This is a genomic window from Rhizobacter sp. Root1238, from assembly GCF_001425825.1.
In the GTDB taxonomy this organism is placed as follows: Bacteria; Pseudomonadota; Gammaproteobacteria; order Burkholderiales; family Burkholderiaceae_C; genus Rhizobacter.
Map to the genome: position 1 here is coordinate 109,404 of NZ_LMDM01000049.1, position 55,247 is coordinate 164,650.

The 55,247-nt window shown below is 70.1% G+C and carries 51 protein-coding genes (2 of these 51 cut by a window edge); 24 read left to right on the top strand and 27 right to left on the bottom strand.

Annotated features, from left to right (window positions below; translation table 11 throughout):
* On the top strand, positions 1–300 hold the 3' portion of the coding sequence (locus tag ASC98_RS27625) for a LysR family transcriptional regulator (RefSeq protein WP_056813429.1). The gene continues 606 nt to the left of window position 1, outside the view; only the last 300 of its 906 coding nucleotides appear in the window; its start codon lies off the left edge, out of view; its stop codon occupies positions 298–300.
* On the opposite strand, the gene ASC98_RS27630 is transcribed toward ASC98_RS27625, so the two are convergent.
* Positions 297–701 (bottom strand): hypothetical protein, encoded by a 405-nt coding sequence (locus ASC98_RS27630; protein WP_056813432.1) that lies wholly within the window; start codon positions 699–701, stop codon positions 297–299. The genes ASC98_RS27625 and ASC98_RS27630 overlap by 4 nt on opposite strands.
* Before the next feature lie 172 nt (positions 702–873).
* Here ASC98_RS27630 and leuS point away from each other — a divergent pair, with 172 nt between their 5' ends.
* From leuS to holA, 3 genes are read left to right on the top strand one after another with little or no spacing between them, the layout of a single operon-like run.
* Entirely contained in the window at positions 874–3,492 is a 2,619-nt protein-coding gene (gene leuS / locus ASC98_RS27635; protein WP_056813435.1) for a leucine--tRNA ligase, read from the top strand.
* 7 nt (positions 3,493–3,499) lie between these two features.
* The gene (lptE, locus tag ASC98_RS27640) at positions 3,500–3,988 is read left to right on the top strand and encodes an LPS assembly lipoprotein LptE (protein WP_056813438.1); all 489 of its coding nucleotides are present in this window, start codon (positions 3,500–3,502) and stop codon (positions 3,986–3,988) included.
* A gap of 25 nt (positions 3,989–4,013) precedes the next feature.
* Positions 4,014–5,126 (top strand): DNA polymerase III subunit delta, encoded by a 1,113-nt coding sequence (gene holA, locus ASC98_RS27645; RefSeq protein WP_056813445.1) that lies wholly within the window; start codon positions 4,014–4,016, stop codon positions 5,124–5,126.
* A 5-nt stretch (positions 5,127–5,131) separates the two neighbouring features.
* Here holA and ASC98_RS27650 read toward each other — a convergent pair whose 3' ends face one another.
* From ASC98_RS27650 to ASC98_RS27670, 5 genes are read right to left on the bottom strand one after another with little or no spacing between them, the layout of a single operon-like run.
* Positions 5,132–6,022 carry a glyoxylate/hydroxypyruvate reductase A gene (locus ASC98_RS27650; protein WP_056813448.1) on the bottom strand — a complete coding sequence of 297 codons (891 nt, stop codon included), beginning with the start codon at positions 6,020–6,022 and terminating at the stop codon, positions 5,132–5,134.
* Positions 6,019–6,501, bottom strand: a complete 483-nt coding sequence (locus ASC98_RS27655) for a CinA family protein (RefSeq protein ID WP_056813449.1) — start codon at positions 6,499–6,501, stop codon at positions 6,019–6,021. Before ASC98_RS27655 ends, ASC98_RS27650 begins: the two co-directional genes overlap by 4 nt.
* The gene (locus ASC98_RS27660) at positions 6,498–7,073 is read right to left on the bottom strand and encodes a phosphatidylglycerophosphatase A (protein ID WP_056813452.1); all 576 of its coding nucleotides are present in this window, start codon (positions 7,071–7,073) and stop codon (positions 6,498–6,500) included. Before ASC98_RS27660 ends, ASC98_RS27655 begins: the two co-directional genes overlap by 4 nt.
* On the bottom strand, positions 7,070–8,026 hold the full coding sequence (gene thiL, locus ASC98_RS27665; RefSeq protein WP_056813799.1) for a thiamine-phosphate kinase: 957 nt from the start codon (positions 8,024–8,026) through the stop codon (positions 7,070–7,072). The genes ASC98_RS27660 and thiL overlap by 4 nt, the downstream gene beginning before the upstream one ends.
* Positions 8,027–8,043: 17 nt before the next feature.
* Positions 8,044–8,883 carry an SPFH domain-containing protein gene (locus ASC98_RS27670; RefSeq protein ID WP_056813455.1) on the bottom strand — a complete coding sequence of 280 codons (840 nt, stop codon included), beginning with the start codon at positions 8,881–8,883 and terminating at the stop codon, positions 8,044–8,046.
* 135 nt (positions 8,884–9,018) lie between these two features.
* On the opposite strand from ASC98_RS27670, the gene ASC98_RS27675 reads away from it, so the two are divergent.
* Positions 9,019–9,588 carry a hypothetical protein gene (locus ASC98_RS27675; RefSeq protein ID WP_056813457.1) on the top strand — a complete coding sequence of 190 codons (570 nt, stop codon included), beginning with the start codon at positions 9,019–9,021 and terminating at the stop codon, positions 9,586–9,588.
* 14 nt (positions 9,589–9,602) lie between these two features.
* A complete protein-coding gene (locus ASC98_RS27680; RefSeq protein WP_056813460.1) occupies positions 9,603–10,196 on the top strand; it encodes a hypothetical protein in 594 nt (197 codons plus the stop codon).
* Between the two features lie 38 nt (positions 10,197–10,234).
* Here ASC98_RS27680 and ASC98_RS27685 read toward each other — a convergent pair whose 3' ends face one another.
* Positions 10,235–10,858 (bottom strand): response regulator transcription factor, encoded by a 624-nt coding sequence (locus ASC98_RS27685; protein WP_056813801.1) that lies wholly within the window; start codon positions 10,856–10,858, stop codon positions 10,235–10,237.
* Between the two features lie 56 nt (positions 10,859–10,914).
* Positions 10,915–12,957 carry a PAS domain S-box protein gene (locus ASC98_RS27690; RefSeq protein WP_157597923.1) on the bottom strand — a complete coding sequence of 681 codons (2,043 nt, stop codon included), beginning with the start codon at positions 12,955–12,957 and terminating at the stop codon, positions 10,915–10,917.
* Between the two features lie 156 nt (positions 12,958–13,113).
* Between ASC98_RS27690 and ASC98_RS27695 the strand changes: the two genes are divergently transcribed.
* The 4 genes from ASC98_RS27695 (at position 13,114) to ASC98_RS27710 (ending at position 17,462) form a co-directional block, all read left to right on the top strand.
* Positions 13,114–15,408, top strand: coding sequence for an NADP-dependent malic enzyme (locus ASC98_RS27695; RefSeq protein ID WP_056813462.1), 2,295 nt, complete (start codon positions 13,114–13,116; stop codon positions 15,406–15,408).
* A 371-nt stretch (positions 15,409–15,779) separates the two neighbouring features.
* A complete protein-coding gene (locus ASC98_RS27700; protein WP_157597931.1) occupies positions 15,780–16,127 on the top strand; it encodes a ribonuclease domain-containing protein in 348 nt (115 codons plus the stop codon).
* A 43-nt stretch (positions 16,128–16,170) separates the two neighbouring features.
* Positions 16,171–16,566, top strand: coding sequence for a barstar family protein (locus ASC98_RS27705; protein WP_056813467.1), 396 nt, complete (start codon positions 16,171–16,173; stop codon positions 16,564–16,566).
* A gap of 302 nt (positions 16,567–16,868) precedes the next feature.
* Complete coding sequence (locus tag ASC98_RS27710) at positions 16,869–17,462, top strand: outer membrane beta-barrel protein (RefSeq protein ID WP_082541896.1); 594 nt, start codon at positions 16,869–16,871, stop codon at positions 17,460–17,462.
* Between the two features lies 1 nt (position 17,463).
* On the opposite strand, the gene rsmA is transcribed toward ASC98_RS27710, so the two are convergent.
* The 3 genes from rsmA to ASC98_RS27725 all read right to left on the bottom strand — a co-directional run bounded on the left by rsmA (position 17,464) and on the right by ASC98_RS27725 (position 22,118).
* Entirely contained in the window at positions 17,464–18,228 is a 765-nt protein-coding gene (gene rsmA / locus ASC98_RS27715) for a 16S rRNA (adenine(1518)-N(6)/adenine(1519)-N(6))-dimethyltransferase RsmA (protein ID WP_056813474.1), read from the bottom strand.
* Between the two features lie 93 nt (positions 18,229–18,321).
* On the bottom strand, positions 18,322–19,716 hold the full coding sequence (locus ASC98_RS27720; RefSeq protein ID WP_235581416.1) for a peptidylprolyl isomerase: 1,395 nt from the start codon (positions 19,714–19,716) through the stop codon (positions 18,322–18,324).
* Positions 19,713–22,118, bottom strand: coding sequence for an LPS-assembly protein LptD (locus ASC98_RS27725; RefSeq protein ID WP_235581417.1), 2,406 nt, complete (start codon positions 22,116–22,118; stop codon positions 19,713–19,715). Before ASC98_RS27725 ends, ASC98_RS27720 begins: the two co-directional genes overlap by 4 nt.
* Before the next feature lie 115 nt (positions 22,119–22,233).
* Here ASC98_RS27725 and ASC98_RS27730 point away from each other — a divergent pair, with 115 nt between their 5' ends.
* Positions 22,234–23,301, top strand: coding sequence for an aminoglycoside phosphotransferase family protein (locus ASC98_RS27730; protein ID WP_082541898.1), 1,068 nt, complete (start codon positions 22,234–22,236; stop codon positions 23,299–23,301).
* 6 nt (positions 23,302–23,307) lie between these two features.
* On the opposite strand, the gene ASC98_RS27735 is transcribed toward ASC98_RS27730, so the two are convergent.
* Positions 23,308–24,258, bottom strand: coding sequence for a LysR family transcriptional regulator (locus tag ASC98_RS27735; protein WP_056813480.1), 951 nt, complete (start codon positions 24,256–24,258; stop codon positions 23,308–23,310).
* Positions 24,259–24,455: 197 nt separating this feature from the next.
* Here ASC98_RS27735 and ASC98_RS27740 point away from each other — a divergent pair, with 197 nt between their 5' ends.
* The 3 genes from ASC98_RS27740 (at position 24,456) to ASC98_RS27750 (ending at position 28,642) form a co-directional block, all read left to right on the top strand.
* Positions 24,456–24,890, top strand: a complete 435-nt coding sequence (locus tag ASC98_RS27740; RefSeq protein ID WP_082541899.1) for a DUF4148 domain-containing protein — start codon at positions 24,456–24,458, stop codon at positions 24,888–24,890.
* A 168-nt stretch (positions 24,891–25,058) separates the two neighbouring features.
* Positions 25,059–26,993 carry an ABC transporter ATP-binding protein gene (locus ASC98_RS27745; protein WP_082541900.1) on the top strand — a complete coding sequence of 645 codons (1,935 nt, stop codon included), beginning with the start codon at positions 25,059–25,061 and terminating at the stop codon, positions 26,991–26,993.
* Between the two features lie 5 nt (positions 26,994–26,998).
* The gene (locus ASC98_RS27750; protein ID WP_056820595.1) at positions 26,999–28,642 is read left to right on the top strand and encodes an NAD(P)/FAD-dependent oxidoreductase; all 1,644 of its coding nucleotides are present in this window, start codon (positions 26,999–27,001) and stop codon (positions 28,640–28,642) included.
* Between the two features lie 18 nt (positions 28,643–28,660).
* On the opposite strand, the gene ASC98_RS27755 is transcribed toward ASC98_RS27750, so the two are convergent.
* Together ASC98_RS27755 and ASC98_RS27760 are read right to left on the bottom strand one after the other, a co-directional pair.
* A complete protein-coding gene (locus ASC98_RS27755; protein WP_082541901.1) occupies positions 28,661–29,998 on the bottom strand; it encodes an amidohydrolase in 1,338 nt (445 codons plus the stop codon).
* 4 nt (positions 29,999–30,002) lie between these two features.
* Complete coding sequence (locus tag ASC98_RS27760) at positions 30,003–31,478, bottom strand: M20 family metallopeptidase (protein WP_056813486.1); 1,476 nt, start codon at positions 31,476–31,478, stop codon at positions 30,003–30,005.
* Between the two features lie 105 nt (positions 31,479–31,583).
* Between ASC98_RS27760 and ASC98_RS27765 the strand changes: the two genes are divergently transcribed.
* A complete protein-coding gene (locus ASC98_RS27765; protein WP_056813489.1) occupies positions 31,584–32,378 on the top strand; it encodes a DUF4399 domain-containing protein in 795 nt (264 codons plus the stop codon).
* Positions 32,379–32,406: 28 nt separating this feature from the next.
* Here ASC98_RS27765 and ASC98_RS27770 read toward each other — a convergent pair whose 3' ends face one another.
* The 5 genes from ASC98_RS27770 to ASC98_RS29910 all read right to left on the bottom strand — a co-directional run bounded on the left by ASC98_RS27770 (position 32,407) and on the right by ASC98_RS29910 (position 37,816).
* A complete protein-coding gene (locus tag ASC98_RS27770) occupies positions 32,407–33,240 on the bottom strand; it encodes an alpha/beta hydrolase (RefSeq protein ID WP_056813490.1) in 834 nt (277 codons plus the stop codon).
* A gap of 57 nt (positions 33,241–33,297) precedes the next feature.
* Positions 33,298–34,158: an alpha/beta fold hydrolase gene (locus tag ASC98_RS27775; protein ID WP_056813492.1), complete on the bottom strand. Its 861-nt coding sequence runs from the start codon at positions 34,156–34,158 to the stop codon at positions 33,298–33,300.
* 85 nt (positions 34,159–34,243) lie between these two features.
* Positions 34,244–34,774 carry an SRPBCC family protein gene (locus tag ASC98_RS27780; protein ID WP_056813494.1) on the bottom strand — a complete coding sequence of 177 codons (531 nt, stop codon included), beginning with the start codon at positions 34,772–34,774 and terminating at the stop codon, positions 34,244–34,246.
* Between the two features lie 19 nt (positions 34,775–34,793).
* Positions 34,794–35,813: an MBL fold metallo-hydrolase gene (locus tag ASC98_RS27785; protein WP_056813497.1), complete on the bottom strand. Its 1,020-nt coding sequence runs from the start codon at positions 35,811–35,813 to the stop codon at positions 34,794–34,796.
* Complete coding sequence (locus ASC98_RS29910) at positions 35,813–37,816, bottom strand: ferritin-like domain-containing protein (RefSeq protein ID WP_082541902.1); 2,004 nt, start codon at positions 37,814–37,816, stop codon at positions 35,813–35,815. The genes ASC98_RS27785 and ASC98_RS29910 overlap by 1 nt, the downstream gene beginning before the upstream one ends.
* 72 nt (positions 37,817–37,888) lie before the next feature.
* Here ASC98_RS29910 and ASC98_RS29915 point away from each other — a divergent pair, with 72 nt between their 5' ends.
* Entirely contained in the window at positions 37,889–38,794 is a 906-nt protein-coding gene (locus ASC98_RS29915) for a DUF1993 family protein (protein WP_162249268.1), read from the top strand.
* On the opposite strand, the gene ASC98_RS27800 is transcribed toward ASC98_RS29915, so the two are convergent.
* From ASC98_RS27800 to ASC98_RS27810, 3 genes are read right to left on the bottom strand one after another with little or no spacing between them, the layout of a single operon-like run.
* The gene (locus ASC98_RS27800) at positions 38,795–40,210 is read right to left on the bottom strand and encodes an efflux transporter outer membrane subunit (RefSeq protein ID WP_056813500.1); all 1,416 of its coding nucleotides are present in this window, start codon (positions 40,208–40,210) and stop codon (positions 38,795–38,797) included. It abuts the gene before it with no gap.
* On the bottom strand, positions 40,203–43,391 hold the full coding sequence (locus ASC98_RS27805; protein WP_056813503.1) for an efflux RND transporter permease subunit: 3,189 nt from the start codon (positions 43,389–43,391) through the stop codon (positions 40,203–40,205). Before ASC98_RS27805 ends, ASC98_RS27800 begins: the two co-directional genes overlap by 8 nt.
* Positions 43,392–43,431: 40 nt before the next feature.
* Positions 43,432–44,703 (bottom strand): efflux RND transporter periplasmic adaptor subunit, encoded by a 1,272-nt coding sequence (locus ASC98_RS27810; protein ID WP_369820448.1) that lies wholly within the window; start codon positions 44,701–44,703, stop codon positions 43,432–43,434.
* A gap of 227 nt (positions 44,704–44,930) precedes the next feature.
* Between ASC98_RS27810 and ASC98_RS27815 the strand changes: the two genes are divergently transcribed.
* The gene (locus tag ASC98_RS27815; RefSeq protein ID WP_056813510.1) at positions 44,931–45,632 is read left to right on the top strand and encodes a TetR family transcriptional regulator; all 702 of its coding nucleotides are present in this window, start codon (positions 44,931–44,933) and stop codon (positions 45,630–45,632) included.
* Here the strand turns inward: ASC98_RS27815 and ASC98_RS27820 are convergent.
* Positions 45,562–46,740 carry an MFS transporter gene (locus tag ASC98_RS27820; protein WP_082541905.1) on the bottom strand — a complete coding sequence of 393 codons (1,179 nt, stop codon included), beginning with the start codon at positions 46,738–46,740 and terminating at the stop codon, positions 45,562–45,564. The two genes, ASC98_RS27815 and ASC98_RS27820, sit on opposite strands and share 71 nt — an antisense overlap.
* 98 nt (positions 46,741–46,838) lie before the next feature.
* Here ASC98_RS27820 and ASC98_RS27825 point away from each other — a divergent pair, with 98 nt between their 5' ends.
* Together ASC98_RS27825 and ASC98_RS27830 are read left to right on the top strand one after the other, a co-directional pair.
* Positions 46,839–47,609 (top strand): DeoR/GlpR family DNA-binding transcription regulator, encoded by a 771-nt coding sequence (locus ASC98_RS27825; protein WP_082541906.1) that lies wholly within the window; start codon positions 46,839–46,841, stop codon positions 47,607–47,609.
* Positions 47,610–47,687: 78 nt separating this feature from the next.
* Positions 47,688–48,662 (top strand): alpha/beta fold hydrolase, encoded by a 975-nt coding sequence (locus ASC98_RS27830; protein ID WP_056813519.1) that lies wholly within the window; start codon positions 47,688–47,690, stop codon positions 48,660–48,662.
* Between the two features lie 25 nt (positions 48,663–48,687).
* Here ASC98_RS27830 and ASC98_RS27835 read toward each other — a convergent pair whose 3' ends face one another.
* Entirely contained in the window at positions 48,688–49,650 is a 963-nt protein-coding gene (locus tag ASC98_RS27835) for an MBL fold metallo-hydrolase (protein ID WP_056813524.1), read from the bottom strand.
* 82 nt (positions 49,651–49,732) lie between these two features.
* Entirely contained in the window at positions 49,733–50,338 is a 606-nt protein-coding gene (locus ASC98_RS27840; protein WP_056813527.1) for a cupin domain-containing protein, read from the bottom strand.
* 130 nt (positions 50,339–50,468) lie between these two features.
* Here ASC98_RS27840 and ASC98_RS27845 point away from each other — a divergent pair, with 130 nt between their 5' ends.
* The 5 genes from ASC98_RS27845 to ASC98_RS27865 all read left to right on the top strand — a co-directional run bounded on the left by ASC98_RS27845 (position 50,469) and on the right by ASC98_RS27865 (position 53,543).
* Positions 50,469–51,182 carry an SDR family oxidoreductase gene (locus tag ASC98_RS27845; protein ID WP_056813529.1) on the top strand — a complete coding sequence of 238 codons (714 nt, stop codon included), beginning with the start codon at positions 50,469–50,471 and terminating at the stop codon, positions 51,180–51,182.
* On the top strand, positions 51,179–52,300 hold the full coding sequence (locus ASC98_RS27850) for an S-adenosylmethionine:tRNA ribosyltransferase-isomerase (RefSeq protein ID WP_056813532.1): 1,122 nt from the start codon (positions 51,179–51,181) through the stop codon (positions 52,298–52,300). Before ASC98_RS27845 ends, ASC98_RS27850 begins: the two co-directional genes overlap by 4 nt.
* 49 nt (positions 52,301–52,349) lie before the next feature.
* Positions 52,350–52,952, top strand: coding sequence for a chalcone isomerase family protein (locus ASC98_RS27855; protein WP_056813535.1), 603 nt, complete (start codon positions 52,350–52,352; stop codon positions 52,950–52,952).
* 97 nt (positions 52,953–53,049) lie between these two features.
* On the top strand, positions 53,050–53,349 hold the full coding sequence (locus ASC98_RS27860; protein ID WP_056813538.1) for a hypothetical protein: 300 nt from the start codon (positions 53,050–53,052) through the stop codon (positions 53,347–53,349).
* The gene (locus tag ASC98_RS27865) at positions 53,349–53,543 is read left to right on the top strand and encodes a hypothetical protein (protein WP_056813541.1); all 195 of its coding nucleotides are present in this window, start codon (positions 53,349–53,351) and stop codon (positions 53,541–53,543) included. The genes ASC98_RS27860 and ASC98_RS27865 overlap by 1 nt, the downstream gene beginning before the upstream one ends.
* Before the next feature lie 3 nt (positions 53,544–53,546).
* On the opposite strand, the gene metW is transcribed toward ASC98_RS27865, so the two are convergent.
* Positions 53,547–54,131, bottom strand: a complete 585-nt coding sequence (gene metW, locus ASC98_RS27870) for a methionine biosynthesis protein MetW (protein WP_056813544.1) — start codon at positions 54,129–54,131, stop codon at positions 53,547–53,549.
* Positions 54,128–55,247, bottom strand: partial view of a homoserine O-acetyltransferase gene (locus ASC98_RS27875; RefSeq protein WP_056813547.1) — the 3' portion only. It continues 23 nt past the right edge of the window; the window shows 1,120 of its 1,143 coding nt (coding positions 24–1,143); the start codon falls outside the window, past its right edge; it ends in the stop codon at positions 54,128–54,130. The genes metW and ASC98_RS27875 overlap by 4 nt, the downstream gene beginning before the upstream one ends.

The window sequence follows — 55,247 nt, forward strand, 5'->3', positions numbered from 1 at the left end:
CGCTCGCGCATGACGGACGGGCGCGACTACGGTGTCGTGTCGCCGATCACCTGGCGGTTGGCCGACCTGGGCACCAAGCATGCGTTCCTGCGTGCCGGCTTCGGCTGGGGCCACATGCCGCGTCCGCAGGTGGAGGCCGATCTGGCCCAGCGCAGCCTGGTGACGCTGGAGGTGGAAGGCCTGCCGTTCAACCCGCCGTCGTTCTCGATGCGCTCGGTGCACCGCAAGGATGCGCCGCCGGGGCCGGCCGCGCGTTGGTTCCTCGACTGGCTGAAGCAGGCCGAGGCGGACCGGGCTTAGCCCTGGAGGTACAGGATGCTCAGCATCATGGTCAATGTCCTGAGCTGCTTCAACGCATTGATGTAGGCCGGGCTGCCGGGAAGCCTGGTGGTGGCGCCAGCCTTCGCAACCGCATCCCTGAAGGAAAGCTGGAGCGACGGAGGCACCTGCGACAGGTGCGCGGACATGTCCCGTTGCAGATCCGGCCATGTCGCGCCTCCTCCTGCGATCGCCGACGACAGCGCCAGCATGAACGGGGTCAGTGGGCCGTAGTCGACAAGGCTGACCTCCAGGTCTTTCGCAGCTTTGCGGGACTCCTTCAACTTGGCGGACGACGCCGGCTTGCGCGCCCCATCTTCGGTCCGAGTGTCTGCACCAGGCGTGCGATGAGTTCCGATGCTGGGCGCGGCTCTGGTGGTCATGGGGTACGACTCTCTGTGACGACGAAGGTTGCTGGTGATGGCTGAGTGGGCAGCGAAGCCGGATTGATTCCAAGACGGACGTACCGCCTGCGTCGGCGGCCAGCCGGCGGAAAGACGGGGCCGGTTCCTATAATCGCCCCTCGCCCCCCGAGCCACCCACGGCGCCGTAACGATGACTCCCGACTTCAAGCCCACCGAGATCGAACGCGCCGCCCAGGCCGCGTGGACCGCTGCCGACGCCTACCGCGTGACGGAAGACGCCAGCAAGCCCAAGTTCTACGCCTGCTCGATGCTGCCGTACCCGAGCGGCAAGCTGCACATGGGCCATGTGCGCAACTACACGATCAACGACATGTTGACGCGCCAGCTGCGCATGAAGGGAATGAACGTCCTGATGCCGATGGGCTGGGATGCCTTCGGGCTGCCGGCCGAGAACGCGGCGATCAAGAACAAGGTGCCGCCGGCGAAGTGGACCTACGACAACATCGCCTACATGAAGCGGCAGATGCAGGCGATGGGCCTGGCCATCGACTGGAGCCGCGAGATCGCGACCTGCTCGCCGGCCTACTACCGCTGGAACCAGTGGCTGTTCCTGAAGATGCTGAAGGCCGGCATCGCCGAACGCCGCACCCAGGTCGTCAACTGGGACCCGGTCGACCAGACCGTGCTCGCCAACGAGCAGGTGATCGACGGCAAGGGCTGGCGCTCCGGCGCGCCGGTCGAGAAGCGCGAGATCCCCGGCTACTACCTGAACATCACGAAGTACGCCGGCGAGCTGCTCGACTACGTGCAGGAGCAGCTGCCCGGCTGGCCCGAGCGCGTGAAGCTGATGCAGGAGAACTGGATCGGCCGCAGCGAAGGCGTGCGCTTCGCGTTCCCGCACCGCATCGCCGGTACCGACGGCCAGCCGGTCGGCGGCGGCCGGCTGTACGTCTTCACGACGCGCGCCGACACCATCATGGGCGTGACCTTCTGCGCGGTCGCGCCTGAGCACCCGCTGGCCGTGCACGCGGCGGCCACCAACCCGGCGGTCGCAGCCTTCATCGAGGAAACCAAGGCGGGCGGCACCACCGAGGCCGAGCTCGCGACGCAGGAGAAGAAGGGCGTGCCGACCGGCCTGGTCGTGCAGCACCCGATCACCGGCGAAGACGTGCCGGTGTGGGTCGGCAACTACGTGCTGATGAGCTACGGCGACGGCGCGGTGATGGGCGTGCCGGCGCACGACGAGCGCGATTTCGCGTTCGCGAAGAAGTACGGGCTGAACATCCTGCAGGTCGTCACGATCGACGGCGAACACTTCAGCTACGACCACTGGCAGGAGTGGTACGGCGACAAGCAGCGCGGCATCACGATCAACTCCGACAACTTCAGCGGGCTCGACCACGCGAAGGCGGTCGACGCGGTGGCCGCGGCGCTGGCGCACAAGGGCCTCGGCGAGAAGAAGACCACCTGGCGCCTGCGCGACTGGGGCGTCAGCCGCCAGCGCTACTGGGGCACGCCGATCCCGATCATCCATTGCGACGAGCACGGCGCGGTGCCGGTGCCCGAGAAGGACCTGCCGGTCGTGCTGCCGGAAGACGTCGTGCCCGACGGCAGCGGCAACCCGCTGAACAAGCGTGCCGACTTCCTGAACGTCGCGTGCCCGACCTGCGGCAAGCCGGCGCGCCGCGAGACCGACACGATGGACACCTTCGTCGACAGCTCGTGGTACTTCATGCGCTACTGCGACGCGTCGAACGACAAGGCGATGGTCGGCGCCGGCACGCAGTACTGGATGCCGATGGATCAGTACATCGGCGGCATCGAGCACGCGATCCTGCACCTGCTGTATGCGCGCTTCTGGACCAAGGTGATGCGCGACCTGCACCTGGTCAAGGTCGACGAGCCGTTCACGAAGCTGCTGACGCAGGGCATGGTGCTGAACGAGGCCTTCTCGCTGACGCACGAAGGCGCCGGCAAGGACTACTTCTGGGCGCATGACCTCGAGATCGAGCGCGACGACCATGCGCACGTGCTGTCGGCGGTGCACAAGGAGAGCGGCAAGCCGGTCGTGTACGAGGGCTGGACGACGATGTCCAAGTCCAAGAACAACGGCGTCGATCCGCAGGACCTGATCGAGAAGTTCGGTGCCGACACCGCGCGGTTGTTCGTGATGTTCGCGTCGCCGCCGGAGCAGACGCTCGAATGGAACGACCAGGGCGTCGAAGGCGCGAACCGCTTCCTGCGCCGGCTGTGGGCGTTCGGCGCGAAGAACACCGCGCTGATCACGGCGGCCGGCGAGGTGGCCGGCGCCGTTCCGAAGGACGCGCAGGCGCTGCGCCGCGAGGTGCACACGCTGCTGCGCCAGGTCAGCTACGACTACGAACGCATGCAGTACAACACCGTGGCGTCCGGCGCGATGAAGCTGCTGAACGCGCTCGAAGGCTTCAAGGGCGATGCGCCGGCCGTCGTGCGCGAAGGCTTCGGCATCCTGCTGCGCGCGCTGTACCCGGCCTGCCCGCACATCACCTGGAAGCTGTGGTCCGACCTCGGCTATGCCAAGGGCCTGGGCGACCTGCTCGACGCGCCGTGGCCGCAGGTCGACGAGGCCGCGCTGGTGCAGGACGAGATCGAGCTGGTGCTGCAGGTCAACGGCAAGACGCGCGGTGCGATCACCGTCGCGGCCGGGGCCGACAAGGCCGCGATCGAGGCCGCCGCCGTCGCGAGCCCGGACTTCGTCAAGTTCTCGGAAGGCAAATCGCCGAAGAAGGTGATCGTGGTGCCGGGCCGGCTGGTCAACGTGGTGGTCTGAGCACACGATGCAACGCCGCACGGTCCTGCTGTCCTTCGCCGCCGCGCTGGCCGGCTGCGGCTTCGAGCTGCGCCGCGCGCCGGAGCTGCACTTCAAGGCCATCCAGCTGACCGGCTTCAAGCCGCAGTCGCCGCTGGCCGGCGACCTGCGCCGCGCGCTGCAGTCGGTCAACGCGACGCGCGTCGTCGAGGCCGCGTCGCAGGCCGAGGTGGTGCTCGAGGCGCTGAACGACGTGCGCGAGAAGGGCGTCGTGTCGTCCGGCACCGCCGGCCAGGTGCTCGAAGTCCAGCTGCGCTCGCGCTTCAGCTTCCGGCTGCGCACGCCGATGGGCAAGGAGCTGATCCCGGCCAGCGAAATCCTGCTGGCGCGCGACATGACCTACAACGAGAGCATCGCGCTGGCGAAGGAGCACGAAGAGACGCTGCTCTACCGCGCGATGGAGACCGACATCGCCTCGCAGGTGCTGCGCCGGCTGGCGTCGGTCCAGTCCGTCTGACCCTTCACACGAACTTCCCCCGCCGATGCAGCTGCGAGCTGACCAACTCCCCACTCACCTGCGCCAGGGCCTGAAGCGGATCTACACGATCCATGGCGACGAGCCGCTGCTCGCGCAGGAGGCCGCCGACCTGATCCGCGCCGCCGCGCGCGCGGCCGGCCATTCCGAGCGCCAGGTGCACACCGTCGCCGGCGCGCACTTCGACTGGAGCAGCCTGCTCGGGGCCTCGCAGGCGCTGAGCCTGTTCGCCGACAAGCAGCTGATCGACATCCGCATCCCGTCCGGCAAGCCGGGCAAGGACGGCTCGCAGGCGCTGCAGCGCTACTGCGAGACGCTGTCGGACGACGTGGTCACGCTGGTGCAGTTGCCCAAGCTGGACCGCACGCAGCAGACCAGCGGCTGGTTCGTCGCGCTCGATGCGGCCGGCGTCACGCTGCGCGTCGACCCGATCGAGCGCCGCGCGCTGCCGGCCTGGATCGCGCAGCGGCTCGCGGCGCAGGGCCAGCGCGTGCAGGACGGTGAAGCCGGGCAGCAGACGCTGGCGTTCTTCGCCGACCGTGTCGAAGGCAACCTGCTGGCCGCGCACCAGGAGGTGCAGAAGCTCGGGCTGCTGTACCCGCAGGGCGAGCTGGGCTTCGAGCAGATCGAATCGGCGGTGCTGAACGTCGCCCGCTACGACGTGTTCAAGCTCGGCGAGGCGGTGCTGGCCGGCCAGGTCGGCCGCGCGCTGCGCATGCTCGATGGGCTGGAGGCCGAGGGCGAGGCGGCGGTGCTGGTGCACTGGACGCTGGCCAACGACATCCTGGCGCTGCGTCGCGTGAAGGACGCGATGAACGCCGGCAAGCCGCTCGCGCTCGCGCTGCGCGATGCGCGGGTCTGGGGGACGAAGGAGCGGTTGTTCGAACGCGCTGCGCCGCTGCTGAGCGACGACGGGTTGTCGCAGCTGGTCGAGGCGGCGCAGGTCTGCGACGGCCTGGTCAAGGGGCTGAAGCACGCCGACTGGCCGTTCGAGCCGTGGCAGGGGCTGCGCCGGCTGGTGCTGATGGTGATGCAGCAGGTCACGCAGCAGGCGGCACCGGCCCCGGGGACGGTGCGCGGCGGGCCGGCGTCGAAGGTGTCGCTCGTTCTGAGGGCCTGAGCGTCTCAGTAACCCCGCTGCCGGTCGACCAGGTGCTGCAGCGGCTGTCCCGCGCGCAGTGCACGGATGTTGGCGGCGACCACCTGCGCGGCACTGCGCGGATCGGTCTGCGCCGCGACGTGCGGCAACACCGTCACCTGCGGGTGCTGCCAGAACGGATGCGCTGCCGGCAGCGGTTCGGTTGCGAACACGTCGAGCACCGCGCGCGACAGTTGCCCGTCATCGAGGGCCGACAGCAGGTCCGCTTCGACCACCTGCGCACCGCGCGCCAGGTTCACGAAACTCGCGCCGCGGCGCATCTGCGCGAAGCGGGTGCGGTCGAAGAAGCCGGTCGTCGCCGGGGTCAGCGGCAGCAGGCTGATCACGATGTCGGCCTGTGCGAGCACGCCATCGACCGGGCCGCTGCCCGTGCGCCAACCGTCGACGATGAACCCCTGCTGCGCCAGCCGCGCGGCCACCGCCTGCCCCATCTGCCCGAGGCCGAGCACCGCGACGCGCGTCTCGTCGGCACGCCGCTGGCCGTGCTGCCGCCACACGCCGGCGCGCTGCTGCAACGCGTAGTCGAAGAAGCCGCGCTGCAGCGCCAGCGCCGCCCACAGCGCGGTCTCGGCCATCGCGGCATTCATCGCCGGATCGACCATGCGTGCGAGCGGCACGTCGGCCGGCAGTGTCGGGTCGCGCAGCAGCTTGTCGACGCCGGCCCACAGCGACTGCACCAGCTTCAGCCCCGGCAGGCCGTGCAGCGCACCGGCCGGCGGGTTGGCGACGATCGCGATGTCGATGTCGTCGCCGGTTCGCTCCCGCAGCAGCGTCTCGCCGGGAAGGGCCGCTTGCAGCGCCGGCAGCCAGGTCGCCCACTCCGCGGCGTCGAAGTCGGCGGCCAGCAGGATGCTCACGACGCCGCCTGCAGCAAGCGCATCAACGCCTGGGACACCGTCTGCCCGCGCACCGCCGTGCGGTCGCCGGCGAACAGCAGCCGCTCGGCCTGCGTCGTCCCGTCGCGCTGCGCCCACGCGAGCCACACGGTGCCGACCGGCTTGCCCGGCACCGCGCCGCCCGGCCCGGCGATGCCGGTCACCGCGACCGCGAAGCGCGCCGGCGAGTGCCGCAGCGCACCTTCGGCCATCGCGCGCGCGACCTCTTCACTGACCGCACCGTGCTGCGCGATCAGCGCCGCCGGCACGCCCAGCATCTGCGTCTTCGCGTCGTTGCTGTAGGTCACGAAGCCGCGCTCGAACCAGTCGCTCGAGCCGGCGACCGAGGTGCAGGCCGCGGCAATCAGCCCGCCGGTGCAGGACTCGGCCGTCGCGATGGAGCCGCCGCGCTGTCGCAGCACGCGCGCCAGCGCCAGCACCGCCGGCTCGAACTCGTTCACACGAACCTCCACAGCGCGATCACCAGCAGCGCGCACAGCGCCGCGACGAAGTCGTCGAACAGGATGCCGAAGCCTTGCGCCCAGCCGATCGGCTGGCCGCGGCGCAGCTTGAAGCGGCCGTCGGCCCAGCCGACCGGGCCGGGCTTCACCGCGTCGAAGAAGCGGAACAGGCCGAAGGCCACCGCCTGCGCGAGCAGGCCGGCCGGCGTCACCAGCCACAGCACGGCCCAGAACGCCAGCACCTCGTCCCAGACGATGCTGCCCGGGTCGGCGACATTCAGGTTGCGCGCGGTCACCGTGCAGGCCCACCAGCCGACCGCCGTGCCGACCGTCAGCAGCAGCAGCCACTGCAGGTCGCCCAGGTGCGGCTGCAGGATGACGAACGCGAGCCAGGCCCACAGCGTGCCGACCGTGCCGGGCGCGACCGGCGACAAGCCGCTGCCGAAGCCGAGCGCGATGACGTGCGCCGGGTGGCGGAACATGAAGCCGATGGTCGCGCGGCGCGGTGCCGGGCGCAGCGGCGGCGACGGTTCGGGCGCGCGAGCGGGATCGGGATGGGGCGCGGGCGTCATGGCTTGAAATGATCGAAGGCCGCGAAGCGCTGGTCGACCGCCGCGCCGTCGCCGTCCACCAGCCGCAGGCCGTGCGCGGCCGGCTCGATGCGTCCGATGCGCGTCGCCGCGACACCGGCGCCTTGCGCGGCGGCGCGAACGGCGGCGGCCTGCGACGGCGGCGCGGTGAACACCAGCTCGTAGTCGTCGCCACCGGCCAGCGTGCAGTTGCGCTGCAGCGCGAGCGGCTGCGCGGCCAGCACCGCGCTGCGCGGCAGCGCATCGACCTGCAGCGTGGCGCCGGCGTTCGAGCGCTTCAGGATGTGGCCGAGGTCGCCGAGCAGCCCGTCGGAGACGTCGATCGCGCTGGTCGCGATGCCGCGCATCGCGATGCCAAGCGCGACGCGCGGCGTCGGCAGCTCCATCGCGGCGCGCACCTGCTCGAAGCCGTCGCCGGCCAGCGCGACGCTGCCGCGAAACACCTCCAGCGCGAGCCGCGCGTCGCCGAGCGTGCCGCTGACCCAGATCTCGTCGCCGTCGCGCGCGCCCGAGCGCAGCAGCGCCTGCCCGGGCGGCACCTCGCCGAACACCGTGATGCACAGGTTCAGCGGGCCTTGCGTCGTGTCGCCGCCGACCAGCTCGCAGCCGTGCGCGTCGGCCAGCGCCAGCAGGCCGCGCGAGAAGCCTTCGAGGAACGCCTCGTCGATGCGCGGCAGCGCCAGCGCCAGCGTGAACGCGAGCGGCTGCGCGCCGCAGGCGGCCAGGTCGCTGAGGTTGACGGCCAGCGCCTTGTGGCCGAGCCGCTGCGGCGCGACCGTCGACAGGAAATGCCGCCCCTCGACCAGCATGTCGCTGGACGTCGCGAGCTGCATGCCGGGCGTGAGGTTCAGCAGCGCGCAGTCGTCGCCGACGCCGAGCGCCGCGCGTCGCGCCGGCCGCGTGAACCAGCGCGCGATCAGGTCGAATTCGCCGATCACCGACATCGCGCCGCTCACTTGCCGATGTTGATCAGCGGCGCCGTCTGCATGTTCGCCGGCAGCACGACGGTGGTCGTGCCGCCCTTCTCGGCGAACTTCAGCAGCGCCAGGTTCGACTCGTGCTGCAGGTACTCGCGCGTCAGGCTCTGGTTGATGATCTGGTTGGCGCGCGCGATGCCCTCGGCCTTCTTGACCTCCACCTGCGCCTCGGCCTCGGCGATCGCGATGCGCTGCTTCGTCGTCTCGAGCTGCTTCTGCGCCGCGACCGAATCCTGGATCGCCTTCTCGATCGCCGGGTCGGTGGTCAGCGAGCGGATCACGACGCGCGTGATCTGGAACACGCCCTTGTCGTTGGCGTCGAGCTCGCCCTGCAGCGACTTGCGCACCGCCTGCGCCAGCTCCTCGCGCTGGGTGTGCATCACCAGGCTGTCGATGTGCGAGGCCTGCTGGTAGATCGCGTTGCGCGCGACGCGCTGCAGCAGCGCGTAGGCCGGCAGGTAGACGCGGCTGCCTTCGTCGCGGGTGTGCTGGCCGGCGTACTTCACGTACAGGTCGGCGACGAAGCCGGGCGTGACGCGGTAGTAGACGGTCATGTCGAGGTCGCGCAGCGACAGGTTGTCGCGGGCCTTCGGCGTCAGGTCGTTCAGGTCGAGCCCGATCTCCTTGGCCGAGAACTCCTGCACCCGGCTGATGCCCGGGATGCCGAGGTAGATGCCCGGCTCGACCTCGTCGGCGCTGACCTTGCCGAGCGTCGTGCGGATGCCGACGTTGCCCGATTCGATGGTGCCGCAACTGGACACGGCGAACACCAGCCCCAGCACGACGATGGCAGCCAGAACAGCGCGAACGATCACGGTGGATCTCCTGTGGGTGGCGTGATGCGGGTTTGCCCCGGGTCGCGATTATCGCGGCGGAACCGGCGTTCCCTGTGAAAATCCGCCCGCGCGTCGGAGGGCGCGCTCCATCCATCACAACCAGAGAGCAGTCCCATGAGCTTGTTTCGTTCCGCATTGGTGCTGGCGGCCAGCGCCGCCGTTGCCGTCTTCGTCAGCGGGTGTTCGACGACCGCCCCGGCGTTCCAGCCGTCCATCGCCAACGTCAGCACGCTGAAGGCGGCCGGCAGCACGCCGGTGGCGGTCGGTGCCTTCACGGTGCAGGCCGGCCTGAAGACCGCCACGTCGATCCAGTTGCGCGCTGCCGACATGACGACGACCAAGGGCAGCTACGCCGAGTACCTCGCCGACGCGCTGAAGTCCGAACTCGACCTCGCCAAGCGGCTCGACCCGAAGGCCACGATCGAGATCACCGGCGTCCTGTTGAAGAACGACATCGCTGCCGGCGGCTTCTCGACCAACAGCGGCGAGGTCGAGGCGCGCTTCATCGTGCGTCGCGACGGCCAGGTGAAATACGAGAAGACCAAGCGCGGCACGGCCGAATGGGAAGGCTCGTTCGCCGGTGCGACCGCGATTCCGAAGGCCGCGCAACAGTACCCGGTGCTGGTGCAGAACATGCTCGCGGCGCTGTACGCAGACGCCGACTTCCTGGCCGCCATCCGCTGATCGGGAGCCGTTCCATGCGCATCCAACAGATCCTGCTGGCCCTGGCCCTCGGCGTCTCGGCCCTGTTCACCGGCTGTGCCCACCCGATCACGGTGGGTCCGGTCGACGCGAACCAGATCAAGGCCTCGGGCACGTCACGCATCGGCAAGTCGGTCGGCTACTTCATTGCGCCGGAAGACGCGCAGCGCGAGGTGACCTCGGGCGGCGGCGGCGGCGACAAGGTGAGCTACAAGCCCTACGCCGACCTCGACCCCGGGCTGTACCGCGCCTTGTCCGAGGTGTTCGCGAACGTGACGAAGATGAAGTCGGCCAACGAGGCCGCCGCGGCCGGCAGCCCGTTGCGACTCGTGATCCTGCCGAAGATCTTCACCAATTCGTCGTCGAGCAGCGCCCTCACCTGGCCGCCCACCGACTTCTCGATCGAACTGGTCTGCAAGGTCACCGACGCGGCCGGCGCGGCCGTCACCGAAGTCAAGGGCATCGGCAAGGGGCACGCCGAGTACGACGAGTTCAAGAACAACCACTCGCTGTCGGCCAACCGGGCGACACAGGAAGCGCTGGTGAACCTCGTCAAGGCCCTCGAGGCCGATCCGGCCCTGCGCCGCTAGGCGCCGCGGCGAGCGACTGGGCGTGGCGCGTCCGCGCTTCAGTCGCGCATCCGGTTGGCCAGTTCCACCGCCGACTTCACGTCCATCTTCTCGAACACCCGCGCGCGGTGCACCTCGACCGTGCGCACGCTGATGTTCAGCTCGTCGGCGATCAGCTTGTTGGGCCGGCCGTCGATCACCCGCTCCATCACCTCGCGCTCGCGCTCGGTGAGTTCGGCCAGGTGCTGCTGCAGCGTGACGCGGTCGCGCCGGCGCAGGATGGCCTGCGTGCTCTGCGCGAGCGCCTGCTCCACGCGGTCGACCAGCGCGTTGTCGGAGAACGGCTTCTCGACGAAATCGAACGCGCCGCGCTTGACGGCGGCCACCGCGGTCGGCACGTCGCCGTGGCCAGTCAGGAAGATCACCGGCAGCGCCTGCAGCAGGCCGCGCTCGGCCAGTCGCTCGAACAGCGCGAGGCCGCTGGTGACCGGCATGCGAACGTCCAGCACCAGGCAGCTCGGCGACGTCGGCCAGCCGGCGGCGGTGGCGGCGGCCAGGCGCGGCGCGAGCATGGCCTCGAAGGCCTCGGCGCTCGCGAAGCCTTCGGACAGCAGCCGGCGCGAGCGCAGCAGCCAGGCCAGCGCCTCGCGCACGACGTCCTCGTCGTCGACCAGGTAGACCATCGGCAGGCCAAGGTGGGCGGGTGCGGCCGGCGTGCCGCCGTGGGAGGGACTGCTGTTCATGGGCTCGTGTTCTTGCTGTCGGCGGGCAGCGTGAACCTGAATTCTGCGCCGATCACGCGCCGCGCGGCATCGAAGCGGTTCTCGAACACCAGCAGGCCGCCGTGCTGCTCGATCACCGTGCGGCACAGGCTCAGCCCGAGCCCCATGCCTTCGGGCCGGGTCGTGAAGAACGGCGTGAACAGCCGCGGCGCGACCTCGTCGGCGACACCGGTGCCGCGGTCGACGATGCCGAACGCGACCCAGCGGGCATCCACCGGGCGCACGCGGATGGTCAGTTCGCGCTCGGCCGCCGGGGTGTGCGACTCCATCGCCTGGATCGCATTGCGCGTCAGGTTCAGCAGCACCTGCTCGAGCATCGTGCGGTCGCAGACCACGCGCGGCATCGGCTTCGGCAGGTCGAGCTCGATGCGCGTGCCGCTCTTGCGCGCCTGCAGCCGCACCAGCGGCAGCACCGCGTCGATCAGCAGGTCGGCGCGCACCGGCTCGCGCGCCTGCTCGCGCCGGCGCACGAAGTCGTGCACGCTCTTGATCACGCGGCCGGCCCGCTCGGCCTGCTCGGCAATGCGCTGCGAGGCCTGGCGCAGCAGCGCCAGCGTCTCGGCGCCATCGCCGTCGGTGTCGTTCATCAGGTTCAGCGAACCGGCGGCGTAGCTCGCGATCGCCGCCAGCGGCTGGTTCAGCTCGTGGCTCAGCAGCGAGGCCATCTCGCCGACGGTGGCCAGCCGCGCCGTCGCCTGCAGCCGCTCCTGCTGCTGGCGCGACACCTCCTCGATCTTGCGCTGCGCGCTGACGTCGAGCGCCGCGCTCATCCAGCCGGTGTGGCGGCCGGCCCCGTCGACCAGCGGCGCCTCGAAGATCATCACCGCGAAGCGCTCGCCGTTGCGCCGCATGAACACCGTCTCGTAGCCCTCGCGCGGCGGCACCGTGCCGGCCAGCCGCACCTGCTGGCGCTTGGTGTATTCCGACGTGAGTTCCGGCGGCCAGTACGGCGGCGTCGTCTGCCCGACCAGCTCGGTCGCGCTGAAGCCCACCATCTCGCAGAAGGCCGGGTTCACGTAGGTGATGCGGCCGTGCGGGTCGCGCGCGCGCAGCCCGGTGACCAGCGAATCCTCCATCGCCTTGCGGAAGCTCAGCGCCTCGGCGAGCGCCGCCTCGGCGCCGGCGCGCTTGCGCACGTCGCGCGCCAGCAGCACCACCACGCCGCCGAGCGCGAGCGACAGCCCGAGCACCAGCGCGGTGCTGAGGTTGGGGATCAGCCGCGGGCGGCCGGCGCTGCTGTCGACCCGCAGCTGCAGGCTCAGGCCCGGCAGGTCGACCAGCCGCTCGGCGATGAAGGCGCCCGCGCCGCGCGGCAGGCCCGCACGCGCGAGCCGCGTGCCGTCGCCTTCGATGAACGACAGCTCGTGCACCCGCTTCACCTCGCTGCCCACCGTTTCGTCCAGCAGCCGGCCGAGCGCGAAGGTGGCGGCCATGAAGCCGAGGTTCTGCCCGCTGCCGGCGATCGGGATGCAGACGTCCATCACCTCCAGGCCCAGCCCGCCCGGCAGCGGCACGAAGTAGCTGCGCGAGTACGACGGGCTGCCCTGGCGGCGCGCGGTGGTGCACGCGAGCTCGGTCTCGAGGTCGATGTCGTCGCGGTGGATCTGCGTGAAGGCCGAGCCGTGCAGCGGCGAGTCGACCGACTCGGTGATCTCCAGCTGCGCATCGCGGCGCTCGATGCGCAGCAGCTCGCGGTGCGCGCGCAGCAGCGCGGCCGCATCCTGCTGCCACAGCGGGATCGATGGGTTGTTCCACAGCAGCGCTTGCAGGCTCTGCAGGTCGCGGCCGAGCGCCTGCTTGATGTCGCCCGCCGCCGCGGTGGCGGTGGCGTCGACCTGCTCCTGCGCCCGGCTGCTCTCGTAGCCGAGCGTCAGCCACACCAGCAGCGACTGGGCAACCAGCAGCAGCGCCACCAGCGTCGCCCACGGCAGCGCGCGCCGCCAGCGCCGCGGCGGCAGGGATTCGGGGGCGGCAGGCGGTGGGAGCAGGGGCGAAAGCATCACTCGGGGCGCGGGGACCACCCTGCAGTATTGCGAATGGGCCGGCCGTGGAGGTACGCAGTTTCGCGCATGGGGGCCGGTGGCGCGCTGCGCAACACTGCGGGGTTCGCGCCCTCCTACAATGCTTTCCCCTTCGAGGACCCACGAGATCACGCCATGGCCCCAACAGACAACAAGCATGCCGAACTGCGCCGAGCGGCTCTGGAGTACCACGAGTTTCCGGTGCCCGGCAAGATCGCGATCGCCGCGACCAAGCAGTTGATCAACCAGCGCGACCTGGCCCTGGCGTACTCGCCCGGCGTGGCCGCCGCCTGCGAAGAGATCGTCGCCGACCCGGCCAACGCGTTCCGCTACACCGCGCGCGGCAACCTGGTGGCCGTCGTCACCAACGGCACCGCGGTGCTCGGGCTCGGCGACATCGGGCCGCTGGCGTCGAAGCCGGTGATGGAAGGCAAGGGCGTGCTGTTCAAGAAGTTCGCCGGCATCGACGTGTTCGACATCGAGCTCGCCGAGCGCGACCTGGACAAGCTGGTCGACATCATCGCCGCACTCGAGCCGACCTTCGGCGGCATCAACCTCGAGGACATCAAGGCCCCGGACTGCTTCTACGTCGAGCGCAAGCTGCGCGAGCGCATGCACATCCCGGTGTTCCACGACGACCAGCACGGCACCGCGATCACCGTCGGTGCGGCCGTGCTGAACGCGCTGAAGGTGGTCGGCAAGGACATCGACAAGGTCAAGCTCGTGACCTCCGGCGCCGGCGCCGCGGCGCTCGCCTGCCTGGGGCTGCTGGTCAAGCTGGGCGTGCCGCGCGAGAACATCTGGGTCACCGACCTGGCCGGCGTGGTCTACGAAGGCCGCACCGAGCTGATGGACGAGGACAAGATCCAGTTCGCGCAGAAGACCTCGCACCGCAAGCTGGCCCAGGTGATGGAAGGCGCCGACATCTTCCTCGGCCTGTCGGCCGGTGGCGTGCTGAAGAAGGAGATGGTGGCGTCGATGGCGGCCAAGCCGATCATCCTGGCGCTGGCGAACCCGACACCGGAGATCCTTCCGGAAGAGGTCAAGGAAGTGCGCGCCGACGCGATCATCGCGACCGGCCGCACCGACTACCCGAACCAGGTCAACAACGTCCTGTGCTTCCCGTACATCTTCCGCGGCGCGCTCGACAGCGGCGCGACCACGATCACGATCGAGATGGAGATCGCCGCGGTGCACGCGATCGCCGAGCTGGCCCAGGCCGAGCAGAGCGAGGTGGTGGCCGCGGCCTATGCCGGCGCGACGCTGAGCTTCGGCCCCGAGTACCTGATCCCGAAGCCGTTCGATCCGCGACTGATGATGAAGATCGCGCCGGCGGTGGCCCAGGCCGCGGCCGACTCCGGTGTCGCGACGCGCCCGGTCAAGGACATGGACGCCTACCGCGAGAAGCTGCAGAGCTTCGTCTACGCCTCCGGCACGACGATGAAGCCGATCTTCACGCTTGCGAAGTGCGCCCAGCACAAGCGCGTGGTCTTCGCCGAAGGTGAAGAAGAGCGCGTGCTGCGCGCGGTGCAGGTGGTGGTCGACGAGAACCTGGCGCGACCGACGCTGATCGGCCGGCCCGAGGTCATCGCGCAGCGCATCGAGAAGTTCGGGCTGCGCCTGAAGGCCGGCAACGACTACGACCTGGTCAACACCGAGCACGACGAGCGCTACCGCGACTACTGGCAGACCTACCACCGCATGATGGCGCGCAAGGGCGTGACCGCGCAGCTCGCGAAGATCGAGATGCGCCGCCGCCTGACGCTGATCGGCGCGATGCTGCTGCACAAGGGCGAAGTCGACGGCATGCTGTGCGGCACCTGGGGCAACACCGCGATGCACCTGCAGTACATCGACCAGGTGATCGGCCTGCGCAAGGGCACCAAGACCTATGCCTGCATGAACGGGCTGATCCTGCCGAACCGGCAGGTGATGCTGGTCGACACGCACGTCAACTACGACCCGACCGCGGCCCAGCTGGCCGAGATCACCGTGATGGCGGCCGAGGAGATGAAGCGCTTCGGCCTGCGCCCGAAGGCGGCGCTGCTGTCGCACAGCAACTTCGGCTCGAGCAACCAGCCGTCGGCGATCAAGATGCGCGAGGCGCTCGCGCTGCTGCACGAGCAGGCGCCGTGGCTGGAGGTCGACGGCGAGATGCACGGCGACGCCGCGCTCGATCCCGGCTACCGCGCCGAGCTGATGCCGACGAGCACGCTGTCCGGTGAGGCCAACTTGCTGGTGCTGCCGAACATCGACGCCGCCAACATCAGCTACAACCTGCTGAAGACGGCCGCCGGCGGCGGCATCGCGATCGGTCCGGTGCTGCTGGGCGCGGCCAAGCCGGTGCACATCCTGACGCCGTCGGCCACCGTGCGCCGCATCGTCAACATGACCGCGCTGACGGTCGCCGACGCGAACGCGGCCCGCTGAGCGGCGCGATCTGACAAAAACGGGCGCCGGCCGCGCACCAAGCACAGCTTGGTGCGTGTGCCAAAAATGCCCGGGGGTCCTGCACGGGCATGTGACGCCCTTGTCATCGATCCGCCAGCGCTGGTTGAGGCCACAAAGTCCGTCCGGATGTGCCGACTCATATGGCCCTGGACGAATGCGAGCATTCACTGATTTTCAGCTCACCCTGCCCCAAATTGAGGCAGCGGCTTGAGCTTTGCGGGTTGATTCGGTACCATCCTGGTTTCCGAATTCAGGGATAACCCGTGTCTCTCTCCGGTATGCTGGCCGGTTTTGCAAGTCAGTTCGATGGCCGGGCCCGCTGGGGCCGCGCGGCGATCGTGGTGGCGGTCATGGCGGCCAGCGTGGTGTCAGTGCCTGCAAAAGAAGCACCGCCGGCCGCCGACGAGTTGGCCACGGTGTCCCTGGCGGCGCTGCCGGCCGAAGCCCAGGCGACAGAGCGGCTGATTCGAACCGGGGGCCCGTTTCCGTATCCGAAGGATGGCAGTGTGTTCGGCAACCGCGAGCGCCAGCTACCGGCACAGCGCCGCGGCTACTACCGCGAGTACACCGTGCCGACCCCGGGGGCCAGGAACCGCGCTGCCAAGCGCATCGTCTGCGGTGGCTATCAGGTCACGACACCGCAGGCGTGTTACTACACCGACGACCACTACGCGAGTTTTCGCCGCATCGTGAAGTGAAGGTCAGCTGATGGATTCTTTTGAACCAAGGAGGAACGAGACCATGCTCTTGCAGACCGTCCGTCCAAACATCGTCCAGTCGATACGCGCCTACCGCGTCGAGGATTTGCAGGAAGCCGCGCAAGGCGTGGGCCAGCACTTCCTCTATGCGAACCTGACCAACGCCCAGTCCAAGCAGGACGTGCTGGACAGCATTGCCGAGTCCTTCCTGTTCCCGTCGCATTTCGGCAAGAACCTCGACGCGCTGTACGACTGCATGACCGACCTGGTGCACAAGTCGGGCACGCAGCCCGGCTTCGTCGTGGTGCTGGAGCAGCTGCCCGACAACCCGCGTTTCGACCGCGAGGCCCGCGAGCAGCTGCTCGACGTCTTCCGCGATGCCGCCGATTTCTGGGCGGAGCGAAAGATACCGTTCAGGTGCTTCTATTCTTTTCAGTAGCCCGCTCCCAGGAACAAGGGTCATGGGAGCGGGCGACGGAAACGGCCCAGATTGCAGAGAACAAGCCCGCCAAGCCGGCGGCGAAGAGCGCGGCCAACGCGAACTTCGGAATGAACATGCCGATGATGAGCAGCGCGTTCGACACCTCGATGTGGTTGAACGCTGCCTGAGCTGATCGATCGAGCTCGTGGCACCAGCCCGCTTCGGCGGGCTTTTTCTTGCGCGTTCATCGTCAACATTGAGCTTGCCTTCGGCATCGGGGACGACACAATGCGCCGCACACAACAAGAGGGAGGACAACGATGGCATTCGGTCGTGGTGCGCGAGCGTGGCTCGCGACGGCATTGACGCTCGGCATTGCCGCTGCAGCAGGCGCACAAGAGAATGACGCGGCAATCGGGCCGCTGCCGGTGGCCGTGTCGGCCTCCGGCTGGTACGTGTCCGGCGGCGTCGGTGTGAGCCGATACCGTGTGTCGAACGGACAGGACGGCCACGAGACCCTGATCGGGCACGGCGGCAAGCTGATGGTGGGCTACCAGTTCCGCCGCTCGCTGCGGCTGGAGGCGGGCGCCGTGTCGCTCGGCTCCGACTGGCGAACCGGCCCGGCCATCGCGCTGGTCGGCGCGATCCACCTCGGCGACCACGTCGCGCTGCTCGGACGCATCGGGGCCTACTACCGGCGCACGGCCCGCAGCGAGTCGTTCTTCGGTTTCGACACCCGCGAGCAGGACGAGAAGGGCACCGAACCCACGCTGGGGATCGGTGTCGAGTGGTACCTGCAGCCGCGGCTGTCGGCGTTGCTGGAGGTCGAATCGTATGAATCGCAGCTGAAATACATCTTCGATGAAACGCGCGGCGCCAACATGACGACGCTGTCGCTTCGCTACCGCTTCTGATCTAGCGCGGCCCGACCGCCCGGACCAGCGCCAGGTAGTCCGCGACTGGCACCTCCTCGGCGCGGCGCTGCACGTCGAAGCTTCCGCCGAAGCCGCGTTCGTCGAGCCAGCGGCCCAGCGTGTGCCGCAGCAGCTTGCGGCGCTGCGAGAACGCCACCGTCACCAGTTCGCCGAGCAGCGCCTGCGGCACGCTGGCGGCGTCGGGCAGCGGCTGCATGCGCACCACCGCTGAATCGACCCGGGGCGGCGGGTCGAACGATTCGGGCGGCACGTCGAGCACCGACTCGATGTCGTAGCGCCACTGCAGCATCACGGTCAGCCGGCCGTAGTCCTTGTTGCCGGGCGATGCCGCCATGCGGTCGACGACCTCCTTCTGCAGCATGAAATGCTGGTCCTGCACCTGGTCGACGGCATCGAGCAGGTGGAACAGGATGGGCGTCGAGATGTTGTACGGCAGGTTGCCGACGACCCGCAGCTTCTGGCCGGCCTGGGCGGCCAGTGCGGCGAAATCGACCTTCAGCACATCGGACTCGACGACGTTCAGCTCGGCGCGCTTGCGCAGCCGCGCCGCCAGGTCGCGGTCGAGCTCGATCACCGTCAGGCGCTCGCTGCGCGCGACCAGTGGATCGGTCATCGCGCCGAGGCCCGGCCCGATCTCGACCAGCGCCTGGCCCGGCCGCGGATCGATCGCGTCGACGATGGCGCCGATCACCGCGCCATCGGACAGGAAATGCTGCCCGAAGCGCTTGCGGGGGATGTGTTTCATGGAACCCCTCGATGAACGAGTACGTTCATCGATCCCCCGAGGGGATGCCGGCCGGCTTGGGAGCGGCCCGGCGCTCGGCCGGGGGCGCTACCTTCACTGCGGTGCCTCGCGCATCTCGATGTAGGCCCGCGCGCGCAGGTCGCGCGCCCATTCGGTGTAGGCCTCCTCGAACTTCTGCTCGCGCAGGATGTTGCGGGCCTGCTCGCGCTGCTGGCGCAGGTCGAGCGAGGTCTTGCGCCGCTCGATCACCTGGATCAGGTGCACGCCGAAGCGCGAGACCACCGGCTCCGACAGCCCGTTGATCGGCAGCGCATTCATCGCCTCCTCGAACTCCGGCACGAAGCCGCCCGGCGACACCCAGCCGAGGTCGCCGCCCTGCGCCGCGCTGCCGTCTTCGGAGTTGTCGCGCGCCAGCTGGTCGAAATTGCGCGAGCCGCTCTGGATCTGCCGCTTCATCTCCTGCAGGCGCCGCACCGCGGCCTCCTGCGACAGCTGCGCCGACGGGCGCAGCAGGATGTGGCGGGCCCGCGTCTGCGTGACCGAGAAGGCGGCGCCTTCACGCTTGTCGATCAGCTTCATCACGTGGAAGCCCGCACCGGAGCGCAGCAGCGTCGGTGCGATCTCGCCCGGCTTCAGGCCGCGCACCGCCTCGACGAAGATGTCGGGCAGCCGGTCGGCCGGGCGCATGCCGATCTCGCCGCCGCGCGCCTTGTTGCCGTCTTCCGAAACTTCTTTCGCGACCACGTCGAACGGGGCGCTGCTGCGAACCCGGTTCAGCGCCGCCTCGGCCTTGGTGCGGCGCTCGGCGATCAGGCTTTCGCTCGCGTTCTCGGGCACCGTGACCAGGATCTGCGCGATGTTGTATTCGGTCGCGCTACCGGCCGCGGCGCGCTGCTTGTCGAGCACCGCGTCGATCTCGGCGTCGGTGATCTTGATGCGGCCCTGCACCTCGCGTTCGCGCACCCGCTCGACCTGCAACTGGTCGCGCACGTTGTTGCGGAAGCGCACGTAGTCGATGCCTTCCTTCTTGAGCCGCTCGCGCAGCTGGGCCGGCGTCAGCTGGTTCTGCGCCGCGACGTTGGCCACCGCGCGTTCGAGTTCGACGTCGTCGACGCGCTGGCCCACGTCGCGGGCGTTGGTGATCTGCACGCGCTCGTCGATCAGCGCCTCGACCACCTGGTGGCGCAGTTCGTCGTCCGGCGGCAGCTTGGCCTGGCTGCGCTGGGCCTCCTCGCGCAGGCGGTCGATGCGTTGCTGCACCTCGCCGGCGGTGACGAGCTCCTGGTTGACGATCGCGACGATGTAGTCGGCGGTCAGCGTGCGCGAGCGCGACGACGGCGAGGGTGCGGGTGCGGGTGCGGGTGCGGGTGCGGGTGCAGAGGCGGCCGCAGCGGGCGCGGCGGTCTGGGCCTGCACGGCCGGCGTCGCGACGGTCGCGGACAGCAGCGACATCAGCGCGCGGGAAGCAAGGCGTTGGAATGCAATCATGGTGTCGTGGGGCTCGCAGCGGGCGCGACAGAATCGTCGCGCAGCAGGCGGTAACCGGGGATATTGTCCTTCAAGACCTTCAGCGGGTTGGTCCCTAGGCGCGACAGGCCGATCAGCTCCAGCTCGAAGCCGAGCTGCGTGGTCGCTTCCTGCTGGCTGGTCGACAGCCGCTTGGCGATCACGCGGCCGATCCAGCAGCCGGCGTCGTACTCGAAACCCACCACCGAATCGGTGAGCCGCCGCTCGGACACGTTGTAGCTCATGCGCCCGACGCTGTACCACGCGCCGGTGCAGCGCCCGCCGCGGTCGCTGCTCTGGCCGGGGCGGCCGTACAGCGGCCATTGCCAACCCACCTCGAACTGCTCGCTCGGCAGCCCGGTGACGCTGTCGTTGCGGTTGAAGCGGTAGTTGGTGTTGATCGTGCGGTACGGGCCCGGCGCATAGCGCACGCCGAGGATCGAACGCACCGTCTGGTGCTGCTCGGGGCTGTACTGCACGGCGGCGTCGAAGCGCCAGTGCTTCAGCAGGCCCGATGAGCCCGTCAGCAGCAGGTCGGACACGCTCTGCGAGATCGGCTGCTTGTCCGGCGTGATGCGCTGGTCCTCGAACAGGTAGCGCTGCGCCAGCCCCAGGCGCAGCAGCTCGGAGCCGTCGCCCGAGTCGAGCATGCGCGTGGTGACGCCGGCGGTCAGCTGGTGCGCATCCGACACCCGGTCGATGCCCGAGAAGCTGTTCTCGGTGTAGATCGAATCGAAGTTGAAGTCCTTCTCGGCCGAGTCGAAGTTCGGCAGCTCGTTCTGCTCGCGGTACGGCGTCTTCGTGTAGAACAGGCGCGGCTCCATGGTCTGGCGCGCCGGGCGGCCGAACAGCTGCGTGTCGCGCTCCAGCACCCACGCGCTGTCGAGGCTGAAGGTCGGGATCACGCGGTGGAAGCGGTCGCGTCCGTCGGCCATCGGGGCATCGAGCCGGTAGCTGGCGGCGTTCACCAGCACCTTCGGCGTCAGCGTCCAGCCCGGCGTGCCGAACGGCCAGGCGAGCGAGCCCAGCACGTGCAGCCGCGAGCCGACCGGCCGCGGGTTCGCCACCGTGTCGTCGGGCGCGATGCCGACCCGGTGGCCATTCGGGTTGACGAAGCGGTTCGCCTCGGCCTCCATGCCGAACTCGAGGCCGCCGATCAGCGGCTGCCAGGTGCGCACGCCGACCTGCGGCAGCCGGTCGTAGGGCGTCGCCAGCGGGCTGTCGGCGTCCTGCAGCACCTGCCAGCGCTCGACGCGCGCGTAGGTCGTCCACAGGCCGAAATCGCTGGCCACCCGCGCATCGCCGAGCAGCAGGCGCGGTGTCAGGCTGTTGATGCCGCGCGGCAGGTCTTTCCAGTAGTCGTCGTCGCTGACGCGCATGACGTTGGTGCTGTAGCGCGTGTTGCCGAGCAGCACGCCTTCCTGTTCCAGGTTGAACGCGCTGCGGGTGATGCCGGCCTGCCGGTCGTTGGGCAGCAGGTTCAGGTCGACGCGGCCTTCGTGGCCCGGCTCGAGGTAGCGGAACTCGGTGTCGAGCGCCGCGCCGCGCTTGGAGATGATGGCCGGCGTCAAGGTCGCATCGCGGTTCGGCGCGATGTTCCAGTAGTACGGCACGGCCACCTGCAAGCCGCTCTTGTTGTCGAGGTCGATGCTCGGCGGCAGCCAGCCGGACTTGCGGTCGTCGCTCAGCGGGAAGCTCAGTACCGGCGCCGCGAGGATCGGCACGCCGTAGAAGCGCAGTACCGCGCCCTGCGCGATGCCTTCGTTGTTCGCGAAGTCGAGCTTCACGCGGTCGGTCGACAGGATCCACGCCGGCGTGCTGCCGTCGGTGTCGTCGACGCGGCAGCTGGTGTAGGTGGCGCCGGTGGCGACCGTCAACTGGTCGCCGAGGAAGTCGAGCCGCTCGGCGCTGCCGCCGGCCTGGGTGCGCGAGAAGAAGTAGGTCGGCCGCAGGAAGAAGCCTTCGAAGCGTTCGACCTTCAGCTGCAGTTCGGGGCCGCTGTAGACGTTGCCGTCGCGGGTCACGCGCACCTTGCCGGTGGCATGGGCCAGGTCGCTTGCCTGCTCGTAGGTCATGCGGTCGGCGCTGATCTGCATCGGGCCGCGCTGGAACCGGGCGTTGCCCTCGGCGATGACGTCCTGGTCGGGGCGGGCGCGGACCTCGTCGGCTTCGAGCACCATCGTGTTGTCGGGCGCGGACGCGGCGGATGCGGCCGGGGCCGCCGCGACGGCCGACGCCGCGGAGGCTGCTGAAGCCGCCGAAGCCGGCGAGGCAGGCGGCAGCACCGCCTGCGCCCACCCGGTCGACAGCCAGCCCGCGGCCGAGGCCGCGAGGCTCAGGCGGATCGCGCAGACGCAGAGTCGAAGTGGGAACGGCGGCAGCAAGGGAGCGAGGGCATCAAGGGCGGAGGGACGGCTCGGCGCCGCGGCACCGGCACGACGACAGGCGGCGCGCCCAGGGCGATTTGTAGAATCGATTATCCACGAGCAGTATCCCCACATGCCCCCGACTCCTGATCTGGTCCCCGAATCGACCGCGCCCCAGCTCACCTGGCCCGACGACAGCCGCCGCATCGCCTTCGAAAGCTGGCTCAGGCAATTGGCGGGCCGGGGCATCCACGCGAGCGGTGCGCGGCCAGCCAGCACCGATGCGAGCTTCCGCCGCTACCTGCGGGTCGACACCGAGGTGGGCACGCGCATCGTGATGGATGCGCCGCCCGAGAAAGAGGATTGCCGGCCGTTCGTGAAGGTCGCCGCGTTGCTGCGCGCCGCCGGCCTGAACGCGCCGGAGGTGCTCGACTGGCATGCCGACGACGGCTTCATGCTGCTGTCAGACCTGGGCGACCACACCTACCTGTCGCAGCTCGACGACCACAGCGCGCCGGCGCTGTACGCCGACGCCAGCCAGGCGCTGGTGCGCCTGCAGGGCATCGAGGCGGCATCGCAGCTGCCCGCGTACGACCGCACGCTGCTGATGCGCGAGATGCAGCTGTTCCCCGACTGGTACGTGAAGCACGCCGGCCAGACGCTGACGGCCGACGAGCAGGGCCAGTGGGCCGACTGCGTCGAGCGCATCGTGCAGAACAACCTGGCGCAGCCGATGGTGCTGGTGCACCGCGACTACCACTCGCGCAACCTGATGGTCTGCCCGGTGGCGGGTGCGGCCACCAACCCCGGCATCCTCGACTTCCAGGACGCCGTCTGGGGCCCGATCACCTACGACCTGGCCAGCCTGCTGCGCGACGCCTACGTCGAGCTCGAGGAAGACGTGCAGATCGACCTCGCGGTGCGCCACTGGGAACGCGCCCGCAAGGCCGGCCTGCCGGTGCACGCGGACTTCGGCGAGTTCTGGCGCGATTTCGAGTGGATGAGCCTGCAACGCCACCTGAAGGTGCTCGGCATCTTCGCGCGGCTGTACCACCGCGACGGCAAGGACGCCTACCTGCCGCACCTGCCGCGGGTGTGGCGCTATGCGCACCGCACCGCGAGCCGCTACAACGGGCTGGGCGCGCTGGCGCGGCTGCTGGAGCGCCTCGTCGGCGAGACGCGCCAGGACGTCTTCAGGTAACCCGGATCACCTCGTCTCGCAACCCGCGGCCGCCAGCCACGGGTCGGCGTCGGCGCCGCCGAAGGTCTCCAGCAGGAAATCGATGAACGCCCGCGTGCGCGCCGGCACGTGCTTGCGCGTCGGCATCGCGGCATACAGCGTGGTGGTCAGCAGGTGCCAGCGCGGCAGCACGCGTTCGAGCGCGTGCTCCATCAGCGCATCCTCGACGACGAACGACGGCAGCCCGGCAATGCCCATGCCGGCCAGTGCCGCGGCGTACATCGTGTCGATGTGCGTCGTGCCGAGCGCAGGGCGTCCGGGCGTCAGCGTGTACGACTCGCCGGACGGCTCGTCGTCGCCCCAGACGCCTTCGTGGAAGGTCAGCTCGCGCAGGAAGGTCGGCACCATCGCCTCGTGGCCGGCCAGCTCCGACGGGTGCACCGGGCGGCCGCGGCGGTTCAGGTAGTCGGGCGATGCGCAGGTGATGACCTCGGAGCGCGCCAGCCGCCGCGCGACGAAATCGCCGTCGAGCGGGCGGTCGCCGACCGACAGGATGCTGACGTCGAAGTTCTCGTCGACCGCCTCCACCGGGCCGGGGCACGACAGCTCGATCGTGACCTTCGGGAACAGCGTGCGGAACTTCGGCAGGTGCTTGGCGATCTGGTGCACCGCGAAGGCCGGCGGCGCCAGCACGCGCAGGTGGCCCCGCGGCTCGGACGTGGCGGCACTCGCGAGCGCCTCGGCTTCTTCGACCTCGGTCAGGATCTGCTGCACCCGTTCGAGGTAGAGCTCGCCGGTGTCGGTGAGCGCGAGGCGGCGCGTCGTGCGGTTGATCAGCCGGGCGCCGAGGTGCTCTTCGAGGTCGGCGACGAGCCGCGTGACGACGGCCGGCGACAGGTTCAGCCGGCGTGCCGCCGACGCGAAGCTTCCCTCTTCAATCACCCGGGAAAACACCCGCATTGAATGCAGCCGGTCCATTCTTTCGCCCTCATTGTTTCTGTTTTGACAATGGGGCATTGAAGCACGTGCTGTTTATTGATTCAAGCGCAATGTCTACAGTTCACCCCATCGATGAGGCCAACGCAACAGTGACTCACCGAGGCTGGACAAGACGGCTCGAACCAACCCCTGAAGCCGCCCTGCCTGGAAACGTCAACCCTCTGAAGGAATTCATCATGACCACCAAGAACTTCGCCGCCCTTGCCACCGTCGCCCTTGCCCTGGCTGGCGCCTCCGTCACCGCGTTCGCTGCCGATACCGGCCTGACCCGCGAGCAGGTGCGTGCCGAACTGGCCCGTGCCCGTGCCAGCGGCGATCTGCTGCCGAACTCGGAAAGCTACGGCTACAACAACGCGTCGGTCACGCTGCCGAAGGCACAGGCTGCAGCCACCGCCGACAGCGGCAAGACCCGCGAGCAAGTGCGCGCCGAACTGGCCCGTGCCCGTGTCGACGGCACGCTGGTGCCGAACTCGGAAAGCTATGGCTACGCCGCACCGGTCGTCGCTGGTGGTAGCAGCCGCACCCGCGCTGAAGTCCGCGCCGAAGCGATCGAAGCCGCCAAGACGCACAAGAGCGACGCCAACTACGGCGCGCTGTCGACCGGCTACTGATCGCCGACGACGGATCGCTGACGCGCCCGCCGGGGCGCATCGGTTGAGGGACACCGCAGAAGCCGCCTCCGGGCGGCTTCCGTCGTTTCCGCGCGAGAATGGCGCATCCCCCAACCTCCCAACGCGGCGCACGCCACCAGCCTGCGCCGCCTTGCCATTGGCGTCGCCATGTCAGCCTTCTTCCTGAACCGCATCCGCCCGACCGCCGTGCCGCGCGGCGAGCCGCCGGCCGGCCTGCTGGCCTTCTACTGGCACTTCATCCGGCAGACGCGTCCGCTCTATGCCGCGATGTTCGTCACCGGCCTCGCGGTCGCGCTGATCGACACGCTGGTGCCGGTCTTCATCGGCCGGCTGGTCACGCTGATGGAGGCGCCCGACCGCGCGGCGGCGTTTGGTGCCGCGACACCGCTGCTGCTCGGCATGGCCGCGCTGGTGCTGATCGGCCGGCCGCTCGCGATGATCCTCGACGCCACCGTGCGCAACATCGCGGTGATCCCCGGCGTCACCAGCCTGATCCGCTGGCAGAGCCATTGGCATGTGGTGCGCCAGAGCTGGCCGTTCTTCCAGAACGACTTCGCCGGCCGCATCGCCAACCGCGTGATGCAGACCAGCAATGCGCTGCGCGAGAGCGTCGTCAGCTCGATCCGCGCCATCTGGTACATCATCATCTACGGCCTGACCTCGCTCGTGTTGATGGCCAGTGCCGACTGGCGGCTCGCGCTGCCGACGGTGTTCTGGTTCGCCGGCTACGTCGTCTTCCTGCGCCATTTCGTGCCGCGCATGCGCGACCGGGCGCGCGCCGCGTCCGAGCTGCGCTCGGCGGTGATGGGTCGCGTGGTCGACAGCTACACCAACATCCTCACCGTCAAGCTGTTCGCCCGGGCGCGCGACGAAGACGCCTACGTGCGCGAGACGCTCGACGAGCACACCCTCGCGATCGCCGCGCACATGCGGCTGACCACGCAGTTCATGGCGACGCTGTCGACGATGAACGCGCTGTTCCTCGTCAGCACCGCGACGATCGGCGTGCTGCTGTGGGCGCACGGCCAGATTCCCGCCGGCCTGGTGGCCACCGCGTTGCCGCTGGCCTGGCAGATCGCGAGCGTCGCCGGCTGGGTCAGCTGGGAGGTGACCGGCATCTTCGAGAACGTCGGCGTGGTGCAGGAGGGCATGGAGACGATCGCGGTGCCGCACACGCTGGTCGACAAGCCCGATGCACGCGAACTGGCGGTGCCGCGCGGCGAGATCCGCTTCGAGCACCTGACCTTCACCTATGGCCGCAGCGACGGCAAGCGCGTGCTCGACGACCTGAACCTGGTCGTGAAACCGGGCGAGCGGGTCGGGCTGGTCGGCCGCTCGGGCGCCGGCAAGTCGACGCTGGTGAACCTGCTGCTGCGCTTCCACGAGGTGGAGCAGGGCAGCATCCGCATCGACGGGCAGGACATCGCGCAGGTCACGCAGGAGAGCCTGCGCGGCGCGATCGGCCTGGTGACGCAGGACACCTCGCTGCTGCACCGATCGATCGCGGCCAACATCGGCTACGGCCGCCCGGACGCCACGGCGGCCGAGGTCGAGGCCGCGGCGCGCAAGGCGCAGGCGCATGCCTTCATCGAGGAGCTGCAGGACTGGAAGGGCCGCACCGGCTACGAGGCGCACGTCGGCGAGCGCGGCGTCAAGCTCTCCGGCGGCCAGCGCCAGCGCATCGCGATCGCGCGCGTGGTGCTGAAGGATGCGCCGATCCTGGTGCTGGACGAGGCCACGTCGGCGCTCGACAGCGAGGTCGAACTGGCGATCCAGGACCAGCTGCTGAACCTGATGGAAGGCAAGACGGTGATCGCGATCGCGCACCGGCTGTCGACCATCGCCCGCATGGACCGCCTGATCGTGCTGGAGCAGGGCCGCATCGTCGAGCAGGGCACGCACGACGAACTGCTGCGGCTCGACGGCCACTACGCGATGCTGTGGAAGCACCAGTCGGGCGGATTCCTGCCCTACGACCAGGCGCTGCCGGCCGATCCGGGGGAAGACGACGAGGCCGTGATCGACGACGCACCGGTCGACGAACTGCGCTCGGCGCAGCAGCCCGAGCCCGCGGGACAATAGCGCCCATGCTCCGAATCACCGAACTGCGGCTGCCGCTCGACCATGCCGAAGGCGCATTGCGCCCGGCCGTGCTGCAGCGCCTGGGCCTGGCCGATGCCGCGCTGAAGGCCTTCACCGTGTTCAAGCGCAGCTACGACGCGCGCAAGAAGGCCGCCATCGTGCTGATCTACACGGTCGACTGCGAACTCGCGGACCCGGCCGACGAGGCCGCGCTGCTGCAGCGCTTCGCGGCCGACCCGCACGTCAAGCCGTCGCCCGACACCACCTACCGCTTCGTCGGCCATGCGCCGGTGGATTTCCAGGCCTCGGGCCGACCGCGTCCGCTGGTCGTCGGCTTCGGCCCGTGCGGGCTGTTCGCCGCGCTGATCCTCGCGCAGATGGGCCTGCGGCCGATCGTGCTGGAGCGCGGCAAGGAGGTGCGCCAGCGCACCCAGGACACCTGGGGCCTGTGGCGCAAGAACGTGCTGAACCCCGAATCCAACGTGCAGTTCGGCGAAGGCGGCGCCGGCACCTTCTCCGACGGCAAGCTGTGGAGCCAGATCAGCGACCCGCGCCACCTGACGCGCAAGGTGCTGGCCGAGTTCGTCAAGGCCGGTGCGCCGGAAGAGATCCTGTTCGTCAGCAAGCCGCACATCGGCACCTTCCGGCTGGTCGGCATGATCGAGAAGATGCGCGCCGACATCGAGGCGCTGGGCGGCGAGATCCGCTTCGAACAGCGCGTGATCGACGTGCTGATCGAGAGCGGTCACATCCGCGGCGTGACGCTCGCGTCCGGCGAGCAGCTGCGCGCCGACCACGTCGTGCTCGCGCTCGGCCACAGCGCGCGCGACACCTTCGCGATGCTGCACGAGTGCGGCGTCTTCATGGAAGCCAAGCCGTTCTCGGTGGGCTTTCGCATCGAGCATCCGCAGTCGATCATCGACCGCGCGCGCTTCGGGCCGAACGCCGGCAACCCGATCCTCGGCGCGGCCGACTACAAGCTGGTGCACCACGCGGCCAACGGCCGCTCGGTCTACAGCTTCTGCATGTGCCCGGGCGGCACGGTGGTTGCGGCGACGTCCGAGGTCGGGCGCGTCGTCACCAACGGCATGAGCCAGTACTCCCGCAACGAGCGCAACGCGAATGCCGGCATCGTCGTCGGCATCGCGCCGAAGGACTACGCGGTGGATCCGAACGCGCCGGGGCCGGTCAACCCGCTCGACGGCATCGCGTTCCAGCGGCGCATCGAGTCGCGGGCCTTCGAACTCGGCGGCGGCAACTATGAAGCGCCGGGCCAGCTGGTCGGCGATTTCGTGAAGGGCCAGCGCTCGCGCGAGTTCGGCAGCGTGCAGCCGTCGTACAAGCCGGGCGTGCTGCTCGGCGACCTGCACCCGAGCCTGCCCGACTACGCGATCGAGGCGATCCGCGAGGCGCTGCCGGCCTTCGAGCGGCAGATCAAGGGCTTCTCGATGCCGGATGCGGTGCTGACCGGCGTCGAGACGCGCACCTCGTCGCCGCTGCGCATCACGCGCGGCAAGGATTACCAGAGCCTGAACGTGAAGGGCCTGTACCCGGCCGGCGAGGGCGCGGGCTATGCCGGCGGCATCATGTCGGCCGGCGTCGACGGGATCGAGGTCGCCGAAGCACTGGGCAGGGCGATGCTCCCGTAGCCCGGAGGCCCATCCTGGCTACGGTTGGACCAGATAGTCGAGCGCCAGCGTCGCGAGCGCCTTCACGCCGAGCCGCATCGCGCCTTCGTCGAAATCGAAGTCCGGCGCATGGTTCGGCGGCGCGTTCTGCGGCGTCTTGCCGGGCGGCGTCGCGCCGAGGATGAAGAACAACCCCGGCACCTGCTTCTGGTACTCCGAGAAGTCCTCCGACGCGCTGATCTTCGGCAGCTCGATCACCCGGTCGCCGCTCGCGCGCTGCAGCGACGGCATCATCCGCGCCAGCAGCTCGCGCGGGTTGTCGGTGACCGCATAGGTGGCCGGCCCGAAGCTGACGCTCGCCCGCGCGCCGCTGGCCGCGGCGATCGATTCGGCGGTCGTCACGATGCGGCGCTTCGCGTCCTCGCGCATGTCCTCGTCGAAGCTGCGCAGCGTGCCGCGCATCTCGACGCTGTCGGGCAGCACGTTCTCGCGGTTGCCGCCGTGGATCGACGAGATGCTCAGCACCGCCGGCTCGTGGCTGATGTTGAGCTGGCGGCTGACGATGGTCTGCAGCCCGGTGACGATCTGCGCCGCGACGACGACCGGGTCGACCCCGGCCCACGGCGCGCCGCCATGCGTGCCGCGGCCGCGCACCGTGATGCGCAGCGAATCGGCGCCGGCCAGCATCGGCCCGCCGCGCACGCCGAGCAGGCCGGAGGCCAGGTTCGGCGACAGGTGCAGGCCGAACATCGCGTCGACCTTCGGCCGCTCGAGCACGCCTTCCTCGACCATCGCGCGCGCGCCCCAGCTGTCGGCGGCGGTCGACGGCAGGTCGGCCAGGCCTTCCTCGGCGGGCTGGAAGATGAACTTCACGCTGCCCGGGATCTGCGCGCGCAGCCCGGTCAGCAGCTCGGCCACGCCCATCAGCATCGCGGTGTGGCCGTCGTGCCCGCAGGCGTGCATCACCGGCACCTGCGCGCCCTGGTAGCGGCCGGTCTGCTGCGACGCGAACGGCAGGTCGGTCGCCTCGGCCACCGGCAGCGCGTCCATGTCGGCGCGCAGCGCCACCACCTTGGAGCCGGGCAGCCCGCCGCGCAGCAGGCCGACCACGCCGAGGCCGCCGACGCCGGTCTTCACCTCGAGGCCGAGACGGCGCAGGTGCTCGGCCACCAGCGCGGCGGTGCGCACTTCCTGGCCCGACAGCTCGGGGTGGGCGTGCAGGTCGCGCCGCCACGCGACCACGTGCGGCGCGATCGCGGCGAGGCGTGCGTCGAGCGGTGCGAGGTCGCTGCCTTGCGGCTGCGCGGCAGCGCCGGCGCCGACCAGCACCCAGCACGCGGCAAACAACCAGGCCGCCGTGCGGGCGGGGGCGCTCACCGCGTCACGGGCAGGCCGCCATCACCTGGGCGACCGCGGCCGTCAGCTTCTTGCCGTAGGGCACATGCAGGAATTCGTTCGGGCCGTGCGCATTGCTCTTCGGGCCGAGCACGCCGCAGACCATCATCTGGGCCTTCGGAAAGCCCTTCTGCAGCAGGCTCATCAGCGGGATCGTGCCGCCCTGGCCGACATAGCCGCAGGGGGCGCCGAACTGCGCCTGCGATGCGCCGTTCAGCGCGTCTTCCAGCCACGGCGCGAGGCTCGGCGCATTCCAGCCGCTCGCGCCGTAGGCCCCGGCGCGGCCATCGGCCGCGAAGGTGACGCGCGCGTTGTACGGCGCGTTGTCCTCGAGCAGCGTCTTCAGGCGCTGCGCCGCCTCGTTGCCGTCGATCAGCGGCGGCAGGCGCAGGCTCAGCTTGAACGCGGTGTACGGCCGCAGCACGTTGCCGGCGTTCTTCAGCTCGGGGAAACCGTCGGCGCCGGTGACGCTCAGCGTCGGGCGCCAGGTGCGGTTCAGCAGCGCCTCGGTCGGGTCGGTGGTGGTCGGCAGCGTCGGGCCGCCGTCGGCGCCGCAGGCCCACGGGAAGCGTTTCCAGACCTCGTCGCCGAGGATCTGCGCGGTCGTCTGCGCCTGCGACAGGCGGTCGCCGGGAATCTCGCAATGGAAGCTGTCCGGCAGCAGCCGGCCGGTCTTGCTGTCCTCGAGCCGGTCCAGCACCTGGCGCAGGATGCGGAAGCTCGACGGCACCAGGCCGCTCGAATCGCCGGAGTGGATGCCCTCGGTCAGGATCTCGACCTTCAGCACGCCGCTGACCATGCCGCGCAGGCTGGTCGTGAGCCACAGCTGGTCGTAGTTGCCGGCGCCGCTGTCGAGGCAGACCACCAGGCTGACGTTGCCCAGCCGCTCGCGCAGCACGTCGAGGTAGGCCGGCAGGTCGAACGAGCCGCTTTCTTCGCAGGCTTCGATGATGCCGACGCAGCGCGGGCGCGGGATGCCCTGCCGGTCGAGCGCCATGATCGCGGTCAGCGACGCGTAGACCGCGTAGCCGTCGTCGGCGCCGCCGCGGCCGTACAGCAGGCCGTTCTCGTACTTCGGCGTCCACGGGCCGAGGTCGTTGCGCCAGCCGTTGAATTCGGGTTGCTTGTCGAGGTGGCCGTACAGGCAGATGGTGTCGGTGCTGCCCGGCTTCGTGGCCGGCACTTCGAAGAAGATCACCGGCGTGCGGCCTTCGAGCCGCACCACCTCGAGCTTCAGCCCGGCGAGCTTGCGGCCTTCGACCCAGCTCGCGGCGTCGCGGATCACCCGCTCGATGTGGCCGTTCTTCTGCCAGTCGGCATCGAACATCGGGCTTTTTGCCGGGATCGCGATGTAGTCGGTCAGTGCCGGAACGATCTCTTCGTCCCAGGTGCGGTTCGCAAACTCGGCGATCGCGGTGGCTTCGTCGGGTTGCAGCGGGAGGTTGGGGTCGCGAGCGTTCATGCCGGTTCTCCTGGAAGGAATCCCTTGTGGGGAATTGGAGAGTGTAGAACCGACCGCCCCCGGGCTATGCTGATCCGCTTCACAAGAACACACGAGGAGACGGAGATGCGCTACGGCGTCACACAGGCCGCAGGCCTGGTTGCGGTTGTCCTGCTGGGCGCCACCGCCGGCCATGCCGAGGAGGCGCAGCACCCGTGGGTGGTCCCGTCGCCGCGCGCCGGCAAGGAGACCTACTTCAGCAACCTGAGCTCCGGAGCGCGCATCGAGACGCCGTTTCTGCTGAAGTTCGGTCTCAGCGGCATGGGCCTGGCACCGATCACCAGGCCGCAGGCGCGCACCGGGCACCACCACCTGCTGATCAACCGCGAGCTGCCGCTCGACTTCTCGAAGCCGCTGCCGTTCAACGAGCAGTACGTGCACTTCGGCAAGGGCCAGATGGAGACGGTGCTGACCTTGGCGCCCGGCGATTACGAGCTGCGGCTGGTGCTGGCCGACGACAAGCACATCCCGAACTTCGTCTACAGCAAGCCGATGCGCATCACGGTGACGAAGAAGAACGCCGACGTCGACCCGGCCAGCGTCAGCCAGCCCGGCGTCGAGCTGATGCTGCCGGTGGCCGAAGTGGCAGCCGGCAAGCCGCTGCAACTGCAGTTCCACGCGTCGCGGCTCAACGTGTCGCACATCGCGCTGCAGGAGAAGGGCACCGGCCACTTCCGGCTGAGTGCATTGCGCGACGGCGCGAAGCCCGAGACGCTGGACTTCCCCGGTGGGCAGACCGAGGCCTGGATCAAGCCGCCGCCGGGGCGCTACCAGCTGAAGCTGGAGTTCGTCGACAACCTGGCGCCGGCCAAGGTGCTGGCCGCGGCGGCGCCGCAGTCGGTCACGGTGTTGGCGAAGTGATCAAGCCGGCGTGATCAGACCGGCGTGATCAGACCGCAGTGAAGCGCCGCAGCCCCGCCTGCAGCGCGGCGAACACCTCCGCCTGCTCGGGTTCGTTGAAGATCTCGTGGAACAGCGGCGTGAACTCCTGCGCCGTGACCATCGCCTGCGGTGCCGCCGTCGCGAACGCGCGGCTGCCCGCCGGGGCGACGCAGCGGTCGCTGCCGGCGTAGAGCAGCAGCGTCGGCACGGTCCAGGTGGCGGCGCGGGCGCGCACCCACTCGCCGCCGTCGACGATGAAGCGCACCAGCCGCGGCGTCACGCGGTCGTGCACCAGCGGATCGGCGACGTAGGCCGCGACGACGGCCGGATCGCGCGAGATCCAGGCCGGCTTCAGCCCGTTGCCGACCGCGAGCGACGGCGCGATCGGGCCGAGCAGCGCGAGCAGCAGCTTCTGCGCGCCGTTCATGCCGGGGTCGAGCGCGGGCGACGACATCACCAGGCCGTCGACCGGCCGCCACCACGGCGCCTTCGTGTCGGCGGCGAAGCGCGAGACGACCAGCCCGCCCATGCTGTGACCGAGCAGCACCAGCGGGCCGCGGTGTGCGGTGCGGGCCGCGTCGATCACGTGGGACAGGTCGTCCAGCAGGTCGTGCGTGGTCGCGAGCTGCCCGCGGCCGCCCTCGCTGCGGCCGTGGCCGCGCTGGTCGTAGGCCAGCACATGCCAGCCCCAGCGGTTCAGGTGCGCGATCACATGCGCGTAGCGGCCGAGGTGCTCGCCCAGGCCGTGCACCAGCACGACGACGCCGTGCGCCGCGGTGCCGGCGGGATGATGCGAAAGATGCAGCTTCAGGCCGTCGGTGGTGTGCAGCGAGGTGTCCATGGCGAGCCAGTCTAGGCAGTGTCCGCGACACCGGCCACCGGGCTTGCCAGGATCGACTCAGGCAGCCTCGGGTTGCAGGTCGAGCCGCGACGCGGCCACCGGATCGAGGTGCGTCGCCATCCAGCGCACGACCTCGGCCGCATGCGTGATCGGCCCGAGGTGGCCGGCACCGGCCAGCTCGCAGTGCTGCGCCTGCGGCAACGCCTGCGCGAGCAGCTCGACGATGCGGCGCGCCGGCGCGCGGGTGCGCTGGCCGTGGATCAGCAGCACCGGCATCGTCAGCCGCGACAGCACCTGCGGGCCCCAGGTGGCCGAGAACAGCGCGTCGAAGTGATGCGGCACCACCGGCATGCGCGCCGCGATGGCCTCGCGGCGGGCCACGCTGAGGCCGTCCCAGGCCGCTTCGCCGCCCCAGTAGCTCGTGAAGGCACGCGCCGCCGCCAGCGTGTCGCCCTGCGCCAGCCACCGCGCGACGCGCGCCGCGATCTCGCGCACCTCGCCGAGCGACGGATCCTGCGGCGCCGAGCGGCGGACGATGCCGAACGCGACCGGCTCGTACAGCGTCAGCGAGCGCACCCACTGCGGGTGGCGCAGCGCGATCTGCATCGCGACCGCCGCGCCATACGAATGGCCGACCAGGTGGATGCCGCGCCGCACCAGGCCCCAGGCCGGCTGCACCAGCTGCGTGACGGCGTTCGCATCGACGTGCAGCGTGTCCAGCGCGGCCGACGGCCAGGCCGGGCTGCGGCCATGGCCGTGCAGGTCGGGCGCGACGACCTGCCAGCGCGCGCTCAGCGCGTCGGCCAGGCCGTTCCATTGCGCATGCGTGCCGGTCGACGAGTGCAGGCACAGCACGACCGGGCCGTCGCCCTGCGAGCGGACTGCCAGGCGGCCGGGGTGGGGATGGGGCGCTTTCATGACTTCTCCAGCGGATCGGAGCGGTCAGGATGCCCAGCCGGTGTATCGGCGCCGTGTCGTCAACGGCCGCCGATTGATTCATTCGTTATGCCTGCTCGGCCGCCGCCTTCAGGTTCGAGAGCCCGGCCTCGAAATCGCGCCCGATCAGCGTGTCCATGCTGAAGAACAGGCCCATCAGCTTCGACACGTACGGTGTCGGGCCGTGCATCACCCAGTGCACCAGCGTCGCGTCGTCCTGCGGCTTCAGCGTGAACTCGGCGATGTTGTGGCCTTCGAACGGCTTGATGAAATCGAGCTTGATCGCGAGCGCCTGGGCGGGCGTGCTCTGCGTGATCTCCATGCGACCCTGGCCCACCTTCGCGTTGCCGCGCCATTCGTAGACGGCGCCCACGCCGCGCGGCGGGCCGCTGTGCGTGCGCACCAGGGCCGGGTCGAGCTTCTCCCACGGCGACCACTCGGGCCAGCGGTGGAAGTCATCGAGCATCGGGAAGATCCGCTCGGCCGGGGCCTTGATCGCGAGCGAGCGCTCGACGCGGAAGCGGTCGGGCCGCGTCGTCGCGAACAACAGCACCGCTGCGATCAGCAGCAGCACGACGAGGGCGATGGTCATCCACATGGGGCGTGTCCTCCGCAGGTCAGCCGGGTGCGGGCCGGCGAGGCGGGAATTGTCGCGTCTCGCCGATCGCCAGCACGAAGAATTCTTCGTCGGACAGCGCCTGCAGCCGGCGTTGCTCGATCAGTGCATGCGGCGGGTCGTCCAACGCCTCGTCGGACAGCTGGAAGGTGCCCCAGTGCACGCCGAGCGAGCGCTTGGCGCGCAGGTCGCGGTGGATGCGGATCGCTTCCTCGACGTCGACGTGCTGCGGCGCCATGAACCAGCGCGGCTCGTAGGCGCCGATCGGCAGCAGCGCGATGTCGAAGCCGCCGCCGTTCGCGGGCGACTGCCGTTCGGCGAAGCGCGCCTGGATGTCGATGAAATCGCGCGAGTAGGCGGTGTCGCCGGCGTAGAACAGGTGGCAGTCGGGCGCGAACACCGCGAAGCCGCCCCACAGCGTCTTCATGCGGTCGGCGAGGCCGCGGCCCGACCAGTGCTGGGCCGGCACCAGCGTCACCTCGACCGGGCCGCTCGGCGACGGCACCGGGTGCGAGGTCCACCAGTCGAGCTCGACCGCGTTCGCGATGCCGCGTTCGGCCAGCCAGGCCTTCACGCCCAGCGGCACGATGAACAGCGGCGCGCCGCCCGGCTGGCGCTGCAGCGCGTCGACCGACGCACCGTCGAGGTGGTCGTAGTGGTTGTGCGAGGCCAGCACCACGTCGATGTGCGGCAGGTCGGCCAGCGCGACGCCCGGCGGCAGATGCCGCTTCGGGCCGGCGAACGGCACCGGCGACGCGCGTTCGGAGAACACCGGGTCGGTCAGCAGGTTCAGCCCACCGAGCTGGGCCAGCACGGTCGCGTGGCCGATCCACGTGGCGGCGGGCCGCATCGCCGCGCCGGCGCGCGCATTGGCCTGCAGGAACGCGAGATCGGGCGCGACCTGCGGGATCGGCCCGCGCGGTGGCCGCGGCACGCCGTTGCGGTGGGCCGCCCAGCGCCAGCGCAGCACGTCGGCGAGGCTCTTCGGTTCGAAGCCGGCGTAGTTGTTCTTGAACGCCATCACACGCCGTCGGCGACGAAGCCAACCACCGCGTGCGAGTTGTCGCAGAACGGCTTGTTCTGCGACTGGCCGCAGCGGCACAGCCGCGTGCTGGTCAGCCGGTCGACGGTGCGGCCGGTGCCGGCACACAGCTCCAGGTTGCCGCTGACTTCGAGCGGGCCGTTGCGCAGCGGGTCGACGCGCAGGGCACCGCCGCGCAGCGCCAGCGGTTGCGATTCGCGCGTCGCCGGCTCGCCGGTCGCCTTGAAGCCGGCCGCGTTGTGCGAGCCGTCGCAGTAGGGCTTGTTCGCCGATTGCCCGCAGCGGCACAGCGTGGCGCGCAGGCGAGAACCGCCATTGGGTGGCGTGCCCGACAGCTGCATGTCGGCATGGAAGGCCAGCGGCCCGTTTTCGCGCAGCCGGGCGACGTTGACCAGCGGCGGCGCCTCGTCCGGACCGCCATCGAGGCGCTGGTAGGTGACCGCGCCCGACGGACAGCTGTGCGCGACGATCGCGATGCGCTCCGGCGTCGCCTGGTCGGGGTACAGCCAGTCGCCCGGCGTGTTGGCCAGGAACACCGCGGGCTCGCCGAGCACGCAGTGGCGCGAATGGATGCAGCGCTGCGTGTCGAAACGCAGCAGCACGTCGCGGCCGCGCGCCTCGTCGGGCGGCTTCGGCCGGCTGGCCACCACCGCCACCGGGACCGGCACCGGTGCGGCTGGCGGGGGCGGCGCGGCGGGGGCCATCGGCTTGTGTCCGAGCGCCGGCCAGCGCTTCGCATGCTCGGCCGACCAGTGGTCCGAGAAGCGCCGCAGCGCCGCCGCATGCCGCGCCAGCGACGGCAGCGCGCCCGGCTGGGCGGCCAGCGTGGCCAGGCGGTCGGCGACGCAGCCGCAGCGCTCGGCCAGCACCAGCGTCGCGGTCTCGGCCGACAGGTAGGCGAGCACGGTGCGCGACGCGGTGAAGGTCATGCCGGCGTTGATGCCGGGGTGCTTGTCGCTGGCCGGCAGCGTGGCCAGTGCGCTGCCGATGTCGCCCATCATGTGCATCATCGCGAGCGTCTGGTCGGCCATCTCGCGGCGGCGCGCGGCCGCTTCTTCGGAGCGCGGCGGCACGTCGGACATCGCGGTCAGAAGCCGCAGCATCAGCTCGTAGCAGACGTTGGCGGCATCCAGCAGGCTGGCCGCCGGCTCGGCGGTGACGTGGATGCGCTGCCCGGTGACCACCGGGTCGCGCATCACCGGGTGGCGCGCGGCCGGTCGCGCCGGCTCGAAGCCCGGGCGGCGCGCCTTCAGGCCCTGCCACTCGCGGCGGATCGCGCAGAAGCGGGCGTAGTGCGAGCCGGCCTTCTCGGCCTTGGAGCCCTCGCCCTGCTGCACGATGAAGTCGATGGCCTGCTTCGCCTCGGCCAGCGTGCCGATGGTGGCCAGCCCGGGCAGCCGGAAATCCTGCGGCGACAGCTGCGCCGCGCGCGGGCCGATGAACAGCGTGGCCTCGCCGCCGCGCTGCACCAGCAGTTCGCAGCTGGCGGCGATCGTTTCGTACAGCTCCCCGACGGTGGTGTAGTCGTCCGGCAGCATCGACAGCCGGCCGGCGACGGCGTGGCGGCGGTAGCTGGTCTTCTCGTAGCGGTCGCCGTCGCGTTCGGCGACGTCGGCCGGGCGTTCGAGGTAGACGAAGTGGTCGAGCGTGGCTTCGTCGAAGGGCGCGAGCTCGACCGCGACGTCGGCCGGGAACAGGCCGGCGGCGATCGGGAAGTTGAAGCGCCGGTAGTGCGGGCGCGCGCCGATCGCGATCGCGAGGTTGTTGGCGAGCGACAGGTGCAGCATCTCGTCGGTGGCGATCGCGATGATCTCGCGGCGCCAGCGCTGCACCGCGGCGAGTTCGTCGGGTTCGAGGCCCTCGTCGGCGTTCTGCTTCAGCGAGAACGCCGCATAGAGGTAGGTGCACATCAGGCAATGCTCGATCTCGGCGGCTTCGGCGAGCATGCCCACGAGCTGGGCGCGGTGGGAGGCGGGGGTCATGCCGGCAGCATGCCGGGGAGGGCGGCCCGATGCAAGGGCAGCGAGCGAGAGCCCGACTGCTACGCTCGCGCGATGAACCCACCCCTGCTCTGGACGGCCTCGGTGCCGGTCTTCCTGCGCTACCTGGAGCGGCTGCGCGGCTGGCTCGATCTGGCGCAAGGCCACGCCACCGGGCCGGATGCGCAGCGCCTGCTCGGCGCCCGGCTCAGCGACGACATGAACCCGTTCGAGACCCAGGTCGTCATCGCGGCGAACTTCGCGTTGCGCGCCTGCCATCCGCTGGCCGGCCTGCCGATCCCGTCGGCGGGCGAGCCGGGGCCGGGCTTCGACGGGCTGCGCGCTCTGATCGACCGCGTGACATCGCTGCTGCGCGAATTGCCGCCGGCGCTGTTCAAGGACGCGGACCAACGCACGCTGGAGAGCCGTGCCGGCGAGGCGCTGGCGCGCCTGCCGGCCGCCGAGTTCCTGCAGCTCTATGCGCTGCCGAACTTCTTCTTTCACCTGACCACGGCGTACGCGATCCTGCGCAGCCGGGGCGTGCCGATCGGCAAGGCGGATTTCGACGGGTTCCATGCGTATCCGCGGACCCGCGCCGAGGCGCCTGTGCGGACGGACGCCAGCGAGGTCGAGACCCTGCGCGAGATCGAGCGCTCGCGGCTGCGCGCACTGGTCGACGTCGACATGACACTCGCCGGGCGCCTTCATGCACCGCAGTTCCAGCTCGTCACGCCGGGCGGCCGCGCATTCACCCGCGACGAGTACCTCGGCAAGATCGAGCGCGGCGACCTGCGCTACCTGCGCTGGGAACCCGGCCCGATCGACGTGCGCCTGCATGCCGACAGCGCGGTGCTCCGCTACCAGGCCACGCTGGCGTTCGATGCGGACGCGCCGTTCCGCTGCTGGCACATCGATGCGTACGAACGCCTCGACGGCCGCTGGCAGGTGGTGTGGTCGCAGGCGACGGCGATCAAGCCCTGATCAGTTCGTCGCTGCCGCGTCCTTCCACCCCCCACCCAGCGCCTTGTACAGCGTCACCAGGTTCTGCGCCTGCAGCGCCTGCACCTGCACCACCGCCTGCTGCGCCGCGAACAGCGAGCGCTGCGCATCGAGCACGTCGAGGTAGCTCGCCGCGCCATTGCGGTAGCGCAGGTCGGCCAGCCGATAGCGTGCCTGCTCGGCATCGGCCTGCGCGCGTTGCGCGCGCGCCTGCTCGCCGAGCGTTGCGCGGCCGGCCAGCGAATCGGAGACCTCGCGGAACGCGGTCTGGATCGCCTTCTCGTACTGCGCCAGCGCGATCTCGCGGCCGACCTTCACGCTGTCGAGGTTGGCCTTGTTGCGCCCGGCGTCGAAGATCGGCAGCGTCGCCTGCGGCTGGAAGCTCCAGCCGAACGAGCCGCTCTTGAACAGGCCCGACAGGTCGCTGCTGACCGAGCCGACCAGCCCGGTCAGCGTGATGCGCGGGAAGAACGCCGCGCGCGCCGCGCCGATGTTGGCATTGGCCGCGATCAGCTGCTGCTCGGCCGCGCGCACGTCGGGCCGGCGGTTCAGCAGGTCCGACGGCAGCCCGGCCGGCACCTCCCGCAGCACCTGGTCGGCCACCAGCGACACGCCGGCCGGCAGGTCGTCCGGCAGCGCCTGCCCGAGCAGCAGCACCAGCGCGTTCTCGTCCAGCAGGCGCTGGCGCGTCTGCTGCGCGAGCGACACCCGGGCCGCTTCGAGCAGCGATTCGGCCTGCCGCAGGTCGAGCTCGGAGCTCGCGCCGTTGTCGAACTTCAGCCGCGTCAGCTTCTGCGAATCCTCGCGCGTCTTCAGCGTCTGCCGGGTCACCTCGAGCAGCTCGTCGTCGGCCAGCAGGTTGAAGTACGCATTGGCGACCGACGCGATCAGGCTGATCTGCACCGCCTTGCGCGTCTCTTCGGTCGCCATGTATTGCGCGAGGGCGGCCTGGCTCAGGCTGCGCACCCGGCCGAACAGGTCGAGCTCGTAGGCCGAGACCGCGAGGCCGACGCTGTAGCTGCTGGTGATCGTGTCGGGCCCGGCCGTCTGGCGAAGGCCGTTCGCGGCCGCGTTGATCGTCGGCCATTCGTCGGCCCGCTTGATCTGGTAGGCCGCGCGCACCTGCTCGATGTTGAGCACCGCGACCCGCAGGTCGCGGTTGTTCTTCAGCGACAGGTCGATCAGCCGCTTCAGTCGCTCGTCGGCGAAGTAGCTCTGCCATTCGATGTCGCTCGCCTTCGGGCCGGGCCGCGCGGTCGTCGCCTCGCCGGCGAACGAACCGGGCACCGGCGCCGGCGGGCGCTCGTAGGTCGGGATCATCGTGCAGCCGGTCGCGAGCAGCGCGGCGGCGACCAGGGCCGGGCCGCGCCGCAGCCGGGGGCTTCGGAAATCACTCATGGGAACCATCCTTCGCCGAGCCGGCCGCCGGGGCGGCGGGTGCCGGGCTGCCATTCAATTCGTGGGCGTACATGCGGCGCTGCCGCTCGCTGCCCTTGAAGAGGCGGCGCACGACGACGAAGAACACCGGCACGAAGAACACCGCCAGCAGCGTCGCACTGAACATGCCGCCCATCACGCCGGTGCCGATCGCGCGCTGGCTCGCCGAGCCCGCGCCCGACGCGACCACCAGCGGCAGCACGCCGAGGATGAAGGCCATCGAGGTCATCAGGATCGGCCGGAAGCGCAGGTGCGCCGCTTCCAGCACCGACTCGACCACCCCCTTGCCCTGCGCGTGCAGGTCCTTCGCGAACTCGATGATCAGCACCGCGTTCTTCGCGCTCAGCCCGATCACCGTGATCAGGCCGACCTTGAAGTAGATGTCGTTCTCGAGGCCGCGGAAGGTGGCCGCCAGCACCACGCCGAGCACGCCGAGCGGCACCACCAGGATCACCGACAGCGGGATCGACCAGCTCTCGTACAGCGCCGCGAGGCACAGGAACACCGCCAGCAGCGAGAAGCCGAGCAGGATGAACGCGGTCGAGCCCGACAGCTTCTCCTCGCGCGACTGGCCCGTCCATTCGAACGCGAAGCCCGGCGGCAGCTGGCCCGCGAGCCGCTCCATCTCGTTCATCGCCTCGCCGGTGCTGCGGCCCGGCGCGGCATCGCCGGCCAGCCGCATCGTCGGGTAGCCGTTGTAGCGGATGGTCTGCACCGGGCCGCTGATCCAGCGCGTCGTCGCGAAGGCCGACAGCGGCACCGGCTGGCCCTTGCTGTTCAACGCGTTCAGGCGCAGCAGGTCGTCCGGCTGCATGCGGGCCGGCGCATCGGCCTGCACCACCACGCGCTGCAGGCGGCCGGCGTTCGGGAAGTCGTTGATGTAGGCCGAACCGAGGGCGGTCGACAGCGTCGAGTTGATCGAATCGAAGCTCACGCCGAGCGCGTTCGCCTTGTCGCGGTCGACGTCGATCTGCAGCTGCGACGCGTCTTCCAGGCCGTCGGGGCGCACGCCCGCGACGATCTTGCTCTGGCCCGCGAGGCCCAGCAGCTGGTTGCGTGCCGCCAGCAGCGCCGCGTGGCCGTTGCCGCCGCGGTCCTGCAGCCGGAACGCGAAGCCCGACGAGGTGCCCAGTTCGGGGATCGGCGGCGGGCTGAGCGGGAAGATGAACGCATCGCGCACGCCCATCAGCGCGCCGAACGCGCGGCCGGCCAACGCCTGCGCCGAATGCTGCGCGCCCTTGCGCTCGTCCCAGTCCTTCAGCGTGACGAACGCGAGGCCGGCGTTCTGGCCCTGGCCGGAGAAGCTGAAGCCCAGCACGCCGACCATGCTCTGCACTTCCGGCTGCTTCAGGATGAAGCCCTCGACCTGCTGCATCACCTCGACCGTGCGGTTCACGGTGGCGCCCGGCGGCAGCTGCACGTTGACGATGATGTAGCCCTGGTCTTCGGCGGGCAGGAACGAGGCCGGCAGGCGCGAGAAGGTCCAGCCCACCGCGGCGATGATCGCCGCGTAGATGATCAGGAAGCGGCCGGCGCGTTTCAGGATCTTCGCGACCCAGCCTTCGTAGCCCTTCGCGGTGCGGGCGAAGCCGCGGTTGAACCAGCCGAAGAAGCCGGTCTTCTCGTGGTGGTGGCCGGCTTCGACCGGCTTCAGCAGCGTCGCGCACAGCGCCGGCGTCAGCGACAGCGCCATGAAGGCCGACAGCGCGATCGACGCCACCATCACCGCCGAGAACTGGCGGTAGATGTTGCCGATCGAGCCGGCGAAGAACGCGAGCGGCACGAACACCGAGATCAGCACCACCGTCACGCCGATGATCGCGCCGGAGATCTGGCCCATCGCCTTGCGGGTGGCCTCGCGCGGCGAGAGTCCCTCCTCGCTCATGATGCGCTCGACGTTCTCGACCACGACGATCGCATCGTCGACCACGATGCCGATCACCAGCACCATGCCGAACATCGTCAGCACGTTGATCGAGAAGCCCAGGCCGAGCAGCGCGCCGAAGGTGCCCAGCAGCGCGATCGGCACGACCAGCGTCGGGATCACGGTGTAGCGCCAGTTCTGCAGGAACAGGTACATCACGACGAACACCAGCGCGACCGCCTCGAGCAGCGTCTCGACCACCTGCGAGATCGAGATCTTGACGAAGCGCGAGCTGTCGTACGGCACGCTGTACTTGACGCCCTGCGGGAAGTAGCGCGCGAGCTCGTCCATGCGCTTGCGGATGGCGGTCGCGGTGGCGAGCGCATTGCCGCTCGGCGAGAGCTGCACGCCGATGCCGGTCGACGGCTTGCCGTTCAGGCGCGCCGAAGTGGCGTAGGTCTGCGCGCCGAGCTCGATGCGGGCGACATCCTTCAGGCGCACCGTGGAGCCGTCGGCGTTCGCGCGCAGCACGATGTTGCCGAACTGCTCGACGTTGCTCAGCTGGCCGTTGACGACCACGGTCGCGAAGATCGACTGGCCGGGCAGGTTCGGCAGGTCGCCGATGGTGCCGGACGAGACCTGCGCGTTCTGCGTGCGGATCGCGGCGGCGACGTCGGCGGCCGACAGGTTGAAGCCGACCAGCTTCGCCGGGTCGATCCAGACGCGCATCGCGCGCTCGGTGCCGAACAGCTGGGCCTGGCCGACGCCGGGGATGCGCTGGATCTCGGGCAGCACGGTGCGCGACGCGTAGTCGCCGAGCGCGATCGGGTCGTAGGCCGGGTTGTCGGACGAGAGGATCGTGAACAGCAGGAAGTTCGAGCGCGCCTTGTCGACCCGCACGCCCTGCTGCGTGACGGCCGACGGCAGCCGCGGCGCGGCGCGGCTCAGCCGGTTCTGCACGTCGACCTGCGCCAGGTCCGGGTTGGTGCCGGGTTCGAAGCTGATCGTGATCGAGCCGGTGCCGTTGGCCTGGCTGACCGACTCCATGTAGAGCAGGCCGGGCGAGCCGTTCATTTCCTGCTCGATGACGCTGATCACGCTGTCTTCGAGCGTCTGCGCCGAGGCACCGGGGTAGGTGGCCGACACGACGATGGAGGGCGGTGCGACCGGCGGGTACTGCGAGACCGGCAGTTGCGCGATCGACACGCTGCCGAGCACGATGATGAACAGCGCGATCACCCACGCAAAGATGGGGCGATCGATGAAGAACTTGGCCATGGAGGAAGGCTCGCTGGTTCTGTCTTGTGGGAAGTGCGGATCAGCCGCCTGACGCGGCAGACGCCGGCGCGGGTGCGGCCGATGCCGCCGCCGCGGCCGACGCCGCGCGCGGCTGCCACGGCACCGGCTTCACCGGGCCCGGGCCGCGCAGCTTCTGGAAGCCGTCGACCATCACCTGCTCGCCGGGCTTCAGGCCGTCGGTGACGAGCCACTGGCCGTCCTGCGCGGCCGAGCCGATCTTGATCGGGCGCGGCGCGACCTTGCCGTCGGCGCCGACCACCATCACGGTGTCGCCCTGGTTGCTGCGGGTGACCGCCTGCTGCGGCAGCGCGATCGCGCCGTCGACCTGCGCCTGCTCGAGCCGCACGCGCACGTACATGCCGGGCAGCAGCAGGCCGTCGGCGTTCGGCACCTCGGCGCGCAACGTGATCTGGCCCGACGTGGGATCGACCGTCAGGTCGGAGAACAACAGCCGGCCGGGCTTCGCGTACTCGGTGCCGTCTTCCAGCACGATGCGCACCTGGGCGGCCTCGCCGCTGCCTGCACGCTTGAGCTTGCCGGCCTCGAGCGCCTTGCGCAGCTTCAGCGTCTCGGTGGTGGACTGCGTGAAGTTCACGTACATCGGGTTGATCTGCTGCACCACGGCGAGCTGGGTCGCCTCGCCCTGGCCGACCAGCGCGCCTTCGGTCACCAGCGCGCGGCCGATGCGGCCCGCGATCGGCGAGGTGACGGCGGCGTAGCCGAGGTTGATCTGCGCGGTCTGCAGCGCGGCGCGAGCCGATGCGACATCGGCCTCGGCGGACTTCTGCGCGGCGACCGCGTTGATGAAGTCCTGCTTGCTGATCGCGTTGGCCTCGATCAGCGGCTTGTAGCGTTCGGCCTGCGCGGTGGCCTGCGTCAGGTTGGCCTGCGCGCGGGCCAGCGTGGCCTGGGCGCTCTGCTGGCTCGCGAGGTACGGCGCGGCGTCGATCTGGAACAGCGGCTGGCCGGCCTTCACGTCGCTGCCTTCGCGGAACAGCCGCTTCTGCAGGATGCCGGCCGCGCGGGCCCGCACCTGCGCGACGCGCGAGGCCTCGAGCCGGCCCGGCAGCTCGGTCACCAGGCCGACCTCGCGCGGCGCGACGGTCACCACCCCCACCTCGGGCGGTGGCGGGGCGCCGGCGCCACCCGGGGCTGCACCGGCGCCGCCGGCCGCGCCGTCCTTGGCGCCGCAGGCCACCAGCAACGCGGCGACGATCGCCAGCGGCAGCGCTTTCAGCGCGCCACGGACCGGGGACACAACAGCAGCACTTTCCGCCGCGACGTTCTTCAACGCAGACATGCAAATTCCTTCCGGATGCTGCGCCCGCCGCGGGCGCCTGATGAGCTGGGGGAAAGCCGACAAAGCGCAAAGGCCGGGTGAGAACCCGGCTGGACTTGTCGACGATGCGGGTTAGTATACATACACGATTGAATGTAAATGTCCCGTTTACCTGCACGGTAGCGGCTGCGCTCTTGCCGAGTGCTTGCCGGCACCGATCACCGAGGAGTCGCCACGCGATGGCGCGACGCACGAAAGAAGAGGCCCAGGCCACCCGCAGCCACATCCTGGACACCGCCGAGCTGGTGTTCCAGGAGCGTGGCGTGTCGCGCACTTCGCTCAACGACATCGCGCTGGCGGCCGGCCTGACCCGCGGCGCCATCTACTGGCACTTCAAGGACAAGGGCGACCTCTTCAACGCGATGATGCTGCGCGTGACCTTGCCGATGGAGCAGATGGTTCACGCGAGCGACGACCCGCAGTTGGACGCGCCAGTGGATCACATTCTGGAAAGCTTTGTCGATGCCCTGCGCAAGACGGTGCACGACCCGCAGGTGCGGCGGGTGTTCGACATCGCATCCCACAAGGTCGAGTACATCGACGATCTCGACAAGGTGTGGGAGCGCCACCGCCAGGTGCACAACGAGATGCTCGCGCGCGTCGAGAGCGCGCTGAAGCGGGCGGTGCAGCGCCGCCAGATCGTGCTGCGCACGCCGGCGCGCACGGCAGCGATCGGGCTGCATGCGCTGATCGACGGGCTGATCCGCACCTGGCTGCTGGAGCCGGACTCGTTCGACCTGGTGCGGGTCGGCCGGCAGACGCTGGAAGGCTATCTGGCGGGCATGGCGCCGCCGCCCGCCGTGCCGACGATCACGCCCGTGCCGGGTTCGTCGCCGGCACCGGCCGGGGTTCGTCGAGGTGGTGGGCGAGCAGCGCGATAGTCGCTGCCAGGCCGGCCAGCACCAGCAGCGCGAAGCGCAGGCTGGTCAGTTGCGCGAGCCAGCCGATCAGCGGCGGCCCGAGCAGGAAGCCGCCGTAGCCGAGCGTGGCCATCGCCGCGATGCCCTGGCCCGGACCGCGGCGCGCGCGCCGTGCGGCGGTGCCGAAGACCAGCGGGGCGACGGTGGCGACGCCGAGCCCGACCGCGACGAAGGCCGCGAGCGTCAGGCCGGCATGCTGCGTGAGCAGTGCCGCCGCGAAGAGCAGCGCGGCCACCGCATTGCCGGCGCGCAGCAGCGTGGCGGCGCGCCACACCGCCATCAGCCGGTCGCCGGCCAGGCGCAGCACCATCATCGCGCAAGCGAACGCGGCGTAGCCGAAGGCGCCGAGCGCGGCGCTGAGCCCGAGGCCGTCCTTCACATAGACCGCGCTCCAGTCGGCCATGCCGCCTTCGATCAGGAACGCGCAGAACACGATCGCGCCGAGGCCGCCCATGCCGGGCTCGGGCAGCGCGAAATGCGGTGCCGGCTCGGCCGGCTTCGGCGGCGTGGCCTGCAGCCAGCGCATCGCGACCAGCAGCACCAGCGCGAGCAGCCCGGCGACCACGCCGATGTGCAGCCCCGGCGCGACGCCGTGGTGCGCCATCGTGCCGCCGAGCGCCGCGCCGCACAGCCCGCCGGCGCTCCACAGCCCGTGCAGGCCCGACATGATCGGCTTGCCGCGGCGCGACTCGACCTCGACGGCCAGCGCGTTCATCGCGACGTCCATCGCGCCGTTGGCCGCGCCGAGCAGGAACAGCGTGAACGCCAGCGGCAGCAGCGAGCCGACCAGCACCGGGTGCGGCAGCAGGAAGCAGTAGACGAAGCCGGTCGCGAGCGTCAGTCCGCGTGCGCCCAACTGGCCGATGCCACGTCCGGCGAGCTGGAACGACACCAGCGCGCCGGCGCCCATCGCCAGCAGCGCCATGCCGAGCTGGCCTTCGCTCAGGCTCAGCGCATCGCGCACCGCCGGGATGCGCGAGACCCAGCTCGCGAAGCCGGCGCCGTTGGCGAAGAACACGGCGGCCATCGCGAGGTGCTCGGCCCGCGAGGCGGTGGGAGAGGAAGACATGGCGGCTCCGGAAGGCGTGACAAGCTTGAGCGAAATCGATCAAGATCGAGCATATTAGAGCAAGCGATCGGGCCGGGCAAGCTAGAATTCTCGCCACGATGGTCCGCAAGACACCTGCCCCTCCCTGGTTCGGCGAAGAGCGCCGAGCCCGCACACTGAAGCTGTTGCAGGAGAAGGGGCGCGTCGAGGTGCTCGACCTTGCTCGGATGATGGGCGTGTCCGAGCACACGATCCGCCGCGACCTGCTCGACCTGCAGGCGCAGGGCGCGCTGCACAAGACGCATGGCGGCGCGGTGTCGCTGGACACCGCGCGGCTCGATTTCGCGGGGCGCGTCGACGTGATGGCCGATGCCAAGCAGGCGATCGGCCGGGCCGGCGCGGCGTTGATCGAGCCGGGCCAGACGGTGATCATCGATGCCGGCTCGACCTCGCTGAGCCTGGCGCGCGCGCTGGCGGTGCGGCCGGTCACGGTGATCACGAACTCGCTCGACGTCGCGGCGCTGTTCGACCGCGACCCCGGCGTGCAACTGGTGCTGACCGGCGGCACCTGGCACGTGCAGGCGCGCGCGCTGTGGGGGCCGGCCGCGCGCGAGATGCTGCAGCAGTGCCGCGCCGACTGGGCGGTGCCGGGCGCCTGCTCGGTCGACCTGCGCATGGGCATCACCGTCACCGACGAGGCCGACGCCGCGACCAAGCGCGCGATGATCGGCGCCGCGGCCCGCACGATGGTGCTGGCCGATCACTCGAAGCAGAACAACGTGTCGCCGTTCGCGGTCGCGCAGTGGCGCGAGGCGCACACGCTGGTCAGCGACCGCGCCTGGCCCGAGGTCGAGGCGCTGGGCGTGCAGGTGGTGGTCGCGCAGGATTGAGGGATGGAACCTTGCCGTTGAGCTGGTGACTCAGGCTGGGCGATCGGTGTGCGATCGCCCAACCCACCAGGAGATGAGATGCAGCCCAAGGGCAAGGTCGAAGGACCGGGAATGTCGACCATCACGCCGGCCGAAACGAGGCGGCCCATGCCGCGCCTGGTCGATACCGTGCCAATCGATGTCGCACCGTTCATGAACGGGCAGGGCTTGCGCGCGTTCCTCCTCGGCACGAGCTCGGGCCGGGTCGCGTGCCTGGAGCGCGCGGGCGACGGCGTGCCGATGCTGTTCATCCACGCCAATTCGGCCAGCAAGGAGTTCTTCCTGCGCCAGTTCGAATCGGCCTTGCCGGGGCGTCGCTTGATCGCGGTCGACCTGCCCGGGCACGGCCAGAGCGAGAAGGTGTGTAGCAATCCGGCGGACGTCTACACGTTCAAGGGCTACGCCGGGGTCGTGAAGGAAGTGCTGGATCAGCTGGTGGAAGGGCCGGCCATGCTGTGCGGCTGGTCCCTGGGCGGGCACGTGGCGATGGAGTTGATGGCCTTGTGTCCGGATCGGCTCGCGGGCGTGGCGATCACCGGAGCGCCGCCGATCGAGCTGAGCGGGTCGGGCGTGTCGAGCGGCTTCAAGCTGTCTGCCGACGCCAGGATTCTCCGGTTGATGGGCCAGGCAGCGTCCTTCAGCGAGGAGGAGGCCATGACGTTCGTCGAGGCGGGTGGGCGCGGGGACGTGCCGGCAGAGGCGCTGAAGCACTTCGTCGCATCGGCCATGAACACGGATGGTGCCGCACGATCAACCATGTGCGCCGCCATGGTGGACGGATCGGGCGGTTGCGACGAACGTGCGCTGGTCGGGGCCTCGCCGCTTCCGCTGCTGGTGGTCTGCGGCGAGGGCGACAAGGGCATCAACAACGACTATCTGCGCAGTCTCGACTACCGAAACATCCATGGCGGCAAGCCTCAAGAGATCGCCGGGGTGGGCCACAGCGTCTTCCTGGAGGCGCCCGAGGCGTTCAACCAGCTTCTGAAGGAGTTTGTCGACTCGCTGAAGCAGTGAAGCCTCGGTACGAGGTGGCTCCCGCTCAGCGGATCTGCTGGTAGTCGACAGGCACCCACACATACCCGCGGCCTTCGGCGCGGATGTGCCCGATGCCCGGGAACGGCAGGTGGGCGGCGGCGACGAAGTAGCCTTCCTTCGCGGCCTCGGCATATGCCTTCTTGCGCTGGATCGCGGCCGACTTCGAATCGGTGTCGAACGAGATCGTGACCTGCGGCTGCGGGAACTGCACCGCGGCGACGTGCATCAGGTCGCCCCACAGCACCAGCTTCTGGCCCTTCGACTCGACCGCATAGATCGAGTGGCCCGGCGTGTGGCCGCGCGCGGCGATCGCGCGCACGCCCGGCACCAGCTCGGTCTCGCCGTCGAACGGCTTGAACTTGCCGGCGGCGACGTACGGGTTCAGCGAGGCCTGCGCGCCCTGGAAGAAGCCCTTCATCTTTTCCGGGGCCTTGTCGAGGTTCTCCTTGCTGAGCCAGAAGTCGGCGTCATGCTGGTCGGCGCGCACGATGGCGTTGGGGAACACCAGCTGGCCGTCGGCCACGAGGCCGCCGACGTGGTCGCCGTGCATGTGCGTGATGTAGATCTCGTCGACCTGCTCCGGCTGGTAGCCGGCCGCCTTCAGGTTGGCGACCAGGCTGCCCAGCGTCGGGCCGAACAGCTTGCCGGCGCCGGTGTCGACCAGCACCAGCTTGCTGCCGGTGTTGACCAGGTAGCCGTCGACCGAGGTCTGCACGACGTCTTTCTGAAAGCCCTTGTCGAGCAGCTTGCCGACTTCCTTCTGCGTCGTGTTGGTCAGCAGCTGCTTGGGCTGCAGGTCGAGCGTGCCGTCGTTCAGCGCGGTGACCTCGATGTCGCCGAGCATCATCCGGTAGAAGCCGGGAGCCTGCGTCTTGACCTGCGGCGCGCCGGCCTGCGCGGCGGTGGCAAGCACCAGCGAACCGATCAGCGTGGCGACGCCGTTGCGAATCCAGGGCGTGAATGTCATTCGAATTTCTCCTCGGGTGCGAAATTGCGGGCGCAAGCATAGGGGCGCAGTGCATTCCCCACAGCGCAGAGGGGTAGCCTTCCTACACGCCCGCCTTGGCGAGCACGACCAACGAAATGCCGCGCGCAGGCGCGAGCGCATCCGCGTTCTGGTACGAGTGCGGCAGGTTGCCGGGAAAGGCCAGCACCTCGCCTTCGGCCAGCGTGTAGCGCTCGCCGGCCACCATCAGGTGCACGCGGCCGTCCAGGCAGGTGAAGAACTCGCGCGTGCCCGGCAGGTGCGGCGTGCCGCCCATCACCGCGCCGGGCTCGAAGTCCATCACCTCCATCATCTCGTCCGGCACCGATTCGGGCACCAGCACGCGCAGCATGACGCCGCGGCCCTTGCCGGCCGGCCGGCTGCGCAGCGCCACTTCGTCGGCGGCCCAATGACGCACCAGCGCGCGCGGCGACGCGAGCAGCTCGTCGATCGGCACGCCGAGCGCGCCGGCCACCTTCACCAGCACCGACAGCGACGGGTTGCCGTCGCCGGACTCCAGCGTCGCGATCGTCGAGCGCGGCAGCGCGGCCGATTTCGCGAGGCCGTCCTGCGTCAACCCGCGCGCGTGGCGCAGGCTGACGAGGTTGCGGGCCAGGTGGCTGGCTGTCGGGCTGGTGTGATCGCTGGAGGGGGCGGCGGGCTCGCTCATGAGGGCCGCATTGTGACCACATGGGGCCGCCGTGACGACGGAACGGACGCTTCGCCAACGGATCGGTCCGTGCGCTGGGCGATGCGGGTGGTGCTGCCTATCGTGAAGCCATCACTTCACGGAGCACCCCATGAACATCCTTCGAGACGATCCGCTGGCCGGCCTGCGCGTGGCCATCACCGGCGGCACCTCGGGCCTCGGCCTCGCGCTGGTGCAGGCGCTGTCGGCCCGCGGCGCGCGCGTCGCCTTCATCGCCCGCGATGCGGCCCGCGTGCGGCGGGTCGCGCACGACCTGCCGGGCAGCCACGGCATCGTCGGCGACATCGCGCGCCGCGACGACATCCACCCGATCGCGCTGCAGGTCACGGCCGCGCTCGGCGGGCTGGACGTGCTGGTCAACAACGCGTCGAGCCTCGGTCCGGTGCCGCTCGCGCTGCTGGCCGACACCGACTGCGAAGACCTTGAGGCCGCACTGGCCGCCAACCTGCTCGGCCCGTTCCGCCTCGGCAAGGCGCTGCTCGGCGCGTTGGCCGCGTCGGCGCGTGGCGGGGCGCAGGGGCTGGTGCTCAACATCAGCAGCGATGCCGCCGTCACGCCGTACCCCGGCTGGGGCGCGTACGGTGCCAGCAAGGCCGCGCTGCACCACCTGAGCCGCATCTGGGATGCCGAGCTGCGCGAGCACGGCGTGCGCGTGTTCTCGGTCGACCCGGGCGACATGGACACGCCGCTGCATGCGCTGGCCGCGCCCGATGCCGACCCGGCCGCGCTGCAGCGCCCGGCCGATGCGGCGCGGCCGATCGTCGCGCTGGTCGCCAACACCGTCGCGCACCGGGAGGCCGCATGAGGGCCGCCGCGGTGCCGACCCAGCGCCCGCGCGACGCGCGCCTGCTGGTGATCGACCGGCATGGCGAGCTGCACCATGCCGAGCGGACACGGCTGGCCCACTGGCTGCGCCCCGGCGACCTGCTGGTGGCCAACGATGCGGCGACGCTGCCGGCCAGCCTGCACGGCACGCACCTGCGCAGCGGCGCTGCGATCGAGGTGCGGTTGGCCGGGCGGCCGTCGCTGCAGGTGGATGCGGTGCACGACTTCACCGCGGTCGCCTTCGGTGCCGGCGACTTCCGCACCCGCACCGAAGACCGTCCCGCGCCACCGCCGCTGAGCGCGGGCGACCGGCTGCAGCTCGGCCCGCTGCAGGCGCGCGTCGTGCGCCTGCTCGACCACCCGCGGCTGGTGGCGCTGCACTTCGACGGCGACGCCGACGGCATCCGCGCCGGCATCGCCCGCCACGGCCGGCCGATCCAGTACGCCCACCTGCCGCAGCCGCTCGCGCTGTGGGACGTGTGGACGCGCGTCGCGGCACAGCCGGTCGCGTTCGAGCCGCCGTCGGCCGGCTTCGTGCTCGACTGGCAGATGCTGCACACGCTGCGCGAGCGCGCGATCGGCTTCGCGACGCTGACGCACGCGGCGGGCCTGTCGTCGACCGGCGATGCGGTCCTTGACGCGCGGCTGCCGTTCGACGAGCCCTACCACCTGCCGGCATCAACGGTGCAGGCCATCGCCGACACCCGGCGCAGCGGCGGGCGCATCGTCGCGCTCGGCACCACCGTCACGCGGGCGCTCGAGCATGCGGCGCAGGGCGGGCCATTGCGCGCCGGCGAGGGGCTGGCAAACCAACGGCTCGGGCCGCACAGCCGGCTGCAGGTGGTCGACGCGATCGTCAGCGGCACGCACGAGGCGGGCAGCAGCCACCACGCGCTGTTGCAGGCCTTCGTCGATGCCGCGGTGCTGCACCGCGCCGATGCGGCGCTGGTGGCCGGCGGCTACCGCACGCACGAGTTCGGCGATTCGGTGCTGGTCGAAAACGCGCGGAGTTCCCAAAGATCACCGCGCCAGGGTTCACGAACGATCGTGCGATCCGTCGATCGGGCCGGGTTCGCCGGCTTGTTGCGGCCGGCATAAGCCCGAATAATCGGCGCCATCCTATAAACAGATGGTCCCGAGGAGACGCATGATCTTGATTCGCACCCACGCGATCCGCACCCCCTTCGCCGCCCTGACGCTCGGGCTGGCCTTGATCGCCGGGGCCGCCGAGGCCGCCCAGACGACGAGCAAGTTCGAGCCGATGCTGCAGGTGCAGGGCACGCCGCTGTTGCTGAACGGTGCGGGAACGCGCTTCAAGGCCATCTTCAAGGTCTACGACCTGGGGCTGTACACCAGCAAGAAGGTCGGCACGCCGGAAGAGCTGATCGCGCTGCCCGGTCCGAAGCGGCTGCAGTTCACTGCGCTGCGCGACCTGCCGGGCACCGACCTCGGGCGGCTGTTCATCAAGGGCATGTCGGAGAACTCGCCGAAGGAGATGGTGCAGAAGCACACCTTGTCGGCGACCCGGCTGATCGAGATCTTCTCCGGCCGCTCGAAGATGGCGGCTGGCGAGACCTTCGCGATGGAGTTCGTGCCGGGCAAGGGCACCACCTTCTACATCATGGGCCAGCCGCAGGGCGAGCCGGTGGGCGATGCGGAGTTCTTCGCGATGGTGCTGAAGATCTGGGTCGGCGATGCGCCAGCCGACCACCTGCTGAAGGCCGCACTGCTGGGGCGCGACAAGGAATAGCAGCAGCTCCGGCGGGGCGATGCCCCCACCGCGCTTGCCAGCTGCGGCGGGATCATGTACATATCATGTCCATCCCCTGAACCCGCTGGAGCGTGCCGTGTCCGGAGCCGTTGAACGCATCGTGGTGCAAGCCACCTCCCAGGAAAAGAAGGCGATTGCCGCGAAGGCCGAGCGGCTCGGCCTGCCGATCTCCGAACTGATGCGCCGCGGTGCCGCGGCCTACGAAACCACCGAAGGCGAGGCCGACCTGCAGGCCCTGGCCGAAGCGGCCCGGGACGCCGCCGACCGCGCCGCCGCGTCGATCGACGATGCGCTCGACTTCATCGCTGCCAGCAACCAGCGCATTGTCGCGATGGAAGCCAAGGCGGCCCGAACCCCGGCGCGCAAGGCCGCCTGATGGGGGTCACGGACAAGGTCTGGAGTGCGTTCACCTCCGTCATCAAGCTCGAGGACAAGGTCAACCGCCAGTCCGAGGCGATGAAATCCCAGCAGCAGAAGATCGAGGACCTGACCGGCCGCGTGATCCGGCTCGAAGCGCAGCTCGAACTGCTGACCGGCGCCGCGCTGCTGAAGCGCCTGACCAAGGACTGAAGCTCAGGCCCTCTCGAACTTGAACACCGCGACGCTCGCGGTCAGGTTCGGCCGGCGCCGGCGCACCGTGCCGTTCTGGATGCCGAACGAATCGAGGATCTGCAGCCCGCTCTTGCGCGCCAGCACCTCGAAATCCGCATACGTGCCGACGCGGATGTTCGGCGTGTCGTACCACTCGTAGGGCAGCGTCTTCGTGACCGGCATGCGCCCGCTCGCAATGCGCAGCCGGTTGGCCCAGTGCGCGAAATTCGGGAAGCTGACGATGCCCACCCGGCCGACGCGCGCCGTCTCGATCAGCATGCGCTCGGTGTTGCGCAGGTGCTGCAGCGTGTCGAGCTGCAGCACGACGTCGAAGCTGCGATCCTCGAACATCGAGAGGCCTTCCTCGAGGTTCAGCTGGATCACGTTGACGCCGCGCTGCGTGCACGACAGCACGTTGGCGTCGGAGATCTCGATGCCGTAGCCGCTGCACTGGCGCTTGTCGCGCAGGTGGGCGAGCAGCTCGCCGTTGCCGCAACCGAGGTCGAGCACGCGCGAGCCGATGGGCACCATCTCGGCGATGAGTTCGATGTCCTTGCGATCACTCATGCGCGGGCTCCGGCGAATTCTTTCGCGATGTTGTCGAAGCGCGCCCGCAGCACCCCGTGGTAGCGCGCGTCGTCGAGCAGGAAGGCGTCGTGCCCGTGCGGCGCGTCGATCTCGGCGTAGCTGACGTCGAAGCGGTTGTCGAGCAGCGCGCGCACGATCTCGCGCGAGCGCTCCGGCGAGAAGCGCCAGTCGGTCGTGAAGCTCACCAGCTGGAACTTGCAGCGCGCGGCGGCGAAGGCCGCGCTCAGGTCGCCGCCGTGCTCGCGTGCCGGGTCGAAGTAGTCGAGCGCACGCGTGATCAGCAGGTAGGTGTTGGCGTCGAAGTACTCGCTGAACTTGTCGCCCTGGTGGCGCAGGTAGCTCTCGATCTCGAACTCGATGTCCTGCGTGCTGTAGCCCGGCGAGCCGCTCTTCAGGCCGCGGCCGAACTTGGCCTCCATCGCGTCGTCGCTCAGGTAGGTGATGTGGCCGATCATCCGCGCCACCCGCAGCCCGCGCCGCGGCACCACGCGGTAGCCGTAGTAGTGGCCGCCGTGGAATTCGGGGTCGGTGACGATCGCGCGCCGCGCGACCTCGTTGAACGCGATGTTCTGTGCCGACAGGTTCGGCGCGGTGGCCACCGCGATGCAGTGGCGCAGCCGGTCCGGGTAACGCAGCGACCAGCTCAGCGCCTGCATGCCGCCCAGGCTGCCGCCGAGCACCGCGGCGAGCTGGGCGATGCCCAGCCGGTCGAGCAGCCGGGCCTGCGCATCGACCCAGTCTTCCACCGTGACGACCGGGAAATCGGCGCCGTAGACGCGGCCGGTGGCCGGGTCGACATGCATCGGGCCGGTCGAGCCGAAGCAGGAGCCGGGGTTGTTGATGCCGATCACGAAGAAGCGGTCGGTGTCGAGGGGCTTGCCCGGGCCGACCAGGTTGTCCCACCAGCCTTCGCTGCGCGGTTCGCCCTCCAGCGTGCCGGCGACATGGTGCGACGCGTTCAACGCGTGGCACACCAGCACCGCGTTGCTGCGGTCGGCGTTCAGCGTGCCGTAGGTTTCGTAGACGAGCGTGTAGTCGCTCAGCTTGGCGCCGCTGCGCAGCGGCAGCGCTTCGGTGAACTGCATCACCTGCGGT

Excerpts from the sequence above, each read along its gene's own strand:
- ASC98_RS27630 (WP_056813432.1), bottom strand. The coding sequence starts at position 701 with ATGACCACCAGAGCCGCGCCCAGCATCGGAACTCATCGCACGCCTGGT.
- leuS (WP_056813435.1), top strand. The coding sequence starts at position 874 with ATGACTCCCGACTTCAAGCCCACCGAGATCGAACGCGCCGCCCAGGCC.
- lptE (WP_056813438.1), top strand. The coding sequence starts at position 3,500 with ATGCAACGCCGCACGGTCCTGCTGTCCTTCGCCGCCGCGCTGGCCGGC.
- holA (WP_056813445.1), top strand. The coding sequence starts at position 4,014 with ATGCAGCTGCGAGCTGACCAACTCCCCACTCACCTGCGCCAGGGCCTG.
- ASC98_RS27660 (WP_056813452.1), bottom strand. The coding sequence starts at position 7,073 with ATGACGCCCGCGCCCCATCCCGATCCCGCTCGCGCGCCCGAACCGTCG.
- ASC98_RS27675 (WP_056813457.1), top strand. The coding sequence starts at position 9,019 with ATGAGCTTGTTTCGTTCCGCATTGGTGCTGGCGGCCAGCGCCGCCGTT.
- ASC98_RS27680 (WP_056813460.1), top strand. The coding sequence starts at position 9,603 with ATGCGCATCCAACAGATCCTGCTGGCCCTGGCCCTCGGCGTCTCGGCC.
- ASC98_RS27685 (WP_056813801.1), bottom strand. The coding sequence starts at position 10,858 with ATGGTCTACCTGGTCGACGACGAGGACGTCGTGCGCGAGGCGCTGGCC.
- ASC98_RS27690 (WP_157597923.1), bottom strand. The coding sequence starts at position 12,957 with ATGCTTTCGCCCCTGCTCCCACCGCCTGCCGCCCCCGAATCCCTGCCG.
- ASC98_RS27695 (WP_056813462.1), top strand. The coding sequence starts at position 13,114 with ATGGCCCCAACAGACAACAAGCATGCCGAACTGCGCCGAGCGGCTCTG.
- ASC98_RS27700 (WP_157597931.1), top strand. The coding sequence starts at position 15,780 with ATGGCGGCCAGCGTGGTGTCAGTGCCTGCAAAAGAAGCACCGCCGGCC.
- ASC98_RS27705 (WP_056813467.1), top strand. The coding sequence starts at position 16,171 with ATGCTCTTGCAGACCGTCCGTCCAAACATCGTCCAGTCGATACGCGCC.
- ASC98_RS27710 (WP_082541896.1), top strand. The coding sequence starts at position 16,869 with ATGGCATTCGGTCGTGGTGCGCGAGCGTGGCTCGCGACGGCATTGACG.
- rsmA (WP_056813474.1), bottom strand. The coding sequence starts at position 18,228 with ATGAAACACATCCCCCGCAAGCGCTTCGGGCAGCATTTCCTGTCCGAT.
- ASC98_RS27720 (WP_235581416.1), bottom strand. The coding sequence starts at position 19,716 with ATGATTGCATTCCAACGCCTTGCTTCCCGCGCGCTGATGTCGCTGCTG.
- ASC98_RS27730 (WP_082541898.1), top strand. The coding sequence starts at position 22,234 with ATGCCCCCGACTCCTGATCTGGTCCCCGAATCGACCGCGCCCCAGCTC.
- ASC98_RS27735 (WP_056813480.1), bottom strand. The coding sequence starts at position 24,258 with ATGGACCGGCTGCATTCAATGCGGGTGTTTTCCCGGGTGATTGAAGAG.
- ASC98_RS27740 (WP_082541899.1), top strand. The coding sequence starts at position 24,456 with ATGACCACCAAGAACTTCGCCGCCCTTGCCACCGTCGCCCTTGCCCTG.
- ASC98_RS27745 (WP_082541900.1), top strand. The coding sequence starts at position 25,059 with ATGTCAGCCTTCTTCCTGAACCGCATCCGCCCGACCGCCGTGCCGCGC.
- ASC98_RS27750 (WP_056820595.1), top strand. The coding sequence starts at position 26,999 with ATGCTCCGAATCACCGAACTGCGGCTGCCGCTCGACCATGCCGAAGGC.
- ASC98_RS27760 (WP_056813486.1), bottom strand. The coding sequence starts at position 31,478 with ATGAACGCTCGCGACCCCAACCTCCCGCTGCAACCCGACGAAGCCACC.
- ASC98_RS27765 (WP_056813489.1), top strand. The coding sequence starts at position 31,584 with ATGCGCTACGGCGTCACACAGGCCGCAGGCCTGGTTGCGGTTGTCCTG.
- ASC98_RS27770 (WP_056813490.1), bottom strand. The coding sequence starts at position 33,240 with ATGGACACCTCGCTGCACACCACCGACGGCCTGAAGCTGCATCTTTCG.
- ASC98_RS27775 (WP_056813492.1), bottom strand. The coding sequence starts at position 34,158 with ATGAAAGCGCCCCATCCCCACCCCGGCCGCCTGGCAGTCCGCTCGCAG.
- ASC98_RS27780 (WP_056813494.1), bottom strand. The coding sequence starts at position 34,774 with ATGTGGATGACCATCGCCCTCGTCGTGCTGCTGCTGATCGCAGCGGTG.
- ASC98_RS27785 (WP_056813497.1), bottom strand. The coding sequence starts at position 35,813 with ATGGCGTTCAAGAACAACTACGCCGGCTTCGAACCGAAGAGCCTCGCC.
- ASC98_RS29910 (WP_082541902.1), bottom strand. The coding sequence starts at position 37,816 with ATGACCCCCGCCTCCCACCGCGCCCAGCTCGTGGGCATGCTCGCCGAA.
- ASC98_RS29915 (WP_162249268.1), top strand. The coding sequence starts at position 37,889 with ATGAACCCACCCCTGCTCTGGACGGCCTCGGTGCCGGTCTTCCTGCGC.
- ASC98_RS27800 (WP_056813500.1), bottom strand. The coding sequence starts at position 40,210 with ATGAGTGATTTCCGAAGCCCCCGGCTGCGGCGCGGCCCGGCCCTGGTC.
- ASC98_RS27805 (WP_056813503.1), bottom strand. The coding sequence starts at position 43,391 with ATGGCCAAGTTCTTCATCGATCGCCCCATCTTTGCGTGGGTGATCGCG.
- ASC98_RS27815 (WP_056813510.1), top strand. The coding sequence starts at position 44,931 with ATGGCGCGACGCACGAAAGAAGAGGCCCAGGCCACCCGCAGCCACATC.
- ASC98_RS27820 (WP_082541905.1), bottom strand. The coding sequence starts at position 46,740 with ATGTCTTCCTCTCCCACCGCCTCGCGGGCCGAGCACCTCGCGATGGCC.
- ASC98_RS27825 (WP_082541906.1), top strand. The coding sequence starts at position 46,839 with ATGGTCCGCAAGACACCTGCCCCTCCCTGGTTCGGCGAAGAGCGCCGA.
- ASC98_RS27830 (WP_056813519.1), top strand. The coding sequence starts at position 47,688 with ATGCAGCCCAAGGGCAAGGTCGAAGGACCGGGAATGTCGACCATCACG.
- ASC98_RS27835 (WP_056813524.1), bottom strand. The coding sequence starts at position 49,650 with ATGACATTCACGCCCTGGATTCGCAACGGCGTCGCCACGCTGATCGGT.
- ASC98_RS27840 (WP_056813527.1), bottom strand. The coding sequence starts at position 50,338 with ATGAGCGAGCCCGCCGCCCCCTCCAGCGATCACACCAGCCCGACAGCC.
- ASC98_RS27845 (WP_056813529.1), top strand. The coding sequence starts at position 50,469 with ATGAACATCCTTCGAGACGATCCGCTGGCCGGCCTGCGCGTGGCCATC.
- ASC98_RS27850 (WP_056813532.1), top strand. The coding sequence starts at position 51,179 with ATGAGGGCCGCCGCGGTGCCGACCCAGCGCCCGCGCGACGCGCGCCTG.
- ASC98_RS27855 (WP_056813535.1), top strand. The coding sequence starts at position 52,350 with ATGATCTTGATTCGCACCCACGCGATCCGCACCCCCTTCGCCGCCCTG.
- ASC98_RS27865 (WP_056813541.1), top strand. The coding sequence starts at position 53,349 with ATGGGGGTCACGGACAAGGTCTGGAGTGCGTTCACCTCCGTCATCAAG.
- metW (WP_056813544.1), bottom strand. The coding sequence starts at position 54,131 with ATGAGTGATCGCAAGGACATCGAACTCATCGCCGAGATGGTGCCCATC.